The organism is Streptomyces sp. NPDC046821 (assembly GCF_040645335.1).
Classification (GTDB): domain Bacteria; phylum Actinomycetota; class Actinomycetes; order Streptomycetales; family Streptomycetaceae; genus Streptomyces.
Genome location: NZ_JBEYYB010000007.1, coordinates 224,460 through 281,381, shown reverse-complemented (window position 1 = coordinate 281,381; position 56,922 = coordinate 224,460). Strand labels below are relative to the sequence as shown.

Annotated in this window: 50 protein-coding genes (2 of these 50 running past the window's edge); 23 read left to right on the top strand and 27 right to left on the bottom strand. The window is 71.2% G+C overall.

What is annotated here, in order from left to right:
• Window positions 1–314 carry the 5' portion of an ADP-ribosylglycohydrolase family protein gene (locus ABZ893_RS16365; RefSeq protein ID WP_361403165.1) on the bottom strand. 826 nt of this gene lie to the left of the window's left edge, so only the first 314 of its 1,140 coding nucleotides appear in the window; it begins with the start codon at window positions 312–314; the stop codon falls past the left edge of the window.
• A gap of 280 nt (window positions 315–594) precedes the next feature.
• On the opposite strand from ABZ893_RS16365, the gene ABZ893_RS16360 reads away from it, so the two are divergent.
• Complete coding sequence (locus ABZ893_RS16360) at window positions 595–2,016, top strand: FG-GAP-like repeat-containing protein (RefSeq protein WP_361403162.1); 1,422 nt, start codon at window positions 595–597, stop codon at window positions 2,014–2,016.
• 60 nt (window positions 2,017–2,076) lie between these two features.
• Here the strand turns inward: ABZ893_RS16360 and ABZ893_RS16355 are convergent, their stop codons facing one another.
• Window positions 2,077–4,677, bottom strand: a complete 2,601-nt coding sequence (locus ABZ893_RS16355) for a bifunctional FO biosynthesis protein CofGH (protein WP_361403159.1) — start codon at window positions 4,675–4,677, stop codon at window positions 2,077–2,079.
• 146 nt (window positions 4,678–4,823) lie between these two features.
• Complete coding sequence (locus ABZ893_RS16350; protein ID WP_361403156.1) at window positions 4,824–5,654, bottom strand: LLM class F420-dependent oxidoreductase; 831 nt, start codon at window positions 5,652–5,654, stop codon at window positions 4,824–4,826.
• Window positions 5,655–5,825: 171 nt separating this feature from the next.
• Between ABZ893_RS16350 and ABZ893_RS16345 the strand changes: the two genes are divergently transcribed.
• On the top strand, window positions 5,826–7,367 hold the full coding sequence (locus tag ABZ893_RS16345; protein WP_361403153.1) for a CehA/McbA family metallohydrolase: 1,542 nt from the start codon (window positions 5,826–5,828) through the stop codon (window positions 7,365–7,367).
• A 76-nt stretch (window positions 7,368–7,443) separates the two neighbouring features.
• Window positions 7,444–8,196 carry a hypothetical protein gene (locus ABZ893_RS16340; RefSeq protein ID WP_361403151.1) on the top strand — a complete coding sequence of 251 codons (753 nt, stop codon included), beginning with the start codon at window positions 7,444–7,446 and terminating at the stop codon, window positions 8,194–8,196.
• Between the two features lie 91 nt (window positions 8,197–8,287).
• On the opposite strand, the gene ABZ893_RS16335 is transcribed toward ABZ893_RS16340, so the two are convergent.
• From ABZ893_RS16335 to ABZ893_RS16310, 6 genes are all read right to left on the bottom strand, one after another.
• Window positions 8,288–9,754 (bottom strand): aldehyde dehydrogenase family protein, encoded by a 1,467-nt coding sequence (locus ABZ893_RS16335; RefSeq protein ID WP_361403148.1) that lies wholly within the window; start codon window positions 9,752–9,754, stop codon window positions 8,288–8,290.
• The gene (locus tag ABZ893_RS16330; RefSeq protein WP_361403145.1) at window positions 9,751–11,490 is read right to left on the bottom strand and encodes a D-aminoacylase; all 1,740 of its coding nucleotides are present in this window, start codon (window positions 11,488–11,490) and stop codon (window positions 9,751–9,753) included. The genes ABZ893_RS16335 and ABZ893_RS16330 overlap by 4 nt, the downstream gene beginning before the upstream one ends.
• Before the next feature lie 167 nt (window positions 11,491–11,657).
• A complete protein-coding gene (locus ABZ893_RS16325) occupies window positions 11,658–12,782 on the bottom strand; it encodes an LLM class flavin-dependent oxidoreductase (protein ID WP_361403142.1) in 1,125 nt (374 codons plus the stop codon).
• Window positions 12,783–12,920: 138 nt separating this feature from the next.
• Window positions 12,921–13,700 carry an SDR family NAD(P)-dependent oxidoreductase gene (locus tag ABZ893_RS16320; protein WP_361403139.1) on the bottom strand — a complete coding sequence of 260 codons (780 nt, stop codon included), beginning with the start codon at window positions 13,698–13,700 and terminating at the stop codon, window positions 12,921–12,923.
• Between the two features lie 10 nt (window positions 13,701–13,710).
• Window positions 13,711–14,589, bottom strand: coding sequence for an LLM class F420-dependent oxidoreductase (locus ABZ893_RS16315; RefSeq protein ID WP_361403577.1), 879 nt, complete (start codon window positions 14,587–14,589; stop codon window positions 13,711–13,713).
• 58 nt (window positions 14,590–14,647) lie between these two features.
• Complete coding sequence (locus ABZ893_RS16310) at window positions 14,648–15,895, bottom strand: amidohydrolase family protein (RefSeq protein ID WP_361403136.1); 1,248 nt, start codon at window positions 15,893–15,895, stop codon at window positions 14,648–14,650.
• Between the two features lie 205 nt (window positions 15,896–16,100).
• Between ABZ893_RS16310 and ABZ893_RS16305 the strand changes: the two genes are divergently transcribed.
• Entirely contained in the window at window positions 16,101–19,073 is a 2,973-nt protein-coding gene (locus ABZ893_RS16305) for a BTAD domain-containing putative transcriptional regulator (protein ID WP_361403574.1), read from the top strand.
• A 194-nt stretch (window positions 19,074–19,267) separates the two neighbouring features.
• Entirely contained in the window at window positions 19,268–19,486 is a 219-nt protein-coding gene (locus ABZ893_RS16300) for a hypothetical protein (protein ID WP_361403133.1), read from the top strand.
• Window positions 19,487–19,857: 371 nt separating this feature from the next.
• Here the strand turns inward: ABZ893_RS16300 and ABZ893_RS16295 are convergent, their stop codons facing one another.
• Window positions 19,858–20,259, bottom strand: a complete 402-nt coding sequence (locus ABZ893_RS16295; protein WP_361403131.1) for an ATP-binding protein — start codon at window positions 20,257–20,259, stop codon at window positions 19,858–19,860.
• Between the two features lie 121 nt (window positions 20,260–20,380).
• Here ABZ893_RS16295 and ABZ893_RS16290 point away from each other — a divergent pair, with 121 nt between their 5' ends.
• Window positions 20,381–21,223, top strand: a complete 843-nt coding sequence (locus ABZ893_RS16290; RefSeq protein ID WP_361403128.1) for a helix-turn-helix transcriptional regulator — start codon at window positions 20,381–20,383, stop codon at window positions 21,221–21,223.
• The gene (locus ABZ893_RS16285; RefSeq protein ID WP_361403125.1) at window positions 21,213–21,497 is read left to right on the top strand and encodes a DUF397 domain-containing protein; all 285 of its coding nucleotides are present in this window, start codon (window positions 21,213–21,215) and stop codon (window positions 21,495–21,497) included. Before ABZ893_RS16290 ends, ABZ893_RS16285 begins: the two co-directional genes overlap by 11 nt.
• A gap of 74 nt (window positions 21,498–21,571) precedes the next feature.
• Here ABZ893_RS16285 and ABZ893_RS16280 read toward each other — a convergent pair whose 3' ends face one another.
• A complete protein-coding gene (locus tag ABZ893_RS16280; protein ID WP_361403122.1) occupies window positions 21,572–22,453 on the bottom strand; it encodes an alpha/beta hydrolase in 882 nt (293 codons plus the stop codon).
• Between the two features lie 325 nt (window positions 22,454–22,778).
• On the opposite strand from ABZ893_RS16280, the gene ABZ893_RS16275 reads away from it, so the two are divergent.
• A complete protein-coding gene (locus ABZ893_RS16275; RefSeq protein WP_361403119.1) occupies window positions 22,779–23,366 on the top strand; it encodes an SMI1/KNR4 family protein in 588 nt (195 codons plus the stop codon).
• Window positions 23,367–23,578: 212 nt separating this feature from the next.
• Window positions 23,579–24,202, top strand: a complete 624-nt coding sequence (locus tag ABZ893_RS16270) for a hypothetical protein (RefSeq protein ID WP_361403116.1) — start codon at window positions 23,579–23,581, stop codon at window positions 24,200–24,202.
• Window positions 24,203–24,539: 337 nt separating this feature from the next.
• Here ABZ893_RS16270 and ABZ893_RS16265 read toward each other — a convergent pair whose 3' ends face one another.
• A complete protein-coding gene (locus ABZ893_RS16265) occupies window positions 24,540–26,129 on the bottom strand; it encodes a FadD3 family acyl-CoA ligase (RefSeq protein ID WP_361403113.1) in 1,590 nt (529 codons plus the stop codon).
• 114 nt (window positions 26,130–26,243) lie between these two features.
• Between ABZ893_RS16265 and ABZ893_RS16260 the strand changes: the two genes are divergently transcribed.
• From ABZ893_RS16260 to ABZ893_RS16250, 3 genes are all read left to right on the top strand, one after another.
• Window positions 26,244–27,392: a lipid-transfer protein gene (locus ABZ893_RS16260; RefSeq protein ID WP_361403110.1), complete on the top strand. Its 1,149-nt coding sequence runs from the start codon at window positions 26,244–26,246 to the stop codon at window positions 27,390–27,392.
• 82 nt (window positions 27,393–27,474) lie between these two features.
• Entirely contained in the window at window positions 27,475–27,906 is a 432-nt protein-coding gene (locus ABZ893_RS16255; protein ID WP_361403571.1) for an OB-fold domain-containing protein, read from the top strand.
• The gene (locus tag ABZ893_RS16250; RefSeq protein ID WP_361403107.1) at window positions 27,903–28,676 is read left to right on the top strand and encodes an enoyl-CoA hydratase/isomerase family protein; all 774 of its coding nucleotides are present in this window, start codon (window positions 27,903–27,905) and stop codon (window positions 28,674–28,676) included. The genes ABZ893_RS16255 and ABZ893_RS16250 overlap by 4 nt, the downstream gene beginning before the upstream one ends.
• Before the next feature lie 27 nt (window positions 28,677–28,703).
• On the opposite strand, the gene ABZ893_RS16245 is transcribed toward ABZ893_RS16250, so the two are convergent.
• A complete protein-coding gene (locus ABZ893_RS16245; RefSeq protein ID WP_361403104.1) occupies window positions 28,704–29,327 on the bottom strand; it encodes a hypothetical protein in 624 nt (207 codons plus the stop codon).
• A 145-nt stretch (window positions 29,328–29,472) separates the two neighbouring features.
• On the opposite strand from ABZ893_RS16245, the gene ABZ893_RS16240 reads away from it, so the two are divergent.
• Window positions 29,473–30,132, top strand: a complete 660-nt coding sequence (locus tag ABZ893_RS16240) for a hypothetical protein (protein WP_361403101.1) — start codon at window positions 29,473–29,475, stop codon at window positions 30,130–30,132.
• Window positions 30,133–30,142: 10 nt separating this feature from the next.
• Here ABZ893_RS16240 and ABZ893_RS16235 read toward each other — a convergent pair whose 3' ends face one another.
• Entirely contained in the window at window positions 30,143–32,494 is a 2,352-nt protein-coding gene (locus ABZ893_RS16235) for a PQQ-binding-like beta-propeller repeat protein (protein WP_361403099.1), read from the bottom strand.
• Between the two features lie 487 nt (window positions 32,495–32,981).
• Between ABZ893_RS16235 and ABZ893_RS16230 the strand changes: the two genes are divergently transcribed.
• Entirely contained in the window at window positions 32,982–33,629 is a 648-nt protein-coding gene (locus ABZ893_RS16230; RefSeq protein WP_361403096.1) for a TetR family transcriptional regulator, read from the top strand.
• 198 nt (window positions 33,630–33,827) lie between these two features.
• Here ABZ893_RS16230 and ABZ893_RS16225 read toward each other — a convergent pair whose 3' ends face one another.
• Together ABZ893_RS16225 and ABZ893_RS16220 are read right to left on the bottom strand one after the other, a co-directional pair.
• Complete coding sequence (locus ABZ893_RS16225) at window positions 33,828–34,310, bottom strand: nitroreductase family deazaflavin-dependent oxidoreductase (RefSeq protein WP_361403093.1); 483 nt, start codon at window positions 34,308–34,310, stop codon at window positions 33,828–33,830.
• Window positions 34,310–35,527, bottom strand: coding sequence for an acyl-CoA dehydrogenase family protein (locus tag ABZ893_RS16220; RefSeq protein WP_361403091.1), 1,218 nt, complete (start codon window positions 35,525–35,527; stop codon window positions 34,310–34,312). Before ABZ893_RS16220 ends, ABZ893_RS16225 begins: the two co-directional genes overlap by 1 nt.
• Window positions 35,528–35,658: 131 nt before the next feature.
• Between ABZ893_RS16220 and ABZ893_RS16215 the strand changes: the two genes are divergently transcribed.
• Window positions 35,659–36,840 (top strand): acetyl-CoA acetyltransferase, encoded by a 1,182-nt coding sequence (locus ABZ893_RS16215; protein WP_361403088.1) that lies wholly within the window; start codon window positions 35,659–35,661, stop codon window positions 36,838–36,840.
• Window positions 36,841–36,938: 98 nt separating this feature from the next.
• The gene (locus ABZ893_RS16210; RefSeq protein ID WP_361403085.1) at window positions 36,939–37,583 is read left to right on the top strand and encodes a pyridoxal 5'-phosphate synthase; all 645 of its coding nucleotides are present in this window, start codon (window positions 36,939–36,941) and stop codon (window positions 37,581–37,583) included.
• A gap of 4 nt (window positions 37,584–37,587) precedes the next feature.
• Here the strand turns inward: ABZ893_RS16210 and ABZ893_RS16205 are convergent, their stop codons facing one another.
• Genes ABZ893_RS16205 through ABZ893_RS16190 form a run of 4 tightly spaced genes read right to left on the bottom strand, consistent with a single transcriptional unit; the run spans window position 37,588 to window position 39,973 of the window.
• Entirely contained in the window at window positions 37,588–38,172 is a 585-nt protein-coding gene (locus ABZ893_RS16205) for a GNAT family N-acetyltransferase (RefSeq protein WP_361403082.1), read from the bottom strand.
• Window positions 38,169–39,062, bottom strand: coding sequence for a GNAT family N-acetyltransferase (locus ABZ893_RS16200; RefSeq protein ID WP_361403079.1), 894 nt, complete (start codon window positions 39,060–39,062; stop codon window positions 38,169–38,171). The genes ABZ893_RS16205 and ABZ893_RS16200 overlap by 4 nt, the downstream gene beginning before the upstream one ends.
• A 54-nt stretch (window positions 39,063–39,116) precedes the next feature.
• Window positions 39,117–39,524 carry a Zn-ribbon domain-containing OB-fold protein gene (locus ABZ893_RS16195; protein ID WP_361403076.1) on the bottom strand — a complete coding sequence of 136 codons (408 nt, stop codon included), beginning with the start codon at window positions 39,522–39,524 and terminating at the stop codon, window positions 39,117–39,119.
• A complete protein-coding gene (locus ABZ893_RS16190) occupies window positions 39,521–39,973 on the bottom strand; it encodes a DoxX family protein (protein WP_361403073.1) in 453 nt (150 codons plus the stop codon). The genes ABZ893_RS16195 and ABZ893_RS16190 overlap by 4 nt, the downstream gene beginning before the upstream one ends.
• A 139-nt stretch (window positions 39,974–40,112) precedes the next feature.
• On the opposite strand from ABZ893_RS16190, the gene ABZ893_RS16185 reads away from it, so the two are divergent.
• The 4 genes from ABZ893_RS16185 to ABZ893_RS16170 all read left to right on the top strand — a co-directional run bounded on the left by ABZ893_RS16185 (window position 40,113) and on the right by ABZ893_RS16170 (window position 45,319).
• Window positions 40,113–41,327: an NAD(P)/FAD-dependent oxidoreductase gene (locus ABZ893_RS16185; RefSeq protein ID WP_361403071.1), complete on the top strand. Its 1,215-nt coding sequence runs from the start codon at window positions 40,113–40,115 to the stop codon at window positions 41,325–41,327.
• A 201-nt stretch (window positions 41,328–41,528) separates the two neighbouring features.
• Window positions 41,529–43,745: an acetate--CoA ligase family protein gene (locus ABZ893_RS16180; RefSeq protein WP_361403068.1), complete on the top strand. Its 2,217-nt coding sequence runs from the start codon at window positions 41,529–41,531 to the stop codon at window positions 43,743–43,745.
• Window positions 43,746–43,769: 24 nt separating this feature from the next.
• Complete coding sequence (locus ABZ893_RS16175; protein WP_361403065.1) at window positions 43,770–44,564, top strand: enoyl-CoA hydratase-related protein; 795 nt, start codon at window positions 43,770–43,772, stop codon at window positions 44,562–44,564.
• Between the two features lie 152 nt (window positions 44,565–44,716).
• Entirely contained in the window at window positions 44,717–45,319 is a 603-nt protein-coding gene (locus ABZ893_RS16170) for a flavin reductase family protein (RefSeq protein WP_361403062.1), read from the top strand.
• Between the two features lie 10 nt (window positions 45,320–45,329).
• On the opposite strand, the gene ABZ893_RS16165 is transcribed toward ABZ893_RS16170, so the two are convergent.
• Window positions 45,330–46,580 carry an MFS transporter gene (locus ABZ893_RS16165; RefSeq protein WP_361403568.1) on the bottom strand — a complete coding sequence of 417 codons (1,251 nt, stop codon included), beginning with the start codon at window positions 46,578–46,580 and terminating at the stop codon, window positions 45,330–45,332.
• A gap of 151 nt (window positions 46,581–46,731) precedes the next feature.
• Here ABZ893_RS16165 and ABZ893_RS16160 point away from each other — a divergent pair, with 151 nt between their 5' ends.
• A complete protein-coding gene (locus ABZ893_RS16160) occupies window positions 46,732–47,775 on the top strand; it encodes a helix-turn-helix domain-containing protein (protein WP_361403059.1) in 1,044 nt (347 codons plus the stop codon).
• A 10-nt stretch (window positions 47,776–47,785) separates the two neighbouring features.
• On the opposite strand, the gene ABZ893_RS16155 is transcribed toward ABZ893_RS16160, so the two are convergent.
• Complete coding sequence (locus tag ABZ893_RS16155) at window positions 47,786–48,835, bottom strand: Zn-dependent alcohol dehydrogenase (RefSeq protein WP_361403056.1); 1,050 nt, start codon at window positions 48,833–48,835, stop codon at window positions 47,786–47,788.
• A 253-nt stretch (window positions 48,836–49,088) separates the two neighbouring features.
• Complete coding sequence (locus ABZ893_RS16150) at window positions 49,089–50,000, bottom strand: SDR family oxidoreductase (protein ID WP_361403053.1); 912 nt, start codon at window positions 49,998–50,000, stop codon at window positions 49,089–49,091.
• Window positions 50,001–50,084: 84 nt separating this feature from the next.
• On the opposite strand from ABZ893_RS16150, the gene ABZ893_RS16145 reads away from it, so the two are divergent.
• Window positions 50,085–51,011, top strand: coding sequence for a cyclase family protein (locus ABZ893_RS16145; RefSeq protein ID WP_361403050.1), 927 nt, complete (start codon window positions 50,085–50,087; stop codon window positions 51,009–51,011).
• A gap of 357 nt (window positions 51,012–51,368) precedes the next feature.
• On the opposite strand, the gene ABZ893_RS16140 is transcribed toward ABZ893_RS16145, so the two are convergent.
• From ABZ893_RS16140 to ABZ893_RS16125, 4 genes are all read right to left on the bottom strand, one after another.
• Window positions 51,369–51,830 (bottom strand): ATP-binding protein, encoded by a 462-nt coding sequence (locus ABZ893_RS16140; RefSeq protein ID WP_361403047.1) that lies wholly within the window; start codon window positions 51,828–51,830, stop codon window positions 51,369–51,371.
• A 504-nt stretch (window positions 51,831–52,334) separates the two neighbouring features.
• Window positions 52,335–53,198 (bottom strand): acyl-CoA dehydrogenase family protein, encoded by an 864-nt coding sequence (locus ABZ893_RS16135; protein ID WP_361403045.1) that lies wholly within the window; start codon window positions 53,196–53,198, stop codon window positions 52,335–52,337.
• A 2-nt stretch (window positions 53,199–53,200) separates the two neighbouring features.
• A complete protein-coding gene (locus ABZ893_RS16130; protein ID WP_361403042.1) occupies window positions 53,201–54,358 on the bottom strand; it encodes an acyl-CoA dehydrogenase in 1,158 nt (385 codons plus the stop codon).
• Between the two features lie 10 nt (window positions 54,359–54,368).
• Window positions 54,369–55,559, bottom strand: a complete 1,191-nt coding sequence (locus ABZ893_RS16125) for an amidohydrolase family protein (protein WP_361403039.1) — start codon at window positions 55,557–55,559, stop codon at window positions 54,369–54,371.
• Between the two features lie 178 nt (window positions 55,560–55,737).
• On the opposite strand from ABZ893_RS16125, the gene ABZ893_RS16120 reads away from it, so the two are divergent.
• Window positions 55,738–56,922: the 5' portion of an AMP-binding protein gene (locus ABZ893_RS16120; protein WP_361403036.1), read on the top strand. Its footprint extends 375 nt past the window's final position; the window shows 1,185 of its 1,560 coding nt (coding positions 1–1,185); it begins with the start codon at window positions 55,738–55,740; its stop codon lies beyond the right edge, outside the window.

Sequence of the window (56,922 nt, the reverse complement as noted above, 5' to 3'; positions counted from 1 at the left end):
GGCGGGTGCCAGGCGCCCGTGTCGCGCCGCACCTGCGCCCTTATGAGCCCGTCCACGGTGAACAGCGCCTGCTGGGTGGCCGCGGTGACGGCGCCCCGGCGCCCGTACGCGGGGGCCAGATCGCTCAGGCCCTCATCGCCGTGCTCCTTCCTGACCTCCTCAAGGGAGAGGCCGGCGAGCGGCGCCCCGAGGGTGTCGCCGAGCGCGGTCCCGATGAGGGATCCGCGCACCCGGCTGCGGAAGTCCTGCTGCTCGGCGCGGCCCCAAACGGTGGATGAAGTCCGGCCCTGTCTGGGCGTCAGTGGGGCTGCCACGGGGAGCGCTCCCCTCCGGGTCTCGTTACGCGTGCGACGACTGCGCAGCACTGTAATCGACGGGACCGGCGGGGACCTTTGACGAGCACCACAGGCGAAGTCGCCCTTGAGACCACTTCACCCGATTTTCTTCCGCAAACCGGACGGTGATCTGATTAAAGCCGCGTTGAACCGGCGGTAACAGAAGCGCGTACAACCCCTCCCGGCCGCCGCACGTCTCCCTCTCAGTAACCCGGACCCACCCGACCGGACACCCAGAAGGCCCAGAAGGAGACGAACCGTGCGCCGCACCCTTGTGACCGCCCTCGCCACCCTCGCGCTCACCGCACCGCTCGCGCTCACGTCGACCGCGTCGAGCGCCGCCCCGCTGCCCCCACGCGTCCCCGCCACCGACTTCAACCACGACGGGTACGGCGACCTCGTGCTCGGCGCGCCGGGGGCCACGGTGTCCGGGCAGCCGACCGCGGGCGCCGTGTCCGTGGTGTACGGCTCGAAGTCCGGGCCCGACATCGCCCACGCCAAGGTGTTCACCCGGTCCACGGCCGGGATACCGGGGACCGCCGCACAGGGCGGTTACTTCGGGGAGCGCGTCACCACCGGCGACCTCGACGGGGACTCGTACACCGATCTCGTCGTCGCCGGGATCGACGGGAAGCCCAGCGTCGTGCTGTGGGGTTCCGCACAGGGCCTGAGCGGCACGGGCAGTGTCGCGCTGCCCACCTCGACGGGCATGTTCGCCGTCGGTGACTTCAACGGGGACGGGCACCGCGACCTCGTCACCGACGACTACCCCAGCAGCGACGACCCCGACAACGACGACGCCGGGATGACCATCTCGTACGGCCCCTTCGACCGGGCGACCGGCAAGCCGGCGAGCCAGGACTCCATCGTCACCAGCCAGACCTTCGGGCCCGGCGACATCGTCGTCGGGGACGTGACCGGCGACGGCGCCGACGACATCGTCACGAGCCACGGCTTCGAGGAGATGGCCTACGCCTCCAAGTTCTGGAAGGGCGGCAAGAACGGCGTCTCGCACACCGCGAAGTCCCTGACCTCGTCGTTCCGCGGCGCGATCGGTGACGTCGACGGCGACGGGTACGGCGACCTCGTCGTGCACGACATCGGCAGCAACTACGAGGACATCCCGTACGAGAAGGGCACCGTCCTCGTCATGTACGGCACGCCCGACGGCCCCTCGACGACCCGCACGAAGACCATCACGCAGGACACTCCCGGCGTGCCCGGCGTCGGGGAGAGCGGCGACATGTTCGGCTCCGACCTGTCGGCCGGCGACGTGAACGGCGACGGTTACGCGGACATCGCCGTCGGCGTGCCCGGCGAGGCCATCGGCAGCGTCAAGGACGCGGGCGCCGTCGTCCTGCTCAAGGGCGGACGCGGTGGGCTGTCCGGCACGGGCGCACAGGCGTTCCACCAGTCGACGGCGGGGGTCCCCGGCAAGTCGGAGAAGGGCGACGGGTTCGGCCAGCAGGTCGTGCTCCAGGACCTGAACGGCGACGGCAAGGCCGACCTGGCCGCCGCCGCGCCTCTGGAGGACGGCACGTACACCGACTCCGGCGCCGCGTGGGTGCTGCGCGGCGCGGCGGCCGGCCTGACGACGAAGAGCATCACGTCGTTCGGCCCGGCGGCCGTCCATGTGCCGGAGAAGAACGCCCAGTTGGGCCAGGACCTGGGCGGACGCTGACCCGGATTCCGACCGGAGAATGGTGCGGGGTCACCACTCGGCCCCGCACCACCACCTGCGTCAGTCCCCCAGCACCGGCAGCAGCTCCGGCAGATGCCCGTCCGACGCCCCCGCCGCCCGCTGCCGCTCCTCCGGCACCTCCCCGTACAGCGTCGTCCGGGGCTTCGCCGGGCGGCCCGCCGCGTCCGCGATCGTGATCAGGTCCTTGACGGAGCGGTACGAGCCGTAACTCGAGCCCGCCATACGGGAGATGGTCTCCTCCATCAGCGTGCCGCCCAGGTCGTTCGCGCCCGAGCGCAGCATCTCGGCGGCGCCCTCCGTGCCCAGCTTCACCCAGCTCGTCTGGATGTTGCGGATGTACGGGTGGAGCAGTACACGGGCCATGGCGGTGACGGCCCGGTTGTCGCGGGCGGTCGGGCCGGGGCGCGCGATGCCCGCGAGGTAGACCGGGGCGTTGGTGTGGATGAACGGGAGCGTCACGAACTCCGTGAAGCCCTCCACGCCCTTGTCGAGCGCCGAGTGCTGGATCTCCGCCAGCGTGCGGAAGTGCCCGAGCCAGTGCCGGGGCTGGTCCACATGCCCGTACATCATCGTGGACGAGGACCTGATGCCGAGTTCGTGCGCGGTCTTGATGACCTCGACCCAGTTCGCCGTCGGCAGCTTGCCCTTGGTGAGGACCCAGCGGACCTCGTCGTCGAGGATCTCGGCGGCGGTGCCGGGGATCGAGTCGAGTCCCGCCTCCTTCGCGGCGCTCAGCCAGTCGCGTATCGACATGCCCGTGCGGGTCGCGCCGTTCACGACCTCCATCGGGGAGAAGGCGTGGACGTGCATCCCGGGGACGCGTTCCTTCACCGCCCGCGCGATGTCGAAGTAGGCCGTGCCGGGCAGGTCCGGGTGGATGCCGCCCTGCATACACACCTCGACCGCGCCCACGTCCCACGCCTGCGCGGCCCGGTCGGCGACCTGCTCCAGGGACAGCGTGTAGGCGTCGGCGTCCGTGCGGCGCTGCGCGAAGGCGCAGAACCGGCAGCCGGTGTAACAGACGTTCGTGAAGTTGATGTTCCGCGTGACGATGTACGTGACGTCGTCGCCCACGACCGACTTGCGGATGTCGTCCGCGATGCCGCAGAGCGCGTCGAGGGCCGGGCCGTCCGCGTGCAGCAGGGCGAGCGCCGCGTCGTCGGTGAGCTTCGTCGGGTCGTCGGCGGCCGTCGCGAGCGCGGCGCGCACGTCGCCGTCGATGCGCTGCGGGACCATGCCGGGCTTCGCCTGCTCGCGCAGCGCCTCCCAGTCCCCGTACACCTCGTCGAAGTCGTCGCGGCGGTCGGACGTGCGGCCCGTCGTGTCGATCGTGGCGTGCAGGTCCGTACGGCCCGAGGAGACAGTGAACGTTTCTTCAGGCTCCTGCCAGGGCAGACCCGCCGGACGCGCCTCTTCGTCGGCGAGGCCCGTCTCCGGTGAGGCGAGGGCCCGTACGTGGGGCAGGAGACGCGGGTCCAGCCAGGGCTCGCCGCGCGCGATGAACTCCGGGTAGATCGTGAGGCGTTCACGCAGCTCGAATCCCGCGTCGGCGGTCCTCTCCGCGAGTTCGTCGATGTGCGGCCAGGGGCGCTCGGGGTTCACATGGTCCGGGGTCAGCGGCGACACCCCGCCCCAGTCGTCGATGCCCGCGCCGATCAGCAGCGCGTACTCCGCGTCGGCGAGGTTCGGCGGGGCCTGGATGCGGGCGGACGGGCCGAGGATGTGGCGGGCCACCGCGATGCACGCGGCGAGCTCCTCCAGCTCGGCGTCCGGCATCCCGCGCATCGCCGTGTCGGGCTTGGCCCGGAAGTTCTGGACGATGACTTCCTGGATGCCCTGGTAGCTGCGCTGGATGCGGCGGAGCTGGAAGAGGGCGTCGGCGCGTTCCTCGTAGGACTCGCCGATGCCGATCAGCACGCCCGTCGTGAACGGGACGTTGGAGCGGCCGGCGTCCTCCAGGACGCGCAGCCGGACGGCGGGCTCCTTGTCGGGCGAGCCGTGGTGCGGGCCGCCGGGCTCGGACCACAGGCGCGTCGCGGTCGTCTCCAGCATCATGCCCATGGACGGCGCGACGGGCTTGAGTCGCTGGAGGTCGGTCCAGGTCATCACGCCCGGGTTGAGGTGCGGGAGCAGGCCCGTCTCCTCAAGGACGCGGATCGCCATGGCCCGTACATAGGCGAGCGTGTCGTCGTAGCCGTGCGCGTCCAGCCATTCGCGGGCCTCGGGCCAGCGGTCCTCGGGCCGGTCGCCGAGCGTGAACAGGGCTTCCTTGCAGCCGAGCTCGGCGCCGCGCCGCGCGATGTCGAGGACCTCGTCGGGCGACAGGTACATCCCGTGCCCGGCCCGGCGCAGCTTGCCGGGGACGGTCACGAACGTGCAGTAGTGGCACTTGTCCCGGCACAGCCGCGTGAGCGGGATGAAGACCTTCTTCGAGTACGTGATGACACCCGGCCGGCCCGCGGCTCTCAGCCCCGCGTCCCGCACCCGCGCGGCGGACGCCGTCAGGTCCCGCAGGTCGTCCCCGCGGGCCTGGAGCAGTACCGCCGCCTCGGCCAGGTCGAGAGCGACGCCGTCGCGGGACCGCTTCAACGCGCGGCGCATCGCGTTGGCGGTGGGTCGTACAGCCTCCGGATCAGTCATGGTCCGAAGGATACGAGCGCCCGCCGATGACGTCTGCGCCGCGCTGACGTGCGCGGAATCACTCGGCGCACACGTTTCGCTCCAGGTCACGGGGGGTGACGGGGGCGGTTCGCCCGGCCACCCGGTCACCCGGTCACAGAACGCGCTCACAGATACTGCGCGTACTCGTCGAGGATCTTGAGCACGGACCGCTCGTCCGCCGGGGGCAGTTGCAGCACGACCTCGTCGCAGCCGAGTTCGGCGTAGTGCGCGAGCTTCCCCGGGCTCGGCAGGACCGCGTACGGGACGACCTGGAGAGCGGCAGGGTCGCGGCCCGCCTCCTCCCAGCGGGCGCGAAGAACGGGCAGCGACTCGGTGAGGCCGCGCCCGCCGATCGGCAGCCAGCCGTCCGCGTACTCGGCGATCTGCCCGAACAGCTTCGGGCCCGCCGCTCCCCCGAGCAGCGTGCGCGGCGCGCCCCCGGCCGGCTTCGGGTGGGCGTGGCTGGCCCGCACCGTCACCCCGAACTCGCCGTCGTACGCGGTCGGTTCCTGCGCCCACAGAGCCCGCATGAGGTGGATCCGCTCGCGGCCGAGTTCGCGCCGGGTGCGCCAGACGACCGCGTGGTCGGCGGCCTCCTCGACGTTCCAGCCGAAGCCGACGCCGAGCGTGAACCGGCCGCCGGAGACGTGGTCGAGGGTCGCGACCTGCTTGGCCAGGACGATCGGGTCGTGCTGGGCGATCAGCGCGACACCCGTACCGATCCCGAGCCGTTCCGTGACGGCGGCGACCTGCCCGAGCGCCACGAACGGGTCGAGCGTGCGGCCGTACTCGGCGGGCAGCTCGCCCCCGGCAGGAAACGGCGTCGCCCGCTCCACCGGGATATGGGTGTGTTCCGGCAGGTAGAGGCCCGCGAACCCGCGCTGCTCCAGCTCGCGCGCGAGCCGCACCGGAGTGATGGTCTCGTCGGTCAGGAAAATCGTGGTCGAGATCCGCATGGGGCATTCCTACCGGCCCGCCCGGGGCGCGTCCACGGACTACGCGGAGCGGACGGGCGTAAGGCACCAGTTCCCTTCCCTTGCACGGGAGTTCATGGGTCGATAGCAGAGTTGCGTGCACCACCCACGGCACAGCCGGAACGACGTCCCGACACCCTGGGGAGCCACAGCATGTGCGACGACCACACCACGACCGGCCTCGGCAGACGCGCGCTGTTCGTGACGGGAGCGGCCACCGCCCTTACGTTGGGCGGTGTGAGCTTCGCGAGCGCGGCCGACGGCCGCCCACCGGCGGACGGAACGCAGACGACGAGGACGCTGAAGGGGACGCTCCCTCCGGGCGCGCCCGACTACGTGTACGTACCCGTCGAGGTGCCGCACGGCGTCCGCGAGTTCCGCGTCTCCTACACGTACACGAAGGCCACCGTCCCGGCCGGTACGCAGAACAACGCCCTGGACATCGGGGTCTTCGACGAACGCGGCACCGCGCTCGGCGGCCAGGGGTTCCGCGGCTGGTCGGGCGGCGCGCGCTCCGAGTTCTTCGTCCGCGCGGACGACGCGACGCCCGGCTACGTCCCCGGCCCCGTCCGCCCCGGCACCTGGCACATCGCGCTCGGCCCGTACACGGTCGCCCCCGAGGGCCTGCCGTACGAGCTGACGGTCACGCTCACATACGGCGCACAGAGCGAGACCCCGCGCCCGGTGTACCCGCCCTCACGCGCCAAGGGACGGGGCCGCGCCTGGTACCGCGGGGACTGCCATCTGCACTCGTGGTTCTCGGACGGCAGGCGCACCCCCGCCGAGATCGCGGCGCTCGCCCGCGCGGCGGGCCTGGACTTCATCAACTCGTCCGACCACAACACCCATTCGGCGCACGCCCATTGGGCCGACGCGGCGGGCGACGACCTGCTGATCATGCTCGGCGAGGAGATCACGACCCGCAACGGCCACGTGGTGGCGCTCGGCACGGACCCCGGCACGTTCGTCGACTGGCGGTACCGCGCCCGCGACAACCGCTTCGGCAAGTACGCCCGTGAGGTCCGCAGGGCGGGCGGTCTCGTCGTCCCGGCCCATCCTCACGCGACCTGCATCGGCTGCAACTGGAAGTTCGGCTTCGGCGAGGCGGACGCGGTCGAGGTGTGGAACGGCACGTACGGCCCGGACGACGAGGTCTCCCTGCTCGACTGGGACAACACGCTCGTGGCGTCCGTTCGCGGAGGCGGCAATCAGTGGATCCCGGCGATGGGCAACAGCGACGCCCATCGCGACCCCGACCGGGTCGGCGGCCCCCAGACCGTCGTCCTGGCCGACGACCTGACGCGCGAGGCGATCCAGGCGGGCATCAAGGCGGGCCGTTCCTACGTCGCCGAGTCGAAGTCCGTCGAGCTGACGTTCACGGCGTCGGGCGCGCACGGCGAACACGCGGGCATCGGCGAACGCCTCGCCGTGGACCCGGACACCCCGGTCACCGTCCACCTGGAGGTGAAGGGCGCGCCGGGCTGCACGCTCCATCTCGCTACGGACCAGGGCACGTTGTTCACCACGCCCGCGCTCCCGGAGTCGGGAACGGGTGCGGGTGCGGGCACCGCCGAGTGGCGCACGACGGCGGCGAACGCGGCCTACGTACGCGCGGAGGTCCGCCACGCGCCGCCGATCCCGGGCCTGCCTGGGCCGATGGCGGCGTTCACGAATCCGGTGTTCCTGGGCGCGTAGGAGTCCGCAGGGGGCCTGGCCGGCGCGGCTGGCTAGGCTGCTCCTCCGGAATCTTTGTACAGGGGGCGGAGGACGCATGGCAGATCGCCAGCTGGTCCAGTTGTTCGAGCACATGCGCGCGGGTATGCCGTTCGAGTTCACGACCAAGATGTCGATGATGAAGCGGCTCGCGACGCTGGTGTCCACCGCCGAACTCTTCGGCTACCAGTACGTCGGCGCCGTGCAGGAGACCTTCTCCATCAAGCTGCGCTTCATTCCCGACCCGAGCCCGGAGGCGCAGGCACGCGCCGCCCAGTACTGGCCGTACGCGCCGCAGGTGCCCGGGGTCCCGCCGCAGGTGCTGGAAGTCAACAAGAAGCGCGTGCTGTTCGACCTGAGCGGCAAGGCCGCGCTGATGAAGCGCCTGCCGGTCATCGTCGTGGTCCTTCTCCTGTGGTCCCTGCGCTCGTTCACCTTCGCGGACGGCTCACTGGCCCTCGCCATCGGCTATGTGTGCTTCATGGTCGTCCTGGCCGGCATCGGCGTGGTGATCAACCTCCTGCGCCACAAGAAGGCCGGCGAGTACCTCCAGGCAGCGGGCTTCGTACGCTACGAGCCCGCCCCCGGCCAGGTCGTCCTCCTCCCGCCGGGCACCCAGCCGCAGCAGCAGTACGGCGGCCAGGCACCCGGGTACGGCGCCCAGCCCCCGTACGGCAACCAGCCCCAACCCCCGTACGGCGCACCGCAGTACCAGCAGCAGTACGGGCAGCAGCAACCGCAGCAGTACGGACACCCGCAGCCCCCGCAGTACGGACAGCAGCCGCCCTACGGCGGCCAGCCGCCCCAGTAAGCAGAACGTGGGGCAGGGGTCGGTCACCCCTGCCCCACGCTCACCCCTGCGAGACGCTCACCCCCGCGAGACAGTCACGTCTGCCAGACGCTCACCCCTGCCACACGATCGACTGCATCTCGCTGTACGCGTGCAGCGCGTACGAGCCCACGTCACGGCCGACGCCGCTCTGCTTGAACCCGCCGAACGGGGCCTCCATGTTCCGCCCGACCGTGTTCACGCCGACGCCGCCGGCCCGCAGCCGCCGCGCCACGCGGAAGGCCCGCGCCACGTCGCCCGACCACACGTAGTCGATGAGGCCGTAGTCGCTGTCGTTGGCGAGGGCGATGCCCTCCTCCTCGTCGTCGAACGGCACGACCACGACCACGGGACCGAAGATCTCCTCGCGCACGACCCGCATGTCGTTCGTGCAGTCCGCGAGCAGCGTCGGAGCGACGTAGAAGCCCGTGTCGAACGCGGGCCGCTCACCGCCCGCGACGAGCGTCGCGCCCTCCTTGCGGCCCAGCTCGACGTACGACTCGACGCGGTCGCGGTGGGCCGCCGAGATGACGGGCCCGACGACCGTGCCGCGCTCGCGCGGGTCGCCGACCTTCATGAAGCCGATGTAGTCCTTCAGCTTCGACACGAGCTTGTCGTAGACGCCGCGCTGGGCGAGGACGCGGGTCGGGGCGGTGCAGATCTGGCCGCTGTAGAACGCGAACGTCGTGCCGATCCCGGAGACCGCGTTCGCGAGGCCCGCGTCGTCCAGGTCGTCGAAGACGAGCGCCGCGCCCTTGCCGCCCAGCTCCATGAGCTGCCGCTTCATGCCGCGCCCGCACACCTCGCCGATGCGCTGGCCGACGGACGTGGAGCCGGTGAAGCTGACCATGTCGACGTCCGGCGAGTCGACGGCGGCCTCGCCCACCTCGACGGAGGTGCCGCTGACGACGTTCACCACACCGGCCGGAGCACCGGCCTCCTCCAGGGCGGCCGCCATCCGGTACACGGACAGCGGGTCCTGCGGCGCCGGCTTCACGACGACGGTGTTGCCCATCGCGAGGGCCGGCGCGACCTTGCCCGCCGGGTTGGCCCACGGGTTGTTGTACGAGGTGATGCAGGTGACGACCCCGACGGGCTGCCGCACGGCGAGCGCCCCGAGCACACCGGCCTTGCCCATGGGTCCGGCCTCGTTGATCTGCGGCGGCAACCCCTGCTCAACGGGTTCAAGGGCGCCCTTCGCGTACCGCCGGAACCGCGCGAGTCCGACCCCGACCTGCATCCCGCGCGCGGTCCCGGTCGTGGCACCGCTCTCGGCCTGCGCGAGTTCCGCGTTGGCCGCGAACTCCCGCTGCATGACGTCGGCGGCCCGGTCCAGGATCGCGGAACGCTCCTCGGGAGTCGTCCGGGACCACGTCTCGAAGGCCCCGCGGGCGGCGCGGGCAGCGTCGTGGACCTGCGCGCGGGAAGCCTCGGGCGCGAGCCCGACGACGGTCTCCGACGCGGGATCGACGACCTCGTAGTGCCCTGCGTCCGGCTCGACCCACTCACCGCCGATGAACAGCCGCTGTTCTGTGGTCACTTGGTGCTCACCGTCCTCGTGTCCGTGCCGGAGCGCAGCACCTTGCCGGGCACGGAGCCGCTCACGACGTCCTCGCGGATGACCTCGACGCCGTTGACCCAGACGGCGTTGATACCGATCGCCTTCGAGTCGAGGCGGGGGCTGTCGCCGGGCAGGTCGTGGACGAGGGTGGCCTTGCCGGCGTCGATGCGCTCGGGGTCGAACAGGACGAGGTCGGCGTGCCAGCCCTCCTCGATGCGGCCGCGCTCGTGCAGCCCGAAGAGCCGCGCGGGGTCGTCGGTGAGCATCTTGACGGCCTCTTCGATCCCGACGAGCTTCCGCCCGCGCAGACAGTCCCCGAGGAACCGCGTCGTGTACGGGGCGCCGCACATCCGGTCCAGGTGGGCACCGGCGTCGGACCCGCCGAGCAGCACGTCCTCGTGCGCCCAGGCCTCGGCCCGCAGCGCCCAGGAGTCCGGGTCATTGTCGGTGGGCATGGGCCAAAGGACCGTCTTCATACGGTCGTTGGCGCAGATCTCGATCAGGCACTCGAAGGGTTCCTGGCCGCGCTCGGCCGCGATGTCCTTCACCACGCGCCCGCTCAGGCCCTCGTTGGCCTCCGAGTAGGTGTCGCCGATGACGTAGCGCCCGAAGTTGGCGAGGCGCCGGAAGACACCGGCCTCCTTGCTGTCCGCGCGCCGCAGCATCTCGGCCCGCACGTCGGGCTCACGCAACTTGGCGATGCGCTCGTCGATGGGCAGCGCGAGAATCTCGCCCCAGCCGGGTATGAGATTCAGGGCGCAGAACGTCCCGAGCGACATGTTCATGGGCGTCAGAATCGGCATGGTCAGAGCGACGACCCGCCCCCCGGCCTTACGAGCCCGCTCACTCGCGATGAGCTGACGCGGCACACGCTCGGGAACGGCAGCGTCAATCGTCAGAACGTTCCAGTTCAGAGGCCGCCCAGCCTCCGCACTCATGTTCACGAACAGATCGATCTCGTCATCACTGAACTGGTCGAGACACCCCGCGACGATCGCCTCGATCTGGGTGCCCTCGTGCTCACCGACGGCCCGGCTCAGCGCGAGCAGTTCCTCGGGCAGCGCGTGCCGGGACGCGACGGGCTGACCGTCACCGTCCGAGTGCGTGGACGACTGCGTCGTGGAGAAGCCCCACGCGCCCGCCTCCATCGCGTCGTGCAGCAGCGCGAGCATCTGCTCCATCTGCTCGGGCGTGGGCTGACCGCCGACGGCGTCCTCACCCATCACGTACCGCCGCAGCGCGCAGTGCCCCACCATGAACCCGGCGTTGACGGCGATCCGTCCGTCGAGCGCGTCGAGGTACTGCCCGAACGAGTTCCAGGTCCAGGGCGCGCCCTCTTCGAGCGCGACCAGGGACATCCCCTCGACCTTGGACATCATCCGGCGCGTGTAGTCGGCGTCCTCGGGCCGGTCCGGGTGCAGCGGCGCGAGCGTGAACCCGCAGTTGCCGCCGGCGACGGTGGTCACACCGTGATTGAGGGAGGGGGTCGCGTACGGGTCCCAGAACAGCTGGGCGTCGTAGTGGGTGTGCGGGTCCACGAAGCCCGGGGCGAGGATGCGGCCGCTCGCGTCCTCGACACTCGCGGCGGGCTCCACCACGGTGCCCGGCTCGGCGATGACGGCGATACGCCCGTCACGCACACCGACGTCGGCGACGTACCCGGGCCCACCGGACCCGTCGACTACGGTCGCGCCTTTGATGAGGTGGTCGAGCATGGCGGCGGTCCTTTCAGCGAATCAGTTGCGTCCGGGCATTTCAGCCCGTCCGGCGTTTGAGGACGAGCCCGAAGGGCGACTGGGGGTCCGGGGCACAGCCCCGCGACGTAAGCAAAGATGCCCCGGCCTCCTTGTCCGGGAGGGGAGACCGGGGCTGACCTTAAGAACTACGCGCCGGCCGCTTCGCGGAAGCGCGTGGTCCGGTGAACCGGATCGGTGTCGATCTTCGGAATGACGTGCTCACCGATGAGCTTGATCGACTGCAGCGTGTCCTCCTTCGAGATGCCGATCGGCATACCGAAGGACAGCTGGTCGGCCCCCGCCTGCTCCCACCGCTTGCACTGCTGGAGCACCTCCTCCGGGTCACCGCAGATGAGCAGTTCCTCGGCGATGAGGAGTTCGATGATCTCCTCGTTGAACTCCGGCAGCGTCTCGGGCCACACGGGGAAGCCCTCGGGCCGCGGGAACGTGTCGTGGTAGCGGAAGACGAGCGACTGGAGGTAGTTCAGCCCGCCGCTCGCGGCGATCCGGACGGCCTCGTCGTGCGTGGGCGCACAGATCGCCGTCGAGGTCACCATGACGTTGTCGTTGACGAAGGCGCCGACCGGCTCCGCCTTGCCGATGTTGGACTTGTACTGGTCGAGCACCCACTCCATGTCGGAGACCTTCTGGACGCTGAAGCCCAGGACGCCGAGGCCCTTCTTGGCGGCCATGGCGTACGACGGCGGGGAGCCGGCCGCGTACCACATGGCGGGGTGCGCCTTCCCGTACGGCTTGGGGAAGACCTTGCGCGGCGGGAGCGACCAGTGCTTGCCCTGGAACCCGACGTACTCCTCCTGGAGCCACATCTTCGGGAACTCGGCGATGGTCTCTTCCCAGATTTCCTTGGTGTAGTTCATGTCCGTGATGCCCGGGATGAAGCCGAGGATCTCGTGACTGCCGGCGCCGCGCCCGCTGCCGAACTCGTGCCGCCCCTCGCTGAGGTGGTCGAGCATGGCGACCTTCTCGGCCACCTTGACCGGGTGGTTGACCTGGGCGAGCGGGTTGAAGATGCCGGAGCCGAGGTGGATGCGCTCCGTGGCGTGCGCGAGGTAGCCGAGGTAGACGTCGTTCGCGGAGAGGTGCGAGTACTCCTCCAGGAAGTGGTGCTCGGAGGCCCAGGCGTACTTGAAGCCCGACTTGTCCGCCTGGATGACGTACTCGGTCTCCTCCATCAGCGCCTTGTGTTCGGCCAGCGGGTCGGTCTCTGCGCGCTTGCCCACATATCCCTGTACAAAGAGCCCGAATTCCAAGGAGGTTCACCGTCCCAAGTCTGTGACCGGCGGCTGCGTCAGAGGCCTTCGCCATTTCTGACGTACCGTCAGATTCGATGTGCCGACTGTTTCACCGTGCAGGTGGAGCGTCAATACCTGATGCAGCGTCAGATTCCGTCAGAGAACGCTGACGCCCGCCAGCCACCCGCCGTCGATGACGAACGGCTGACCGGTGATGTACGAGGAGTCCTCGTGCGAGGTCAGGAACAGCGCGAGCCGCGCGACCTCCTCCGGCTGCCCCACCCGGCCGAGCGGCACGAGCTTCCCGTACAGCTCCTCCAGGGCCTGCGCGGTGGCCTCCTTGTCCGCGTCCGGGTCCAGCTGGGACGGGTTGCTCATCGCGGTGTCGATGGCGCCGGGACAGACCGCGTTCACGCGGATCCCCTTGCCGGCCAGTTCGAGCGCCGCGACGCGGGTGAGGCCGACGATGGCGTGCTTGGTCGCCGTGTAGGCACCGACGTACGCCATGCCCGTGACACCTGTGTACGACGCCGTGTTCACGATCGAACCGCCGCCCGCGGCCTCGATCTCGGGCGCGACGGTCTTGATGCCGAGGAACGCGCCCACCTGGTTGACCTGGATGATCTGCTGAAACTCGTCCAGCGGCGTGCTCACCAGCTCGTTGAAGCGCAGGATGCCGGCGTTGTTCACCAGGCCGTCGATCTTCCCGAACGCCGCCTTCGCCGACGCGACGGCGGCCTGCCAGTCGTCCTCGCTGCTCACGTCCAGATGGACGTAGTGCCCGCCGATCTCCTTGGCGAGCGCCTCGCCCTGGTCGTCGAGGACGTCGGCGAGCACCACCTTGGCGCCCTCCGACGCGAACAGCCGCGCCTCCTGCTCGCCCTGCCCGCGCGCCGCACCCGTGATGAGGACGACGCGTCCGTCCAGCTTGCCCATGCCTGCACTCCTAATCGTTGAGGTGCGGAGCCACTTCGGCGGCGAACGCCGCCATCTGGTCGGTGAGTTCACCGAGGTCCCGGGACCGGAACCGGACCTGGATCTGATTCACGCCCATCGCGCCGTACTCGCGCAGCGACTCGGCGAGAGCCTGCGGGGCGCCGGACAGGGTGCGCCGTCCGACGTGCCACCCGGGCTCGCCCACGTACAGCGGCTCGGTGATCGCGCCGACGGTGATCGGCGCGGTGACGCCCGCTTCTTCGCGCAGCCGCCTGAGCTTCGCGATCTGCTCGGGCAGCCGCTCGCGCGGGTCGCCCTGCGGCAGCCACCCGTCGCCCTTCAGGGCAGCGCGGCGGACGGCGGCGGACGACGAGCCGCCCACCCACACCGGCACCCGCTCCTGCGTGGGCCGGGGCTTCTGGCCGAGCCCGGAGAACGCGAACCGCTCCCCCTTGAACTCGGGGTACTCCTCCTGCCCGAGCGCCGCCTTCAGTGCGTCGATGGCCTCGTCCAGGACGGCGCCGCGCCGCTCGAAGTCGACGCCGAGCGCCTCGAACTCCTCCTGGACGTGCCCCGCCCCCACCCCGAGGACGAGGCGCCCGCCGGAAAGGTGGTCGAGGGTCGCGTACTGCTTCGCGGTGGCCAGCGGCTGGCGCAGGCCGACGATCGCGACATGGCTCATGAGCCGCACGTTCTCGGTGATGCCCGCGAGATACGAGAGGGTCGCGACCGGGTCGTACCAGGTCGTGCTCATCGCGTCCGCGAGGCGCCGCGGGATGCCGACGTGGTCGCAGGACGCGATGTAGTCGAAGCCGGAGCGGTCCGCGGTGCGGGCGATCTCGGCCAGCTCGGCCGCGCCCGCGCCCGCCTCCCACTCCTCGGCGAACATCGTGGACTGGGACTGGATCGGGAGCTGGATTCCGTAGACGAGACGGGACGTCACCGGGTCACTCACCCGCCCACAGGCCGTCGTCGGTCAGACCGAGCAGGTCGATCGCGTTGCGCCGCACGATGCGGTCGACGGTGTCCGCGTCGAGGTGGCCCATCTGCGCCTCGCCGACCTCCTTGGACTTCGGCCAGGTGGAGTCGGAGTGCGGGTAGTCGGTCTCGTAGAGGACGTTCCCGACGCCGATCGAGTCGAGGTTCTTGAGGCCGAACGCGTCGTCGAAGAAGCAACCGTAGACGTGATCGGCGAAGTACTCCGACGGAGGCTTGCGGACCTTGTCGGCCACCCCGCCCCAGCCCCGGTTCTCCTCCCACACGACGTCCGCGCGCTCCAGGATGTACGGGATCCAGCCGATCTGGCCCTCCGCGTACATGATCTTGAGGTTCGGGAAGCGCTCGAACTTGCCGCTCATCAGCCAGTCGACCATCGAGAAACAGCAGTTGGCGAAGGTGATGGTCGAGCCGACGGCCGGCGGCGCGTCGGCGGACGTCGACGGCATCTTGCTGGACGAGCCGATGTGCATCGCGATGACGGTGCCGGTCTCGTCGCAGGCCCGGAAGAACGGGTCCCAGTCGTCACCGTGGACCGACGGCAGGCCCAGGTGCGGCGGGATCTCCGAGAAGGCGACGGCACGCACACCGCGCGCGGCGTTGCGCCGGACCTCGGCGGCGGCCAGCTCTGCGTCCCACAGGGGCACGAGCGTGAGGGGTATGAGCCGGCCCTGCGCCAGCGGACCACACCATTCCTCCACCATCCAGTCGTTGTACGCGCGGACCCCGAGAAGCCCCAGCTCGCGGTTCTTGGCCTCGGTGAAGGTCTGGCCGCAGAACCGCGGGAAGGTCGGGAAACACAGCGCGGACTGGACGTGGTTGACGTCCATGTCGGCGAGCCGGGCGGGTACGTCGTACGAGCCCTCGCGCATCTGCTCGTACGTGATGACCTCGAGCTTGATCTCGTCGCGGTCGTAGCCGACGGCGGTGTCGAGGCGGGTCAGGGGGCGGTGCAGGTCCTCGTAGACCCACCAGTCGCCGATGGGGCCGTCGTCGCCGGGCGCGCCCATGACCGGCGCGAACTTGCCGCCCAGGAAGGTCATCTCCTTCAGGGGCGCGCGCACGATACGCGGGCCTACGTCCCGGTACTTCGCCGGGAGTCGGTCCTGCCAGACGTTCGGCGGTTCCACAGTGTGGTCATCCACCGAAATGATCCTGGGGAAGGCCGGGAGGCCCTCCGTGCTCTCGTTGGTCTCCATGTCGACCACGGTAGCGTCCATCTGACGACCCGTCAGCTCCCTGGACGGCCCCCGCGTCAGGTGAGGTGTCTGTGATGGCCCTCTCCCACGGCTGACGCAGCCGCCGTGAACAAGGCAAACTGGCACCCCTCGGCGAATCGGCTCGCCCTGGAGACCTCGGGTCTTTACGAACTCGAGACCAATGACCACGCGGCAGGGGGCGGCGATGGACGGAGTACCGCGAGTACCGCGAGTACCGGAGCAGCGACGCGCGGCGACCTCCGGCCAGTCGGAACTCCGCTTCAGCGTGCTCGGACCGGTACGCGCCTGGCGCGGCGACGAACCACTCGCCACGGGATCGCCCCAGCAGCGCGCCCTGCTCGCCGCGCTCCTCCTGCGCGAGGGCCGCACCGCGACGGCCGGCGAACTGATCGACGCGTTGTGGGGCGACGAACCCCCGTCGCAGGCCCTCGCCGCCGTGCGTACGTACGCGTCCCGGCTCCGCAAGGTCCTCGACCCGGGCGTCCTGGTCAGCGAGTCCGGCGGTTACGCGATCCGTTCCGTGAGCGGCGACGCGCTCGACCTCGCCAGCGCGGAGGCGCTCCGCGCGGACGCCGAGAAGGCCCGCGGCGCCGGTGACCTGTGCACCGCACGCGAGTTGTGCAACCGCGCGCTCGCCCTCTGGGACGGCGAACCTCTCGCGGGCGTCCCCGGCCCCTACGCCGAGACCCAGCGCGTCCGCCTGGAGGAATGGCGCCTCGGCGTCCTGGAATCCCGGCTCGACATGGACCTCGAACAGGGCTGCCACGCCGACACGGTCTCCGAACTCACCGCCCTCACCGCCGCCCACCCGCTGCGCGAGCGGCTGCGCGAACTCCTCATGCTCGCTCTCTACCGCTCCGGCCGCCAGGCCGAGGCCCTCGCCGTCTACGCCGACACGCACCGACTCCTCGCCGACGAACTCGGCGTCGACCCGCGCCCCGGCCTCGCCGAACTCCAGCAGCGCATCCTCCGGGCCGACCCCTCCCTCGCGGAACCGCGCGCCCCCGCCGCCGAGCCCTCCGCCGCGCCCCTGCGCCCGGCCCAGCTCCCGGCCACCGTCCCGGACTTCACCGGCCGCGCGTCCTTCGTCACCGAACTCAGCGAGATCCTGGCGTCCGCGACCTCCCCCGACGGGGAGGGCCAGGTCATGGCCGTATCGGCCGTCGCCGGCATCGGCGGCGTCGGCAAGACCACCCTCGCCGTCCACGTCGCCCACCACGCCCGCCCGCACTTCCCCGACGGCCAGCTGTACGTCGACCTCCAGGGCGCCGGCAACCGCATGGCCGAACCCGAGACCGTCCTCGGCTCGTTCCTGCGCGCCCTCGGCACGCCCGACTCCGCGATCCCCGACTCCCTGGAGGAACGCGCCGCGCTCTACCGCTCCACCCTCGACGGCCGCCGCGTCCTCGTCCTCCTGGACAACGCCCGCGACGCCGCCCAGGTCCGCCCGCTCCTGCCCGGTACGGAGGGCTGCGCCGCGCTCGTCACGGGCCGCGTCCGCATGGTCGACCTGGCGGGCGCGCACCTCGTCGACCTGGACGTGATGTCGCCGGAGGAAGCGCTCCAGCTCTTCACGAAGATCGTCGGCGCGGAACGGGTCGCCTCCGAGCGGGAAGCCGCCCTCGACGTGGTGGCCGCCTGCGGCTTCCTCCCCCTCGCCATCCGCATCGCGGCGTCCCGCCTGGCCGCCCGCCGCACCTGGACGGTGTCGGTCCTCGCCGCGAAGCTCGCCGACGAGCGCCGCCGCCTGGACGAACTCCAGGCGGGCGACCTCGCGGTCAAGGCCACGTTCGAGTTGGGCTACGGCCAGCTGGAACCGGCCCAGGCAAGGGCGTTCAGGTTGCTGGGCCTGGCCGACGGCCCGGACATCTCGCTGGCCGCGGCGGCAGCGGTCCTGGACCTGAGCCCGGAGTCGACGGAAGACATCCTGGAGTCCCTGGTAGACACGTCCCTGGTGGAATCAGCGGCCCCCGGCCGCTACCGCTACCACGACCTGGTCCGCCTCTACGCCCGCGCGTGCGCGGAACGCGACGAACTCCCCCCGGAGGAGCGGGAGGCGGCGATGTCGCGTCTCCTGGACTTCTATCTGGCTACGGCGGCGCGGGTTTATGCGATAGAGCGGCCGGGGGACCGCGTCGTGAACCACTTGGCGCCCACTCGCTATACGGGCATCGACTTCCACGACCGCCACGACGCCCTCGACTGGCTGTACGCCGAGGCCAACCCCCTGCTGGCCTGCGCCCGGCAGGCGGCCGGAGGCGCCACGCTCCGACAGGCCGTCGATCTTCTGTGGGCGGCCAAGGACTTGGCGGAGTCCGGCGCGAACGCGAAGCAGTACGAGTCCGTCGCCCATGCGGCGAGGCAGGCCGCAACCGCCGCCGACGACGCCCAGGCCGAAGGGCGGGCCCGGACCACGCTCACCAACGTCCATCTCACCGCCGGCCGTTACGACGAGGCGGATGACGAGGCACGTCAGGCCGCGCTGTTCGCCACGACCGCCGGCGACGTCGCACCCGTCTACTGGTCGAGCAACGACCGCGGGATCATCGCCTTCATCCAAGGGAGGCAGGCGGAGGCCGAAGACCATCTCCGCAAGGCGATAGACGGCTCCCGCTCCGACGGCAACCTCCCCGCCGAGGCCAGCGCCGTATGCAACCTCTCGCGCCTTCGCGCCTCCATGGGCGACTCGGCCGACGCGATCTCCCTCGCCCGGGAAGGCGTGGAGATATACAACCGCATTGGGCGCACCCTCCGGCTCGCGAATGCCCGATACGCCCTGGGCATCGCCCTGATCCAAGCCGACCGGTCGTCAGAAGCCCTGGACGAACTCACCGAGGCCCTCCAGATTTTCACGAAGAACCGTCAGCGGCTCTGGGAGGGCACCACCCACTTCCGGATCGCGCAGGCCCACCTCTCGGCGAAGCGCCCGGCGTCGGCCGCTCAGCACGCCGAACAAGCCCTGGCCACCGGCTTCGTGGGCGGCGACCGCTCCCGCGCGGGCATCCTCACCACGCTCGGACGGTCTCTCACCGGCATCGGCCAGGTGGACCGCGCCCGTGCCTGCTGGCGAGAGGCTCTCACTCTGTTCGAGGCGACAGGCGCCGACACCGAAGCCGGCGAAGTCCGAAGGCTGCTTTCCCCGACCCCCACGGCCTGAGACCGCCGGGGCGTTCATTGAACGTTTATGCCGGGCTGACATCCTTAGGTCAACGATCCGCCGCATCGGGGGGCAGGCGGATCACCGGGCCCGCCTCGCAGGTGAGCGCCCATACGGCCCTTGTCCGGCAGCCCTCGGGGGAGTTGCCGGACAAGGGTTCCGTCATCTGGTCGCGTACGAAGGAGTTCAAGGCAATGAGCAAGGCAGAGAAGAAGCTGGAAGACATCACCACGATGGACAACCACGCGCCGGCTCCGCCCAAGGACGGCACGATCAGCGCGATGGAAAACCACGCGGGCGCGGCGCCCAAGGACGGCACGATCACCACGATGGACAACCACGCGCCGGCTCCGCCCAAGGACGACGCCATCGTCACGATGGATAACCACGCGCCGGCTCCGCCCAAGGACTGAGACTTCCTTCCCGACGGGGATCGGCCGCGGCGGCGCGGAGGGGGAGCCGTCGCGGCCGAGTCATGTCGGGACTCGGCCGGCCACGCTCCCGTGGCCCCGCTGGACAGCCACGCTCCCGGCACCAACGGCTGACGCGTCAGCCGATTCGTCGATGGGGCCGAGCCACGCGCTCGGCCCCATCACCGTGCGGTAATACGGGCGCGTCAGCGGCTCGTCCGTGACGTCGACCCGGGCGGCGGCCGAGGCCTCGCGGGCGTAGGGGCTGCGGGGCCGGGGTCGCACGTACGGCCCCGTAACCCCCGCCGCCGGAACGGCCCGGCGCCGACGGCGACCCCTGCCCGGCAGCAGCCACGCCAGTAGCGCCACCAGCACTACGCCTCCTCCCCCGCGTCGACCTCGCACCACACCGTTTTCGACGCCGGCCCCTGCTCCACGCCCCACCGCCGCGCGACCGCGTCGAGCAGTACGAGGCCCCGCCCCGACTCGTCCTCCGCCGTCGCCCGCAGCAGTACGGGGAGCACACGCGGATCCGGATCCGTGACCTCCACCCGGACCCCGGCCTCAACTCTCCCCACCCACACCCGAACCGGCGTCCCCTCCCCCACATGCCGAATGACATTCCCCAGCAACTCACTCACGCAGAGCTGCACTTCGGCACAGCCGCCACCCAGGTGCCGCCGTAACGCCTCCCGCACCTCCGGCACGGCTTTCGGCACGGCCAGCAACTCGACCTCCAGGTCGGGCGGGGCCGCGGTGGGGGATCGGCGCTGCATGACGTACGCCCTTCCTGTCGAGTGCACTCCGTGACGAACGAGTCACACAGTGACGCTGCGCGGCGTACGGTGAAAGGGGTTCGGGTTACGCAGAGCAACTGGCAAACGGCGGTGGTGGGTTGTGTCCTCTCGCAAGGATCCCGACGCTTCGGCGAACGTTCCTTCCTTCTACGGCGCCGAGTTGCGTTTCAAGAGAGAACTCGCCGACCTCACACTCGAACAACTGGCGGAAGGCAGCTTCCGCAGTGTCCCTTTCCTCAGCCAGATCGAGCGCGGCGAGCGCCGAATGCCTCTGGACCTGGCCCGGCACGTGGACGAGCGACTCGGCACCGACGGCTTTTTCCAACGCCGTTGTGAAGATGCGCGCAAGGCCCGGCAGTCGGGGCACGCGGAGTACTTCGCGGACGTCGCCGAGATGGAACAGCACGCGGACACGATCGAGGACTGGGCCCCGATGATCGTGCCGGGGTTGCTTCAAACCCAGGCGTATGCCGCGGCAGTCGTACGTACTTCGCTGCCCTGGCTGCGTCCGGAAATCGTCGACAAGCAGGTCAGCGCCCGTATGGAGCGGGCGAAGCTCTGGGAGCGCGAGGACCACCCCTCGTTCTGGGGGATCATCCACGAGTCGCTGATCCGCAAGCCGTTGCTGCCACCGGTGGAGACGGCCGAGCTGCTGGAGCACATCTCGCGCGTGGTCCGGTCCACGCAGAGCGTTTTACAGATCCTTCCGGAAACTGCGGCAGCGCACCCCATGATGATGGGCATGATCCGGGTCATGACCTTCCCGGACGCACCGCCCGTGGTCTACACGGAGGGACTCCACAGCGGCCAACTCATCGACTATCCGGCCCTCGTGAAGGACTACCGCAGGTCGTACGATCTGCTCAGGGCCGCCGCTCTGCCGCCGGCGGCGTCCCTCGCCCTGATCGAGGAAGCGGCTGAGGACTACCGCAATGGCAAGTAACGACTTCGACTTGAGCGCCGCACGCTGGAGGAAGAGCAGCTACAGCAACGGCAGTGGCGGCGAATGCGTCGAAATCGCTGAAGCCTTTCCCGGCGCCGCGCGCTGGACGAAGAGCACTTACAGCAACGGTGACGGCGGCTACTGCGTCGAAGTAGCCCAAGGCCACCCCTCCCTCGTCCCCGTGCGCGACTCGAAGACGGCGCACTCGGGCGGCCCCGTACTCCTCTTCCACACCCCCGCCTGGGCCACTTTCATCACCAACCTCAAGGCCTAACCCCAGCGATTGGCACATCCCGGCCACCCTCACACCCCCACACCCGCCCATTCCCGCCAATCCCCGAGCTTCACTCAGCCCGTATGCGCCGCCACCGCATCAATCAGCTGCGGCCAAAGCTCACGCGGGCGGTCATGACCCATGTCCGCGACCAGCAAAAGCTCCGCCCCCGGCACCAACTCCGCCGTGCGCTCACCGCCGCTCGGGGCAATCAGGGTGTCGTCGAGGCCGTGAATCACGAGGGTCGGAACGCGCAGCTCGCGGAGCGCCGCCTCACGCGAGCCGCTCAGGATCATCGCCCCGAGCTGCCGGCCGATCCCGGCCGGGTAATACGCGCGGTCGTAACTCGCGCCAGCCAACTCACGGAGTGCGGCGGCGTCGCCGTAACGCTTCGAGGCCCAGACGAGCTCCCGCTCCGCCGCCGCCACGTACCCGTCACGGTCGGCGGGCTTAGGACCAAACAAAACCGCCTGCGCCTCAGGGCTCGCCTGCCCGTACTCGCTCTCGCCGGTCGAGGACATCATCGAGGTGAGCGTAAGTACGCGCTCAGGGTGGGAGATCGCCATGCTCTGCGCAATCATCCCGCCCATCGAGGCGCCGACGACGTGGGCACGGTCGATCCCGAGCGCGGTGAGCAGGGCGAGACCGTCACCGGCCATGTCGTCGAGCCGATAGGGCACCATCGCGAGGGCGGCGGGCAGATCCCCCGCACTCACGGTGGCGATGAACTCCCCTATGTCGACGGGGTGATCGTCAAACTTGCTCGACAGGCCGCAGTCACGGTTGTCGTACCGAATCACGAACCGTCCACGCTCGGCGAGCGCGCGGCAGAAGTCCTCGTGCCAGGCAATCATCTGCGCGCCGAACCCCATGACGAGCAGGACGGGAGGGTGGGCGGGATCGCCGAAGGCCTCATAGGAAAGGGACACCCCGGGCGACACGTCAATGATCGGCATGAGATGGAGAATGCCACGCGCCAGCCCCAGCCCGCCTGAGGTTATCCACAGGCCAAAACGCCAAGGCCCCGCTTCCGGCAGAGTCTGGTCATGCCAGGTACGGAGTTGCGGACGCTCGCGCGGGGAGGGGTTCTCCTCACTTCCGTCGCGCTCGACGCCGGGTGGCCGCCCCGTTCGCTCACGCGACGGCTCAAGCGGGAGGGCTGGGTCCGGCTCCACGCGGGGGCGTGGGGCGAACCGGGGCGGGAGCCGGACCTTACGGAGTTACGGCTCCGGGCGATGCAGCTCCGTAAGCCGGGGCTAGGCCGTCCCTTTCGGGTCTTGCATGATGACCGGCATGAACACGGAAACATGCGACCCGGCCGAGTTGGCCGCCCTCCGCGAGATCTTCGCGTCCCGTCCCGAGGCAGCGCCGCCAGCCGGCTGGGAGGCGGTTCGGTCCTTCGAGGCGGAGCACGGCATCGTGCTCCCAGAGCCGTACCGCACGTTCGCGGCGGAGATCTGCGACGGACTGCCCGCCGGACCGCCCGACTACGGTCTCCTGCCCCTCGCGCAAACACCCCCGGACTGGGGCTCGGATCGCCCCGAGCGCCTGCTTGCCAAGCCCTTTCCGCTCGCGGCGGCATGGCTGTGGGAGGACGAGGACGACGAGGAACTGTCGGACCAGGAGTTCGAGGCCCGGACGGACCCCGTGTTCGACCACGGCTCACTACTGCTGGGCACCGACGGCTGCGGCATGTATTGGCACTTGATCGTCACCGGTCCGCAGCGCGGTCACGTCTGGCAGATCGCCGGCGAGGGCGCGATGCCCTTCGGCCCCCAGTCACCCGACGCCCTGATGCCCGGCACCCCTGGCTTCACGGGCTGGGTGACCCACTGGGCCCAGGGCCGCTCCTGGTTCGCGGACGCCTAGGGAGACGATCCAAGGAGGCAGCCCAGGCGTAGACGTCCTCCGCCACCCCGACCGAATGATCGCCGAGATCCACACCGCCCTGACCCAACCCCCTTAGCCCATAAGCCAATACGCAGATGAGTACGCGCACTCATGCGCGCGCCCGGCACCGACCGGAGACTGCGTCCATGACACCTAAGGGGACTTCGATCGCTCGCACCCGGCTCACCCTCATGGCAACCGCCCTAGCCGCCCTGGCACTCACCGGGTGCGGGACCGAGGACCCTGCCGGGCGCAACGTCAGCGTGAAGGCAAGCGCCACTCCGCCGAGCCCGGAGGAAGCGGGATTCCTGGCGATGCTCGCAAAGGTCGCGCGGCCATGTCCTGCGTCCGGCGAAACCGAACCGGGCAGCAGACCGACCGGTCCGGGCCCGAGAGACACCCGACCGACCGGCACCGGCCCGGCCGAGCAGCACACCCCCGCCCCCGGCGAGACCCCTCCGACCGCCCCCATCGAGCCCGGCGCACCCACGGGGCCCGAGGCGGAGTTGAACGACTACGAATGGTGCGCGAGCGGCCTGCACGAAGAGCGGGTGGTCCGAGCGCTGCAGGCAGTCTCGAAGCCCACCCCCGCCAAGGTCAGGAAGACCCTGAACGACCTCGGCTACATCGACGCCCGCATCCATGACCTCAAACAGGACGGCAAGGTCACCCGCTTCCACCTAGACCTACGCGCCCCGGACAGCCGCCTCTGCGAGGAGGGCGCGGCCGCAGGCGAGACAACAGACGTCAACGCATGTGTAGCCTCCGCCACCGGCCCGTTCACCGTAACGACCCCAGCCGAAGTCGACGAATAGGGCGGCAGGCTGCCGTGCCCGACCGACTCAGCGGCGCCCGCCGCAGCCCGCCCCCAGGTCCGACCCCGCCCCGCCTCGCAGCAACCGGGACCGAGAAGCCCCCGCAGCCGCCCGCGCGCGAGAGGGGACGTGGCGGTGTGTGCGCGCGGAGCACGCAAGCCCACTCCCGGGGCACAGGACAAGGCGGCCCAGGAGAAGGGATGGCGAGCACGTACACACCGCCGCGGCCCCGCCCCACAACGCAGCGCGCCTCCCGGCCACCAGGCCCGTCCCGCCTCACCCCACGCACCCCGTACCCCGCCACCCCGCACCCCCAACCGGACCGGCGGAGCCCACCTCACCCCCCACCCCGCCCCCGCAACTCCCCCTTGACCACCTTCCCACTCGCATTCCGCGGCAGCTCCCCCACGAACTCCACATACCGCGGCACCTTGTAGTTCGCCATCTCCCGCCGGGACCAGGCGATCAGGTCGTCCCCCGTCGCCACCGAGCCCGGCCGCCGCACCACATACGCCTTGCCGACCTCGCCGAGGCGGCCGTCCGGGACGCCGATCACGGCGGTGTCGGCCACGTCCGGGTGGAGGCCGAGGAGTTGCTCGATCTCGGCCGGGTACGCGTTGAAGCCGCCGACGATGAACATGTCCTTGATGCGGTCGGTGATACGCAGGTGGCCGGACTCGGACATCACACCCACGTCACCGGTACGCAGCCACCCATCCGCCGTAAGCACCTCCGCCGTAGCTTCCGCGTCCTCGAAGTACCCGCTCATGACGTTGAATCCACGCACCAGCACCTCACCGGGCTCACCAGGAGCGGACGCGTCCACGCGAACCTCAGTGCCGGGTATCGCACGGCCCGACGTAGAGGCGATCACCTCCGCCTCCTCGCCCTGGCGGCACATCGTCACGATGCCGCTCGCCTCGGAGAGCCCGTACGCGGTGAGGACCGTGCCGACGCCGAGTTCCCCCCGCAGGCGTTCCACAAGCTGAAGCGGCACGACGGCCGCACCGGTCACGACGAGCCGCAGGGCGGACAGGTCATGAGACTCACGCTGCGGATGGTCGAGGAGCGACTGGTGAAGGGTGGGCGGCCCGGGAAGGACGGAGATGCGTTCGGCGGCGATGTTGGCGAGGACGGTATCCACGTTGAAGACGGGCTGCGGAACCATCGTCGCGCCCCGCATCAGGCAGGTGATGATGCCGGCCTTGTACCCGAAGGTATGGAAGAACGGGTTCACGATGAGGTACCGGTCGCCTTCGCGCAGACCGGCGAGGTCGGCCCAGATGCCGTAACCCCGCAGGGTCTGGGCGTGAGTGATGACCGCCCCCTTGGGACGCCCGGTGGTGCCCGAGGTGAAGATGATGTCGGACGGGGACCCCGGATCGATCGCGGCCGCACGGGCGCGGACCGTCTCTCCGGAGACGGATTCGCCACCGGCGAGAAAGTCCTTCCAGGTCCGCCACACACGCCCCCCGTCGTCGGCAGGCGTGTCCGGCGCGGTGTCGGCAAGGACGACGACCTGTTCCAGAAGCGGCAGTTCGACATCGGCCCGACGCAACGAGGCGACGTAGGACGTCCCCAGGAACGTACCCGTCACAAAAAGAAGCTTGGCCCGGGACCGGGCGAGCACATACGCGGCCTCGGACCCCTTGAAGCGCGTGTTGAGCGGGACGAGCACCGCGCCCGCAGTCACCGCGCCGAGCGCGGAGACGATCCAGTCGAGCGTGTTGGGCGCCCAGACGCCCACGCGGTCGCCGGGTTCGACACCGCTCGCGATGCACGCCGCGGCGGCCCGCTCGACGCGTTCGCCCAGCTCCTCGTACGTGATCCGCGTCCGGCCCTCGACGACGGCCTCGCGCTCCCCGTACCGTTCGGCTGCCGCCCGTACCAGTTCCGGTACGGTGCCCCACTCCAGGTCCCCGCGCATCGAACGACCTCCACACCCGTAGCTGACTATCCGTCAGATTAACGGTAGCCTGACGCGCTGTCAGCAGACGGGACGATCGTGGTGGCATCCCACGACGCGCGGAGGTGGCTTGCGATGGCGGGGCTCAAAGACGCGACGGCCATAGTGGGAATCGGGCAGACGGCCTTCGGCAAACAACTCCCGGAGAGCGAGAAGGCGTTGGCGTGCCGGGCGATCCTCGCGGCGCTCGACGACGCCGGGATCGCACCCTCCGAGGTCGACGCCTTCGCCTCCTACACGATGGAGGAGACGGACGAGGTCGAGATCGCGAAGTCGGTCGGCGCCGGCGACGTGACGTTCTTCAGCAAGGTCGGATTCGGCGGCGGCGGATCGTGCGCGACGATCGCGCACCTCGCCTCGGCCGTCGCCACCGGTCAGGCGAACGTCGGCGTCGCGTGGCGCTCCCGCAAGCGCGGCTCGGGCAAGCGCCCCTGGAAGAACACGACGGCGCAGCTCCCGACCCCGGCCCAGTGGACCCGCCCCTTCGGAGTGCTGCGCCCCGCCGACGAGATCGGCATGATCATGCGCCGCTACATGCACGAGTACGGGGCGACCCGCGACCATCTCTTCAACATCGCGCTCGCCTGCCGCAACCGGGCCAACCAGAACCCGGCCGCGATGATGTACGAACGCCCCCTGACCCGCGAGATGTACATGACGTCCCGCTGGATCAGCGAGCCGCTCTGCCTGTTCGACAACTGCCTGGAGACGGACGGCGCCCTCGCGTGCGTCATCGTGTCCGCCGAGCGCGCCCGCGACTGCCGCCAGAAGCCGGTCTACGTGCACTCGGTCGCCCAGGGCCTGCCCGCGCAGCACCACGGGATGGTCAACTACTGGAACGACGACCCGCTCTCCGGCCCGGCCTGGACGGCGGCCCGACACCTGTGGAAACAGGCCGACTTCGGCCCGGACGACGTGGACGTCGCCCAGATCTACGACGCGTTCACCCCGCTCATCCCGCTCTCCCTGGAGGGGTACGGGTTCTGTGGACGCGGCGAGGGCGCGGCGTTCACGGAGGGCGGGGCCCTGGAGATAGGCGGCCGGCTGCCGCTGAACACGGCCGGCGGCGGCCTGAGCGAGGCGTACATCCACGGCTTCAACCTGATCACCGAGGGTGTGAAACAACTGCGGGGCACCAGCACCGCACAGGTACCCGACGCCGGGACGTGCCTGGTCACGGCGGGCGAGTGCGTCCCCACGTCGGCCCTTCTCCTGAGGAGCTGAACCCATGTCCGAGACCTTGTCCAAGCCCGTGTCCGAGGCCGTGCCCGATGCAACGTCCGAGGCCGTTCCCGGAGTCGACACCCTGCTCCAGCCTGTCGTCGACGAGGACGGCGCCCCCTTCTGGGAGTACGCGGCCCAGTCCGAACTGCGCGTGCAGGCCTGCGCCTCCGCCGACTGCGGCGAACTCCGCTTCCCGCCCCGGCCCTGCTGCCCGCACTGCGGTTCGTTCGACAGCGAGTGGCGGCTGATGAGCGGCCGCGGCCGCATCTGGTCCTACGTCATCCCGCACCCGCCGCTGCTTCCCGCGTACGCGGCGCACGCCCCGTACAACGCGATCGTCGTAGAGCTGGCGGACGCGCCCCGGATCCGCCTGGTCGGCAATCTCGTGACCTCCGCCGACGCTCCCATCGACTCGGTGCCGCCCGAGCGCCTGAAGATCGGCGCCAAGGTGCACGCCGTGTTCGCGGACGTCGACGGCGTGACCGTGCCGCGCTGGGTTCTGGAGCGGCCGTGACCCTGAGCATCGACATCGACAAGCAGAGCGCGGTAGCCGTCGTCACCCTCGACCGGCCCGACCGCCACAACGCCATCGACCTGGCGACCGCCGCCGAACTCACCGCCTGCTGGCGGGAGTTCAGGTTCGACGACTCCGTACGCGCGATCGTCGTGACCGGCGCGGGCGAGCGGGCGTTCTGCACGGGCATCGACCGCGACGCCGAGGTGCCGCAGCCGCAGTCCCCGTACAGCATCGACGACCCGCTCGTGGCGATCGGGCCGAAGACGAACGACCTGTGGAAGCCCGTGATCGCCGCCGTCAACGGCATGGCGTGCGGCGGGGCGTTCTATCTCATCGGCGAGTCCGAGTTCGTCGTCGCCGACGAGAGCGCCACGTTCTTCGACCCGCACACGACGTACGGCATGGTCACGGCCTACGAGTCCATGCTCCTCGCGCAGCGGATGCCGGTCGGCGAGGTGGCCCGGATGGCACTCATGGGGAACGCGGAACGGATCTCGGCGCGGCGCGCGTACGAGACCGGGCTCGTGTCCGAGGTGACCGAGCCGGGCCGGGCGCGGGAGGCGGCGGTGGCCTGCGCCGAGACGATCGCGTCGTATCCGACGGAGGCCGTGCAGGGCACGGTGCGGTCGGTGTGGGCGGCCAAGGAGGCGACCCGCACGCAGGCCCTGGCCCATGCGCCGCACCTGATCACGCTGGGCAACCTGCCGCCGGAGCGGCAGGCGGAGCTGTTCACGGGACGGCGGCCGGGCGGGTTCCGGGTGCGGTGACCTCCGGCCTGGAAAGGGGCGGCCTGGTCAGTTCCGGTAGCCCTCGACCGCGCAGTGGTCGATCGACTGGACCAGGGTGTCGCCGCCGCCGGGGTAGACCTTGGCGACCTTGCGGCCGTTGGCCGGGACGGTGATGATCTGCGTCCGCTCGATGACCGTCAGGTCGTTCACGTCCTTGAAGCGGACGGTCAGGTTGTACCGGCCGTCCCGGCTGCCGCGGTTCCTGAGCTCGACCGTCGCGTACGGAGTGCTGGGCGTCGCGCACTTCAGGAGCTGGGACGTCATGTCGTCGCTCCGCCCGCTCCCCGACGTGCTGCTGGGCGTGTGGGTGGGGCGCCGGTGGTTGTACCCACCGGACGTGTAGCCGGAGGACCCCGAGGACCCCGAAGTCGAGGAGTAACCCGAGCTGCCCGAGCTGCCGTACGAGTCGTGGTCGTCGCCGTAGCTCGAACCGCCGGAGGACGAGTACGACGACGAGGAGTCGTGGTCCTGCTTCGAGCTGGAGCAGCCGCCGCCGCTGTGGCCGCTGCTCCAGTGGCTGCCGCCGCCCCTGCTCTTGCCGGACCCGCCGTGGCCGCGGCTCGAGAACCCGGTCAGTGCGAGTACGACCACGGTCGCCAGTGCCGTGAGCTTCAGCCCTCGTCGCAGCATCCTGTGTCTCCCCCGATGGTTGTGATGATCGATCATGTGCCGTCCGGCAGCCCGAAACCGTAGCAGTGCCGCTGGCACGGGCTCTTCCGCGGGCGTAGCGTCGGGACCGAGAGCCGCACCGGGCCGCACCCACGGGAGGCTGCGCATGGTCCGCAACGTCCTGGGGTCGTTCCTCGCTCTCGTCGGAGCGGCGGCCGTCGTCTACAGCCCCTTCCGTGCGTGGTACGACGGCCGTCACGGGCGCTCGTACCGCCTCGGTGACCTGTTCTCGGGTGCCGGTGTGACGGACGCCCGCGCGCAGCTGTTCGGTTCCGTGTTCCTGCCGTTTCTCGTGGCCGCCGCCATCGCGCTGGCCGGGGTGGTCCTCCGGTCGCGGCCGGCTGTGGCGTGCGCGGGCGTGCTGGCGCTCGGGTTCACCGTGCTGTGGATGGTGCGGGTGGGGCAGTTCGAGGGCCGGATGGTCGTGAGCGGCGACGGTTCGGGGCTCGGCCTCGGGGTGGCGCTCGCTTTCGGCGGCGGGGTACTGATGCTGATCGGCGCGGCGGTGATGAGCGGCCGCCGCAGGCCTGCGCCCCGGCTCCCCGAGTACGTCGACCACGGTCCCCCGCCCACCGCCGACCACGGCCCCCCGCCCACGATGGAGGCGGGCCCGCCCACCCTGGAGGGCCCGCTCCAGCCGTACGCCGACCAGCCCCCGTACCCGGAACCGCCGTACCCCTACGGAGAGCCCCTGCCCCCGTACGGCGAGCCGCAGCACCCGCACGGCGAGCCGCCCGACGAGCAGCCGCCGCCCCGCCCGCGCTAGCGAGCCCGCGCTAGCGAGCCGTCCCCGTCCCCTTCTCCGCGTCGAGCGCGTACACGCAGCGGTCCTTGCTGCACGCGTACACGACGCCGTCCTTCACGACGGGCGAGCCGGTGATCTCGCCGCCCGTGGCGAGCTTCCAGCGGAGCCGGCCGTCGTCGGCCTTGAGGGTGTAGAGGAGGTGGTCGGTGGCGCCGAAGTGGATGCGGTTGTCGGCGACGACGGGTGAGCCGACGACCTCGCCGCCCGCCTGGAACCGCCACTTGGGCGTGCCCGTGACCGCGTCCAGGGTGTAGAGGCCCTGGCCGCTGCCCACGTGGACGTGGCCGTGCGCGACGAGGACCGGTTCGACGGAGGACGGGCGGGGTTCGGTCGCGATGCGCCAGCGGTCGCGGCCGTCGGTGGCGTCGAGGGCGTAGACCGTGCCGAGGTGGTCGGCGAGATAGACGCCGCCGCCGGTGACGGCCGGGCCGGGGACGAACGCGGGCGGGCAGAGGAACACGGCGGGCGCCTCGAAGTGCCAGCGGACATGGCCGCTCGCGACGTCGATCGACAGGACGCGGGTCCCGGCCGCCACATAGACGTAACCGTCGGACGCCTGGGTCAGGCGGACGGGGACGCCGCCGCAGGAGGCCGCGTCGCCGATCGGGTACGACCAGCGCTCCTCGCCGGTCCGGGCCTCCAGGGCGCGCAGCCGGGCGTCCTTCCAGACGTAGACCGTGCCGTCGTGGATGACGGGTCCGGCGACCGGGGACTCGAAGTCGGTCTGCGCGCCGGTGAGCTCCCAGAGCTTGTCGCCGTTGACGGCTTCCCAGGCCTGGACGCCGCCGCCTCGGGTGCCGGTGACGACGGTGCCGTGGTCGGCGCTGAGCGAGTACACCCAGGCGTCGGACTGGAGGCGCCACAGGTCGTGGCCCTCGCGGGCGTCGAGCGCGTAGAGGGTGGGCCCGTCGGAGGCGTGGATGCGGCCGTCGGTGACGGCCATGGACCAGGCGACGTCGCGGGTCTTGAAGCGGCGCCGGCCGGTGGACACGTCGAGGGCGTGTACCTCGAAAGAGGTCACGTAGACGAGGTCGTCGGCGACGGCGGGGGTGCCCCACACGTCGTTCGACATGCGGAAGCGCCAGGGCCGCCAGGCGGCACCGGCCTCGGGGGCGGGCGCGGGCACACCGGGTTCGGGTGCGCCGGCGCCCGTGCCGGGCTTGGGCCGGGACCAGGTCGCGGCGAGGCCGGCGACGGGGGGCGGTGCCTTCACGGCGGCGGCGCGGGCGTCGGCGACACGGGGCCCGGGGCCGATCGGGACGCGGGCTCCGGCGAGGCGTACGGGCCCGCCGTCGGGGGCGGGGGCCGGGCGCCAGCTGTCGGGGGCGACGCTCGGCGGCGGGCCGGGGGGCTGGGCGGGCATGGCGGGCATGGGGCCGCGGCCGCCGTTGGAGGCGCGTCCGGTGCCGTTCGTCCTGACCGGCGGGCGGCCGCCGCGGCGCTCCTCGATGAGGGCGACGGAGCGCTCGGGCAGCCACGCGGATGCGGTGCCGCTGTCGTCGCTGCCGGAGCCGAAGAGGTGGGGGGCGAGCTGGGCCTGGAGGTCCGCGGGCGAGGGCCGCAGCGGGGCGTCCATCTGCATACAGGACTCGATGAGGGGCCGCAGCTCGGCGGGCAGGCCCTCGATGTCGGGGCCTTCGCGCAGCAGCATGAAGACGGTCTCGACGGGGTTCGCGCCGTGGAAGGGGGCGTGTCCGGTGGCGGCGAAGACGAGGGTGGAACCGAGGGAGAAGACGTCGGAGGCCCCGGTGACGCTCCGGGAGTCCTTGGCCTGCTCGGGCGACATGTACGCGGGTGTGCCGACGGCGACGTTCGTCATGGTCAGGCGCGTGTTGGAGACGCCGGACGCGATGCCGAAGTCGATGACGCGGGGGCCGTCCTCGACGACGAGCACGTTCGACGGCTTGAGGTCGCGGTGCACGAGGCCGGCGCCGTGGATGGACTGGAGGGCCTCGGCGATACCGGCGGCGAGCCAGCGCACCGCCTGGGCCGGGAGGGGCCCGCACTCGTTCACTATTTCTTCGAGGGAGGGCGCGGGGACGTAGGCGGTGGCGAGCCACGGCACGGCGGCGCGCGGGTCGGCGTCGACGACGGCGGCCGTGTAGAAACCGGAGACGGCGCGGGCCGCCTCCACCTCGCGGGTGAAGCGGACGCGGAAGAGCTGGTCCTCGGCGAGTTCGGTCCGCACGGTCTTGATCGCCACACGCCGGCCGGACGCCGAGCGCGCGAGATAGACGAGCCCCATGCCGCCGGCGCCGAGCCGTCCCAGGACCTCGAACGGGCCGATCCGCCTCGGATCGTGCTGCGTCAGCTGATCCACCACTTGCCTGCCACCTCCCCGTACGGGACCGGGTTCGGTCACAGTCCCCGGTCAGCGTCTCACCACCGAAGCCGGATGGCGGCGCGCACCCTGATTCTCCTGTACGCAGCCCCGGATGCGAACACGGGGGCAAATCTGGGTGTCACGGACAAGGAGGAGTATTACGGGGTGCGGCCACCTCGCTCGCGGGGTGCGCCTGCCCCGGTCGCGGGGTGCGCCTGCCCCGGTCGCAGGGTGCCCTTTCCTCGTCCGCAGGGTGCGCCCGCCTCGCTCGCGGCCCCCGCCCGAGCGAATCGAACACCCGCCCGCTTTTATCCACCGGGTTTTCCACAGGCTGTTGATATCTCACGCGGCCCCTCCCCTCACGAACCCCTCACGAACCCGTCCCGGACCAGCCCGAAGACCCCCCGCCAACCCGAGTGCCGGATCCCCCAACCCCATTTGCACTCGGCCGAATCGCGCTCCGATCACCCGTCGGTAAGCTGACGGCATGACAGGACAAGTACGTACCGTCGACGGCCGCGTGGCCGGACGGCGTGGTCAGGCGACGCGTCAGAAGCTGCTGGAGTGCCTCGGCGAAATGCTCAGCTCCTCGCCCTACCGGGACGTCAAAGTCATTGATGTCGCCCGGAAGGCAGGCACCTCACCGGCGACCTTCTACCAGTATTTCCCGGACGTCGAGGGCGCTGTCCTGGAGATCGCCGAGCAAATGGCCACGGAGGGCGCCGGGTTGACCGAGCTCCTCGCCGGCCGCTCATGGGTCGGCAAGGCCGGCTGGCAGACCGCCCAGGAGCTCGTGGACGGATTTCTCGAGTTCTGGCGCAAGAACGACGCGATCCTGCGCGTCGTCGACCTCGGCGCGGCCGAGGGTGACAAGCGCTTCTACAAGATCCGCATGAAGATCCTGAACTCCGTGACCAACTCCCTTACGGACACGGTCAAGGAGCTCCAGGCCAAGGGCAAGGTCGACAAGGACGTGAGCCCGGCGGCGATCGCCGGATCGCTCGTCGCGATGCTCGCGGCGGTCTCCTCGCACCAGAAGGGCTTCCAGTCCTGGGGCGTGAAGCAGGCGGAACTCAAGCCCAATCTCGCTCTGTTGGTGCATCTCGGCGTCACGGGCAAGAAGCCGACGAAATAGCGCCATGAAAGCCGAAGGCGGCCGGCCCCGGCGCGTGCCGGGGCAGCCGCCAGGTGACCCGTAAGGGTTCTCAGGTCCTGTCGGGCAGCGGCGGTTCGCGTCTCGGACGTGAACCGCCGCTGCTGCGTCCCGGACCTCCTGAGACCCGCGCCGCCCGACCGGCCCCTCGCGGCCCGGCCCACTAAACCCCCAGGCCCCCTAGGAAGCCCGCCGCTCCAGCCGGAACAACCGGATCTCCCGGTCGATCCGCGCCTGGTACGCCGCGTACGGCGGCCAGAACTTCAGCGCCGCCGCCCACGCCTCCTCGCGCTCGGTGGATTCGAGCAGCCGGGCGGTGACGGGGACGTCCTCGCCCTTCCAGTTGATGTCGGCGTCCGGATGGGCCAGCAGGTTCCCGGTCCAGGCGGGGTGCCCGGGGCGCCCGAAGTTGGACCCGATGAGCAGCCAGGTGCCGGCCTCCTTCTCGGGCATACACGCGAGTGGCGTACTGCGGGGCAGCCCGCTCTTCGCGCCGCGCGCGGTCAGCACGACCCCGGGCAGCATCCGGGCGCTGAGCAGCACCTTTCCCTTGGTGAGCTTGTGCACCGTGCGGTCCATCGCGGGGATGAAGTGCGGGGCGACGCGGGCGAAGGCGCGGGTCGAGGACACCTTCTGCATCAGCTTGGTCCCGGCTTGTGCCATCAGACCGCCACCTCCTGGTGGGTGAAGAGCTCGGCGGACTCGGCGGCCCGCGCCCGGAGCAGGTGAATGGGGCCGAAGAGCAGTTCGTCGCCCGTCGCGCGCTTGAGATAGAGGTCCGCGTCGTGCTCGCCGGTGGAGCCGCCGCTTCCGTGGAGCTGTACGGCCTCGGAGGCGGCGGTGCGCAGCGCTTCCAGGGCCTGGGCGAGCGCGAGCCCGCCGGCCCGTCCGCCGTCACCGGATCCGCCGTCGCCCGATCCGGCGGCGAAGGCCGCGTAGTAGGCGGCCGAGCGCGCCGCCCGCACCTGTACGTACACGTCGGCGAGGCGGAGCCTGACCGCCTCGAAGGGGCCGGTCGGGCGCGCGGACCGCTCGCGTTCCCGTACATGCTCGACGGTCCGTTCCACGGCGCGCGCGGCAGCACCGACGGCCTCGGCGGCGAGCACGGTGGCGGCGGCGTCACCGGTGGCCGCGAGGGCGGCGGCCACCTGGTCGCTGTCGCCGGACCCGAGCAACTCGGCGGCCACGTCCCGCAGTTCGACCCGCGCCCGGGGCCGGGTCTCGTCGAGAGACGTCTGCCGCGTCCTGACCACGCCCTCGCTGTCCCCGCGTACGAGGAAGAGGAGGGTGCGCGAGCGGGCGAAGCCGCCGGTGTGGGCGGCGACGACGAGGAGCCCGGCGCTGTGCCCGTCGAGGACCTGGTCGGCCTGCCCGTAGAGCCGCCAGCCGCCGTCGGCGTCGCCGGACGGGCGGGCCTGGATGCCGCCCGCGCGGCCGCCGCCGGACCAGTCGCCCCGGTTGTCGCCGGTGAGGCCGAGCGCGGTGGCGAGGCCTTCGCCGGGTACGGCGAGCGTGGCGGTGAGGTCGCCGGAGGCGATGCGGGGCAGCAGTTCGGCGCGCTGTTCCTCGGAGCCCAGGGCGAGGACGAGGGGGGCGGCGAGTGCCGCGGTGGCCAGGAGCGGTGTCGGGGCGAGGGCCCGGCCCGACTCCTCGCAGGCCAGGGCGAGTTCGGTGGTTCCGCAGCCGGCTCCGCCGTACGTCTCGGGGAGGACGAGGCCGGGCAGGCCCAGCTCGCTCCCGAGGGCCGACCACAGGGCCGGGTCGTATCCGGCGTCGGTGGCGACCGCGGCCTTGACGTCGTCGGGCCCGCAGCGCTTGTTCATGAGTTCGTGCAGGGTGCGGCGGATCTCGTCCTGTTCCGCTGTGAAGGCGGCGTCCATACGGGCTCCTCCCCTGTGGGCCCGGCGGACCCGGACCCCATTTCTGACGGGGCGTCATGTTAGGACCGCGACCGCGCATTGCCCAGACTTTTCTTCTTCCGTTCCGCTAAATCTGATGTACCGTCAGATTTATGACTGCCGCACCCCGACCGCAAGGTTCCCGCCGGGTCGCCATCGCCGGCATCGCCCTCTCCGACTGCGGGAAGGTGGACGAGGCCACCCCGTACGCGCTGCACGCCCAGGCCGCCCGCCGGGCCGTCGCCGACGCGGGCCTCACCCCCGACGTGATCGACGGCTTCGCCAGCGCGGGCCTCGGCATCCTCGCGCCCGTCGAGGTCGCCGAGTACCTCGGCCTCAAACCCACCTGGGTGGACTCGACCTCGGTCGGCGGCTCCACCTGGGAGGTGATGGCCGCGCACGCCGCGGACGCCATCGCCCAGGGCCACGCCCGCGCGGTCCTCCTCGTCTACGGCTCGACCGCCCGCGCCGACATCAAGGCCAAGCGCCGCACGTCGAACCTCAGCTTCGGCGCCCGCGGCCCCCTCCAGTTCGAGGTCCCCTACGGGCACTCCCTGATCGCCAAGTACGCGATGGCCGCCCGCCGCCACATGCACGAGTACGGCACGACGCTTGAGCAGATGGCCGAGATCGCCGTGCAGGCGCGCGCGAACGCGGCGCTCAACCCCGAGGCCATGTTCCGCGACCCGATCACCGTCGACGACGTGCTCGACGGCCCGATGATCGCGGACCCCTTCACCAAGCTGCACTGCTGCATCCGCTCCGACGGCGGCGCCGCCGTGCTGCTCGTCGCCGAGGACCTGCTCCCGGACTGCGCGAAGGACCCGGTGTGGGTGCTCGGCTCCGGCGAGCACGTGTCGCACACGACGATGTCCGAGTGGGACGACTTCACGGTGTCCCCGGCGGCCGTCAGCGGCAAGCTCGCCTTCGAGCGGGCGGGCGTCACCCCCGACGAGATCGACATCGCCGAGATCTACGACGCCTTCACCTACATGACCCTGGTGACCCTGGAGGACCTCGGGTTCTGCGCCAAGGGCGAGGGCGGGTCGTTCGTCGAGAAGGGCCGCCTGCTCCGGGACGGCGCACTCCCCACGAACACGGACGGCGGCGGCCTCTCCGCCCAGCATCCGGGGATGCGCGGCCTGTTCCTCCTGGTGGAGGCGGTACGGCAGCTGCGCGGCGAGGCCGGCGAGCACCAGGTGCGCAAGGAGGGCGGCCGGCTGCCGAAGCTGGCGGTCGCGTCCGGCACGGGCGGCTGGTTCTGCTCGTCGGGAACGGTTGTGCTCGGCACGTAGTTCGGCACGTAGTTCGGCACGTGGTTTCGGCACGTGGTTTCGGCACGTGGCGAGGGGCGTGCGCCGGGCGGCCGGGCGGCTCCCCCCAGAATCGACGCATGGAAGAACTCCTGAAGTCCCTGCGCGTCTGGGACACCGAGCTGCCCGCGTTCGACCCGTCGCAGGCCCCGGCGGCCCCGCTCCCCCTCTTCGTCGAGTGGTTCCGGTCGGCCGCCGCCGCGGGCCAGACCGAGCCGCACACCATGTCGCTCGCGACCGTGGACGAGGACGGCCTGCCCGACGTCCGTACGGTGATGCTGCACGGCGCCGACGAGACGGGCTTCCACTTCGCCTCGCACGCGGGCAGCGCCAAGGGCCGCCAGCTCGCCGCCGACCCGAGGGCCGCGCTCGGCTTCTACTGGCCCGCGCAGGGCCGCCAGATCCGCGTCCGCGGTGACGTCACGGCGGCCACGCCCGAGGAGAGCCAGGCCGACCTGCACGTCCGCTCGACCGGCGCGCTCGCGGCGGCCCTCGTCGGCCACCAGAGCGAAGTCCTCGGCTCGCTGGGCGAGTTGGAGGACGCGTCCGTCACCGCCTGGGAGCGCGCGCAGGCCGAGCCCGACGCGTTCGCCCCGACCTGGACGGCGTACGCGCTGGTCCCGCGCGAGGTGGAGTTCTTCCAGGGCGACGCCCGCCGCCGCCACATCCGCCTCAGGTACCGCGCCGAGGGCTCTGGATGGGTACGGGAACTGCTCTGGCCGTGATCTCTTAAACCACGTCGGGCTCGGGGTCGGTCGCGAGGCGTGCGTGCAGGTGCACGTCCCGGAACGCGTCCTGCGTACCAGCCTCGAACATCGCGCCCCGCAGCGTGCCCTCGTGCCCGTAGCCGCCGCGCTCGGCGACCCGGCAGGACACCTCATGGCCGACGGCGTGCCCGAGTTCGATCCGGTACAGGCCGAGTTCACCGAACCCGAGCCGGGACACGAGGCTCAGCGCCCGGGTCGCGACCCCGCACCCGCGCGCCTCGGGCAGCACCCAGTAACCGACGATCGCCGTACGGAAAACGGGGTTGATCACGCTGAGGCCGATACTCCCGAGCACCTCCCCCGTACTGTCGTCGGCGACCGCGCACGCCACCGCGTCGCCGCTCTCCGTCAGCCGGCTGCGCTTGAGCAGGTAGCGGCGGGCGCCGGCGAGGTCGTCGACGGGGGTGAGCGGGGTGTTCCAGCGCCGGAACTCCGGATCGGTGAGCCCCTTCAGCACGGCGTCGGCGTCCCCTTCGTCGCCGACGCGCCAGGCACGCAGGTGCAGCCCGTGGCCGCGGGTCTCGGGGATTTCTGTCATTCCGGTCATGAGGACTCGCTCGTCGGAGGGTGGCTGGGGTCGGTGAAGGCGTACACGTCGAAGTCGCGCACCGGACGGTAGCCGATGCGCTGGTAGAGGGCGTTGCTGGTCGGGTTGGCGAGGTCCGTGAAGAGCAGCACCTCGCGCGCGCCCGCGGCGAGTGCGGCCTGGCTGACCTCGGCGGTGACCGCTCCCCCGTAGCCGCGCCCGCGCAGGTCCTGCGGGGTGTAGACGGGCCCGACGCGGACCGCTCCGGCGGACTCGCGGGTCACTCCGGCCAGGGAGAGGGGCGTGCCGTCCGCGCTCTCCCAGAAGGTGATGCCGCCGTACGAGATCCGTTCGTCGGCCCAGCTCTGCGAGCCGCCGACGAAGGTGCCGAGTTCGGCGTCGAAGTCGTCGCGCCAACGCGTGACGAGTTCGAGGTCCGCCGTGGTGGCGACGCGGGGGCGTCCGGCGGGGGCCGGCTCGGGCGGGGTGAACTCGTCCAGTCGGAAGAGGCGCTGCTCGATCGCGCGCCGGACCCCGGCTCCGGTCCGGGCCCGCCAGGCGTCGGCGAAGGCGGCCGCGGCGTCGTCGGGCCCGAACACTCCTGAGGGCTCGCGCCCTTGGAGCGCGACGGCGAGCGCGTCGGCCTGGACCCGGTCCAGGGGGCTGATGTTGAGCCGGAAGGGCTCGGTCCACAGGAACGTGCCGTCCACGCGGCCGTCCGGCCCGTAGAGCACGCCGAAGAGCTGGTGCCGGGCGCCGTACGCCGCGAGCCCGCTCTCGCGCAGGCTCGCGGTGACGCTCAGCGTGACGGTGTGCAGCGCGGGGTCGGCCCGCAGGTACGCGCCCGCGCGGGCCAGGAAGTCGTCGGCGTCGCCGGTGAGAAGCCAGCCGGCCCCGGAGTCCCCAGTCATGCCCGCATGATGCCGCCGGACCCCTCGGGCCCGCGACCCAAATACGGCCCGGGTCTACTCAGCCCGCGACCGGAACACAGGCACCGAGAACTCCTCGGCCTCCCGGAACGTGACAGTGAGCGGCATCCCCACCCGCAGGTCGGCCTCCTCCACGTCCACGATCTCCGTCATCATCCGCGGCCCTTCCGCGAGGTCGACGACGGCCGCGACGTACGGGGTGCGGGTGCCGAAGGGCGGCAGGTCGTTGCGGTGGACGACGGACCACGTGTAGAGCACGGCGTCACCGGAGGCCCGCTCCCACGTCACGTCCTCGCTCCAGCAGTGCGGGCAGAACTCGCGCGGATAGTGATGGGCGCGCCCGCACGCACCGCAGCGGCGCACCATCAGCGCCCCGTCGGCCGCCCCGTCCCAGAAGGGCTTGGTGAAGGCATCGGGCTCGGGAAGGTCGAACCGTACGGTCACAGGAAGAGTCCGATCGCCGCGTCGAGGGACCAGACCTGCCAGGACATGGCGAAGAGCGCCACCAGCGAGATGAGCGCCATCATCGCGTTCTGTCCCTGCTCGGCCCAGTCGTGGATCATCAGCACCAGGTACAGGAGGTTGAGGAGCAGCCCTCCGACGAGGGCGACCGGGGTCAGCAGGCCGACCACGAGTCCGAGGCCCAGGGCCAGTTCGGCGTAGACGACGATGTACGCCATCGTCTTCGGCCGGGGCTTGACGACGGTGTCGAAGCCGCTGCGCACGGCGTTCCACTTGTGCTTGGCGGCGACGTCGGCGGCCCAGGCGATGCCGGTCCCCCGCTCGAACCAGCCCTTCTTGTCCTTGTGCCGCCAGCTCTCCAGCCACCACAGTCCGAGGCCTATGCGCAGTACGGCGAGCCATTCGGCGCCGTCGAGCCAGATCGAGTCCACGACCGGGGCCCTCCTTTCCGTTTCTGACGGTACGTCAGTTCAGCGCATGAGGGGCCCGCTCGCAAGGGGGTGGACGCCGTGATGAATCCGCAACCGATTCAGTGACCCAGCACGACGAGGCGTGATTACTCTCCGACTCATGGTCACCTCGCCCGCGCCCGCAGCCCGCCCCCAGGACCGCCCGGTGTACGTCATCGGCGGCGGCCCCGGCGGCCTCGCCGTGGCCGCGGCGCTGCGCAGGCGCGGCGTACGGGCGGTGGTCCTGGAGAAGTCGGACCGCGTCGCCGCGTCCTGGCGCCGCCACTACGACCGCCTCCATCTGCACACCACCCGCACGCTGTCCGCGCTGCCCGGCCTGGCCATCCCGCGCGCCTTCGGCCGCTGGGTGTCCCGGGACGACGTGGTGCGCTACCTGGAGATGTACGCCGAGCACCACGAGCTGGAGATCGTCACCGGCGTCGAGGTGTCGCGGGTGGAGCGGACGGACGACGGCTGGCTGGTGCGCGCCTCGGGCGGCCGCGAACTGGCGGCGCGTGCCGTGGTGGTGGCCACCGGCTTCAACCACACCCCGCGCCTCCCGGACTGGCCGGGCCGCGCCTCGTACGCGGGCGATCTCCTGCACGCGAGCGAGTACCGGAACGCCGGGCCGTACGAGGGCCGGGACGTCCTGGTCGTGGGGGTGGGCAACACCGGCGCCGAGATCGCCGTCGACCTCGCCGAGGGCGGCGCGGCCCGGGTCCGGCTCGCGGTGCGCACGGCGCCGCACATCGTGCGCCGCTCCACGGCCGGGTGGCCGGCGCAGCTGAACGGCATCCTGTGCCGCCGGCTCCCCGTACGTCTCGTGGACGCCCTGGCCCGGCCCATGGCGCGGCTCGCCGTCCCCGACCTGTCGGAGCGGGGGCTGCCCAGGCCCACGACGGGCCTCTACTCGCGGGCGCGGGAGGGTGCGATCCCCGTGCAGGACGTCGGCCTGATCGACGCGATCCAGGCGGGCAAGGTCGAACCGGTCGCGGCCGTCGAGTCGTTCGACGACGACAAGGTGGTCCTGGCGGACGGCACGCGGGTCGTCTCCGACGTGGTGATCGCGGCAACGGGTTACGTCCGCGCCCTGGAGAACCTGGTCGGCCACCTGGGCGTGCTGGACGAGACGGGTCGCCCGGCCACGCGCGGCGGCCGCCCCCACCGGTCCGCGCCCGGCCTCTACTTCACCGGTTACACGAATCCGCTGAGCGGGATGCTTCGCGAACTGGCGCTCGACGCCCGGCGCATTGCCAGGGCTGTCACGCGCGGGTCCGGTGGGGGCTGGTCGCGCCCCGCGGCGGAGCCGCTGATGGACACAGCCCCGCGCCCCTGAAATGCACGCCCTGCGGGCGGCATTTCCCCGATGAAGGCGCGGCGAAGCCGCAAGCCTTCTAGGGGCGCGGGGAACTGCGCGACCGGCCCCCACCGAAGCCGCACACAAAACCCTTCGCCAAAGCCCCTGTTCCTGACGGCACGTCAGTTAGTAATCTGACACTTCGTCAGTTCTGACACGAGTCGAGGAGCGGGCAGCGTCATGCTTGGATCGACATACGGCACCCTGACCACCGACCCCCGCGCGGCCCGCACGATCGCCTGCGGCGAGCAGCCGGCACACGTCGTGCACGGCAGGGCGGAGGACCTGGACGTGAGCGGCAGGCCACTGCACCGCGAGGTGCCCGACCTGGACCGTTTCTTCCGGCCCGAATCGATAGCGGTCATCGGCGCGTCCGACGCCGAGGGCCGCCCGAACACGGGCATCACGCGCCAGCTCATCACCTGGGCCGAGCGCGTGGGCGCCCGCCTCCACCCCGTACACCCCAAGCGCGAGACCGTCTTCGGCATCCCGTGTTCGCCGAACATCGCCGCGCTGCCCGAGACCGTCGATCTGGCCGTGCTGCTCGTGTCGGACCCGCTGCCGGTCATCGAGGAACTGGCGCAGGCCAAGGTGAAGTTCGCGGTCGCGTTCGCGTCCGGCTTCGCGGAGACCGGCGAGGAGGGCGCGGCCGCGCAGACGCGGCTGTCCGAGGCGGTCAGCCGCTCGGGCCTGCGCCTGCTCGGCCCGAACACGAACCTGAACGCGTTCTCCGAGTTCCGCGAGGACCTGGACGGCCCCGCGATCGCCCTCATCACGCAGTCCGGCCACCAGGGCCGCCCCCTCTACACCCTCCAGGAGCTGGGAGTTCGGCTCTCGCACTGGGCGCCCACGGGCAACGAGGCGGACCTGGAGACGGCGGACTTCATCTCGTACTTCGCCGAGCGCCCGGAGGTCGGCGCGATCGCCGCCTACGTGGAGGGCCTCAAGGACGGCCGCGCCTTCCTGCTCGCGGCGGACCGTGCCGCGCGCAACGGCGTCCCGGTCGTCGCGGTCAAGGTCGGCCGCACCGAGACCGGCGCCCGTATGGCGGCTTCGCACACCGGCAAGCTGACCGGCGCGGACACCGTGGTCGACGCGGCGATGCGGCAGTTCGGCGTGATCCGCGTGGACGGTCTCGACGAGCTCCAGGACACGGCGGCGCTTCTCGCGCGGGCCAAGCCCCCGAAGGCCGACGGTGTGGCGGTCTACTCGATCTCGGGCGGCACCGGCGCGCACTTCGCCGACCTGTCCACCCGCGCGGGCCTGACCCTGCCGCAGCTGTCCGAGGCCAAGCAGCAGGAACTGCACCAGTGGATCCCGGACTACCTGAACGTCGCCAACCCGATCGACAACGGCGGCCACCCGGTGGGCGACTGGCGCGGCCCGAAGATCATCGACGCCATCCTGGACGACCCGTCCGTCGGCGTCCTGATCTGCCCGATCACCGGCCCGTTCCCGCCCATGAGCGACAAGCTCGCGCGGGACCTGGTGGACGCCGCCGAGCGCACCGACAAGCTGGTCTGCGTCGTCTGGGGCTCCCCCCTCGGCACGGAGGAGGCGTACCGGGAGACGCTGCTCGGCTCGTCCCGGGTCGCCACGTTCCGCACCTTCGGGAACTGCATCACGGCCGTCCGCGCCTACCTGGACCACCACCGGTTCACGTCCTCCTACCGATCCCCGTTCACGGACGCGCCCCGCACGCCGTCCCCCTCGTTCCGCAAGGCGCAGGCCCTGATGCGGCCGGGACGGCAGCTCAGCGAGCACGCCGCGAAGCAGCTCCTGCGGGCGTACGGGATCCGCGTACCGCGCGAGCAGCTGGTGACGAGCGCGGCGGCGGCGGTCCGGGCGGCCGGGCAGGTCGGCTACCCCGTCGTCATGAAGGCGTCCGGCGCCCACCTCGCCCACAAGTCCGAACTGGGCCTGGTCAAGGTCGGCCTGACCTCGGCCAGTCAGGTCAGGGACGCGTACCGGGAACTCACCGACATCGCCAAGGTCGAGGGCATCGACCTGGACGGTGTGCTGGTGTGCCAGATGGTCGAGCGCGGGGTCGAGATGGTCGTCGGGGTCACCCAGGACGAGCTGTTCGGGCCGACGGTGACGGTGGGCCTGGGCGGCGTACTCGTGGAGGTGCTGCGGGACACGGCGGTGCGGGTGCCGCCGTTCGCGGAGGACCAGGCGCGGGCCATGCTCGACGAGCTGCGGGGCCGGCCTCTGCTCGACGGGGTCAGGGGCGCGCCGCCCATGGACCTCGACGCGCTGGTGGAGGTCGTCCTGCGGGTCCAGCGCATGGCCCTCGAACTGGGCGACGACCTCGCCGAGCTGGACATCAACCCGCTGATGGTGCTTCCCCGGGGCCAGGGCGCGGTGGCCCTGGACGCGCTGGCCGTCTGTCACTGAGTACCGAGGTAAGGAAGCCGACACATGACCGAGTCCAAGGCGATCGAGTCCGTGACGACCGACCACGTCACCTGGATCACGCTCAACCGTCCCGAGGCGATGAACGCGCTCACCTGGGACCAGCGCAACGAGATCATCGACATCCTGGGGAACGCCTCCGCCGACCCGGACGTGCGCGCCGTCGTCATCACGGCGACCGGCAAGGGCTTCTGCGCGGGCGCCGACCTGCGCGGCGCGCCCGCGTCAGGCCCGCGTGTAGCCGGCGACGTGGCCCGCACGATCCGCCTCGGCGCGCAGCGCCTCACGGCCGCGATCCTCGACTGCGAGAAGCCGGTGATCGCGGCGGTGAACGGGACGGCGGCCGGTATAGGCGCGCATCTGGCGCTCGCCTGCGACCTGGTGATCGCGGCGGAGTCCGCCCGGTTCATCGAGGTCTTCGTGCGGCGCGGCCTGGTGCCGGACGGCGGTGGCGCGTATCTGCTGCCGCGGCTCATCGGCCCGCAGCGCGCGAAGGAGCTGATGTTCTTCGGCGACGCGCTCTCCGCCCACGACGCGGAGCGCCTCGGCCTCGTGAACCGTACGGTCCCGGACGAGGACCTGCGCAAGACGGCCGAGGAGTGGGCGACGCGCCTCGCGAACGGCCCGACCCGCGCCATCGCCATGACCAAGCAGCTGGTGAACGCGTCCCTGGACTCGGACCGGGCGACCGCGTTCGCGGCGGAGGCGACGGCGCAGGAGATCAACATGACGACGCGGGACGCCCAGGAGGGCGTGGCGAGCTTCCAGGAACGGCGCGCGGCCACGTACGAGGGGCGCTAGGGACGACAGGCCCAGGGGCTGCTGGGGCGGGCGGGGTGGGTGGGTCTGGTGAGGCCCATGCCCGCCCGAGTCCGCCCATATCCGTCCCGCCCGACCCCTTCCAATCTGACACTCCGTCAGCTTCAATCGATGGTGTGATGGGACATGCGGGAATGGCAGCCACGGTGGTCCGGTACCTCCGGCAGGTCGGCGCACCCACGTCGGCCGAGCCGGTGGAAGCACTGCCGCGGCCGGAACTTCGAGCGGTGGGCGAGGACGAGCGCGCGCCCCTGGATCCCGGGGAGTTCCGCCGGGTCCTGGGCCACTTCGCCTCCGGCGTCACCATCGTCACGGCGCCGTCGGACGAGCCCGACGGCCCCCCGGCGGGCTTCGCCTGCCAGTCCTTCTCGTCACTGTCCCTCGACCCGCCGCTGGTCGCGTTCATGGTGGCGCGTACGTCCACGACCTGGCCGCGCATCGCTGCGGCGGGCGTGTTCTGCGTGAACATCCTGGGGGCGGACCAGGGCACGGTGTGCCGGTCGTTCGCGGTGAGCGGCGCGGACAAGTTCGCGGGCGTCGAGCACGACCCGACGCCGGTCACGGGCTCGCCGGTGCTCGCGGGCGTGCCCGCGTGGATCGACTGCACGATCCACGCGGTCCACACGGGCGGCGACCACCTGATCGTCGTGGGCAAGGTCGAGGCACTGGGCACGGCGGACGGCGAGTGCTCGCCGCTGCTGTTCCACCAGGGCAAGTTCGGCCGCTTCGAGGCCTGAGCGGCGGCGGTCAGGCGGGTTCGGCGAGCAGCCCGGCGCCGTCCGTTCGGCGCCGGATCACCAGCGCCATCAGGGCCGCGGCGGCGCACAGCGCGCCGGACGCGTACCAGACGACGTCGTACGTGCCGAACGTGTCACGGGCGACGCCGCCGAGGAAGGCCACGAGCGCCGCGCCCACCTGGTGCGAGGCGAGCACCCAGCCGAACACGATCGCGCTGTCCTCGCCGTAGTGCTCCCGGCACAGCGCGAGCGTGGGCGGCACGGTGGCGACCCAGTCGAGCCCGTAGAAGACGATGAAGAAGATCATCGGCGGGTGGACTGACGGCGCGAGCAGCATCGGCAGGAACAGCAGGGAGACCCCGCGCAGCGCGTAGTACACCGCGAGCAGGCGGCGGGCGTCGAAGCGGTCGGTGAACCAGCCCGACGCGATGGTCCCCACCACGTCGAAGACGCCCACCACGGCCAGCAGTGACGCGGCGGCGGTGACCGGCATCCCGTGGTCGTGCGCGGCCGGCACGAAGTGCGTCTGGACGAGCCCGTTCGTGGAGGCGCCGCACACCGCGAAGGTCCCGGCGAGCAGCCAGAAGGGGCCGGTGCGGGCGGCCTTGAACAGCACGCCCACGGTCCGCCGGGCCGCCCCGGTGACGGGCGGCGGCTTCGGCACGAACTCCCGCGCGCCGTACGGCGTGGCGCCCACGTCGGCGGGGTGGTCACGCAGCAGCAGCCACACGAAGGGCACGACGGCGAGGGCAGCGAGCGCGACCGTCACGGCGGCCGGCCGCCAGTCGTGCTTCTCGACGATCCAGGAGAGCAGCGGCAGGAAGATGAGCTGCCCCGACGCGGACGCGGCGGTCAGGATGCCGGTCACGAGGCCACGCCGGGCGGTGAACCAGCGGTTGGTGACGGTGGCGGCGAAGGCGAGCGCCATCGAACCGGAACCGAGCCCGACGAGGAGCCCCCAGCACAGCAGAAGCTGCCAGGCCGAGTGCATCCACACGGTGAGCCCGGAGCCGGCCGCGATGATCACGAGCGCGACGGCGACCACGCGCCGGATGCCGAACCGGTCCATGAGCGCGGCGGCGAACGGCGCGGTGAGACCGTACAGCGCGAGGTTGATCGAGACGGCGAGGCCGATGGTGCCGCGTGACCAGTGGAACTCCGCGTGAAGCGGGTCGATCAGCAGCCCCGGCAGGGACCGGAAGGCGGCGGCGCCGATGATCGTCACAAAGGTCACGGCCGCCACGAACCAGGCGCGGTGGATACGGGGGCGGGGGCCTTGAGCGGTGGCGGTCTCGGTGGCCCGGCGCGTGTCGGTTGTCTGCTTCACGCCCACAGCATCCGGTCACCGGCCCGACATCGGCGAGTGGCCCGAAAGACAGCCTTCGTTAGGATCAGGCCATAGACTCGGCGGCATGTCCGAGCCCCGCGCGCAGCGCACCCCGACCGGGCGCCCCCGCCCGCACCGTGTCGTCGTCCTCGCGCTCGACGGCCTGGTCCCCTTCGAACTCGGCATCCCCCAGCGCATCTTCGGCCGCGCGAAGGACGCCGAAGGGAATCCGCTCTACGAGGTCGTGACGTGCTCGGTCAGGGAGCCGGGCCTCGTCGAGACGGACGCCGACTTCGCGATCCAGGTCAGGCACGGCCCCGAGACCCTCGCGACCGCCGACACCCTGCTGGTGCCCGCGCTGTACGAGCTGGGCCCCGTGCACGACGAGGGCGTCCTCACGGACGAGCTCGCGGCGGCGTTCGCGCGACTGCGGCCCGGCACGCGGCTTGTGTCGATCTGCATCGGCGGTTACGTGCTCGCGGCGGCCGGTTTCCTGGACGGGCGGCCGGCGACCACGCACTGGGCGTCGGCGGAGCACTTCCAGCGGCTCTTCCCCAAGGTCAGGGTCGACCCGGACGTGCTGTTCGTCGACGACGGGGACGTGCTCACATCGGCGGGCGTCGCCGCCGGGATCGACCTCTGCCTGCACATCGTCCGCCGCGACCACGGCACGGCGGTGGCCAACGACGTGGCCCGCCGCACCGTCGTCCCGCCCCACCGCGACGGCGGGCAGGCCCAGTACATCCATCGGCCTGTCCCCGAACCGCAGCTCGCGACGACGATGAAGGCCCGCGCCTGGGCCCTCGCCCGCCTCCACGAACCGCTCCAGCTACGGGACCTGGCCGAGCAGGAGTCCATGTCCGTACGGACCTTCACCCGCCGTTTCCGCGAGGAGGCCGGCGTCAGTCCGGGCCAGTGGCTCACGCAGCAGCGGATCGAGCGGGCCCGGCATCTGCTGGAGTCGAGCGACCTGTCGATGGACCAGGTGGCGCGCGAGTCGGGCTTCGGCACGGCCCAGTCGATGCGGCAGCACCTGCAGGCGGCCCTCGGTGTGACGCCCACGGCCTACCGCCGCACGTTCCACGCGACGAACGCGACGAACACAGGGAACGGCGGCGGTCGGCCATGAGAGGCGCGGGTCAGAACGTGAGGACCCCGCGCGCCACCTTCCCCTGTTCCGCGTCCTCGACCGCCTTCGCGAAGTCCTCGACCGGGTAGGTCTGGGTGACCAGTTCGTCGAGGAGCAGCCGGCCCTGGCGGTACAGGTCGGCGTAGAGCCTGATGTCGCGCTGGGGCCGGGAGGACCCGTAGCGGCAGCCCAGGATGGACTTGTCGAGGAAGAGCTGGGCGGGGACGAAGGACGCCTCGGCGTCGGCGGCCGGCATCCCGAGGAGGATGGCCTGGCCGTGCCGGTCGAGGAGGTCGATCGCCTTCCGGATCAGCGCTACGTGGCCGACGCACTCGAAGACGTGGTCGGCGCCCGTCGGCAGGACGTCCTTGACCGTGTCGGCCGACGTCAGGAACTCGGTCGCGCCGAACTGCCGGGCCACCGCCTCCTTGTCGGGGTTGGTGTCGACGGCGATGATCTTCGACGCGCCGGCGATGCGCGCGCCCTGCAGCACGTTGAGGCCGATGCCGCCGGTGCCGATGACGACGACGCTCTCGCCCTGGCCGACGCGCGCCCGGTTGAGCACGGCGCCGACGCCGGTGAGGACGCCGCAGCCCATGAGCGCGGCCGACGTCAGCGGGATGTCCTGCGGGATCGGCACGGCCTGCACGGCCTTGACGACGGTCCGCTCGGCGAAGGACGAGTTCGCGGCGAACTGCCACAGCGGGTCGCCGCCCCGCGAGAACGGCCGGGTCGGCCGCCCGATCGCCTTGCGGCACATGGTGGGCCGCCCCCGGTCGCAGTCCTCGCAGGCACCGCAATTGGCGAGCGTGGACAGGGCCACGTGGTCACCCGGCTTCACATGGGTGACGCCCGCGCCCACGGCCTCCACCACGCCCGCGCCCTCGTGCCCGAGCACGACCGGCACGGGGAACGGGATCGTCCCGTCGATCACCGAGAGGTCACTGTGGCAGAGCCCCGCGGCCGCGACGTCGACGAGCACCTCCCCCGGCCCCGGATCGCGTATCTCCAGATCGTCGACGACGTCCGCCCGGACCCCGTCGAACACGACACCCCTCATGACGACTCCCTCGTCTCCCTGGGCAGCCCGAGCACGCGCTCCGGCGATGATGTTGCGCTGGTTCTCCTCCGGCCCGCCGCGGGTCCGGCCGCCCGTACGCGGCCGTGACGGGCGGGGGGCGCGGGAACGGGCGTACTCCTCGGCCCGCACGACCCGCCGGGTGAGCGAAGCCGTCCGGATGCCGTGCCCGTCGCGCTCTGGGCGAAGCCCGGTCCCGCCGGACTCCCGCCCCGAGGCGCGCCGCAGGCGGGTGTCACTGGTTGGGCCGCTCCTTGGCCGCCGCCGCCTTGGCCATCGCCTCCAGCTGCGCCAGCATCGGCATCGGGTCGGTGCCCACGGTCCCCGGCAGGAAATCGGCGATCTTCTCCGGCGTCCAGGAGCCGTCCGCGTAGCCCGCACGCAGCTCGCGCGGCTGCGCCCACACGGCGATCTTGGGTCCGGCGATCGTGTAGACCTGCCCGGTGATCTTCTCCTCACGGGCCCGCTCGCTGAGCAGGTAGACGACGAGCGCGGCGACGTCCTCCGGCTCCCCGATCTCCTTGAGCTCCATCGGCACGTTCGCCGACATGCGCGTACGGGCGACGGGTGCGACCGCGTTGGCCGTGACGCCGTACTTGTTGAGCCCGAGGGCTGCGCTGCGGACGAGCGAGATGATCCCGCCCTTGGCGGCGCTGTAGTTGGCCTGCGCCACGGAACCCTGGTGGTTGCCGCTGGTGAAGCCGATGAGCGTGCCCGTGCCCTGCTTGCGCATGACGGCGGACGCCGCCCGGAACACGGTGAACGTGCCCTTCAGGTGAGTGGCGACCACCGGGTCCCACTCCTCCTCGGACATGTTGAACAACATGCGCTCGCGCAGGATGCCCGCGACGCACACGACGCCGTCGATGCGCCCGTACTCGGCGAGTGCGACATCGACGATGCGCTGACCACCCGCCATGGTCGAGATGTCGTCGGCGACGGCGACGGCCTCGCCGCCGGCCGCCACGATCTCCTTGACGACGGACTCGGCGACCTCGCTCGCCGGTTCGCCGCCCTCGATGGACACGCCGTAGTCGTTGACGACGACCCGTGCGCCCTCGGCGGCACAGGCGAGGGCGACGGCCCTGCCGATGCCGCGCCCGGCGCCGGTGACGGCGACCACCTTGCCTGCCAAGAAGTTCCCCACGTCCGGCCCCTTCCCGCGGTTTCTGACGGACCGTTAGATTTTATGACCTGATCGCTGCCGGAAGACAAGCCCCGGGGAGTACTCATGTCGATGCCAGCCGAGTTCGCCGACATAGCCAAGCGCGTCAACAACTGGGGCCGTTGGGGCGCCGACGACGAGATCGGGACACTCAATCTCGTCACCGACGAGGTCGTCCGCGAGGCCGCGGCGACCGTCACCACCGGCCACCGCGTGCCGCTCGCGCTGCCGCTCAAGGAGGACGGCGTACAGACCGGGATGATCCCGGGCCGCATCAACCCGCACCACACGATGGTCCAGATCAACTACGAGCTGTTCGGCCCCGGCACGGTCGCGACCAGCGACGACTCCGTGACCATGGGGCTCCAGGCGGCCACCCACTGGGACGCCCTCACGCACGTCTCGCACTCGGGCCGGATCTACAACGGCCGCCCCTCCGACACGATCACCGCGCACAGCGGCTCGCAGTTCAGCGGCATCGACAAGGCCCCGTACATCGTCTCGCGCGGCGTCCTGCTCGACGTCGCGGCGGCGAAGGGCCTGGACCGGCTCCCCGGCGACCACGCCGTGACGCCCGAAGACCTGTCGGAGGCCGAGGAGTTCGGCCGCGTCAAGGTGCGCCCCGGCGACATCGTGCTGGTGCGCACGGGCCAGATCCAGCTGTATCTCGGGGGCGACAAGCACGCGTACGGCTATCCGTCGCCGGGCCTGTCCATCCGTACGCCCGAGTGGTTCCACGCGCGGGACGTGGCGGCGGTCGCCAACGACACGCTGACCTTCGAGATCTTCCCGCCGGAGCACGAGAACCTCTGGCTGCCCGTGCACGCCCTCGACCTGGTCGAGATGGGAATGCTCCAGGGCCAGAACTGGAACCTGGAGGGCTTGTCCACAGCCTGTGCACAGGAGTCGCGCTACTCGTTCCTGCTGTCCGCCATGCCGGAACCCTTCGTGGGCGGCACGGGCACGCCGGTGGCACCGGTCGCCGTCCTCTGACGGCTCAACACGCCTGATTTTCAAGGGGATTCAGGACCGGACGGCGATGCGGCGCACCGCCGTCCGGTCCCCGGCGCCGGGCCTTGCTCCCCCGGACCCCTGGGGGAACCGGCCACCGCGGCGCGACCCGCATTCACCAAGGGCCCCCGTCACCGGAGCCTTCGGCGTCCCCTCGCCACGAATCGCTATCCGCAAGCGTGATCAAACGGACACCTGCCGTCAACACCGGTAGGGAGATTTGCCAGTTATGTGACATTTATGACAGCGCGTCAGGGGGTGCGAAACGGGCGCAGAACGGGGCGCACAGGCGGGAGTTCCGGCGGCGTCACGGATACGGGGCCGGGCGCACGGCCCGCACTACACCGCCTCGTACGCCAGCCCCTGAAACGTCCCCGCGCCCGCGTCGCCCACGCCGTAGCGGTCGATCTCGCACCAGATGGCCTTGCCCGTGCCCTCGGGGCGCCATCCCCAGCGGTCGGCGAGGCCGTCGACCAGTTCCAGGCCGCGGCCGTTGGTCTCGTCGCCGTGGGCGTGCCGGGGGGCGGGGGGCCTGGCGCTCGCGTCGGCGACCTCCACGCGGACCGTGCGGGCGCTCGCGTCCGCCGGGAGGCCCGGCAGCAGCATCCGCAGGACGGCCGGACAGCCGGTGTGCACCACGGCGTTGGTGACCAGCTCGGAGACGATCAGGATGAGCGTCTCGGCGAGCGGCTCGTCGGCCCCTATGCCCGACCCGGCCAGACGCGAGCGGGCCCACCTGCGGGCGCGTCCCACCTCCGCGGGATCGGCCCCGACCTCCAGCTGAACTTGAAGCACCTGCACCGCTCACACCATCCGAACCGGCGGACACATCGCCTCGGGACTGTGACAAGTCATGGAGATCACGGACCGTGATCCCCTTGGAAGACAGCATGGTTGACGTACAGTCACCCCAACAAGCGCTTCGGGCATATTCCAGCGCGAAGGAGTACGCGTACTGCATACTGTGCGACGCGTCTTGCGGGGAGTCGAACGGGCCGGCGTGCGGCCCTCCCATGTGCTGCGAGCGGCGCGCACCGCCTGATCCGGGGCCGCCTCGGGGGCGACGCCGGGATGGCTCGGATTCAGAACCGCTCGCATCTCACACAAGGTACCGGAGCGGACCCCGACTGCACGCCGTGACGAGTCCCGCGCAGGACACAACCCGATATCAACACACCGTCACTGTCCGCACATGGGTTCGCCCACCCGAAATGGACACCCCGCGAGCCTCCCCGGGACAGCCGGAACCCTCCGGCCGGCCCGGTGTTCCCGAGCCGCCCGGAGGGCCTCCCCCTACCCCGGCCTCTACAGCGCCGCCGCCAGCTCCTCCTCCGTCTCCCGCGCCGAGCGCCCCGATCCGGCGCGCACCCACGCCCTCTTCATGTGCAGGTGCACGTCGGCCTCCCACGTGAAGCCCATGCCGCCGTGCACCTGGACGCAGTCGCGCGCGTTGCGGACCGCCGCCTCGTCGGCGAGGAGTTCGGCGGTGGCGATCTCCAGCGGGTCCTCGATGACCGCCGCCGCGTAGACCGCAGCGCGGGCAAGTTCGGTGCGGACGAGCATCTGGGCGCACAGGTGCTTGACGGCCTGGAAGGCGCCGATGGGCTGCCCGAACTGCTGGCGTTCCTTGGCGTATTGGACCGCCATCTCGCAGGTGCGCCCGGCGGAGCCGAGCTGTTCGGCGGCCGTGAGGAGTACGGCCTCCGGGCTGCGGTCCGCGTGCGGGCCCGGCAGTTTGTGCAGGGGCGTGAGCGGGTCGACGGAGGTGATCGGGACCGCTCCCGACGAGTCCGCGAGGCAGACGTCCGACGCGTCGAGCCACGGCAGGATCTCCCCGGCCGCGTCCGTCACGACGGTCTCCCCGGTCGCCGCCCCCGGCACGGTCCCCGCCGCGAGATGCGTAGCGACGAGCGGCCCCGGCAGCAGCACCCGGCCCGCCTCCTCGAAGAGGAGCACCGCCTCGGGAAGCCCGAGTCCGACGCCGCCGTCCGCCTCCGGGAGCCGCAGCGAGAAGAAGCCCGCCTCGCCCAGGTCCCGCCAGAGTTCACGGTCGAGTTGTCCGGGCGTGTCCACGGCGGCCCGCAGGGCGTCGCGGTCGAAGCGGCCGGCGAGCAGCTCCCGTACCCCCTGGCGCAGGGCCCGTTGGTCCTCGGTGAGCTGGAAGTCCATGCTCACTTACCTCCCTTCGGCAGGCCGAGGATGCGTTCGGCGACGATGTTGTGCTGGATCTGGGAGGTGCCGGCGGCGATCGTGTAGGACAGCGACAACAGCCGGTCCAGGGTCCACTCCTGGTCCCAGTCGAGCGCGCCGACGCCGAGCACCTCGGAGGCGGTGTCGAACAGCTCCTGCCGCGCGTGCGAGTAGCGCAGCTTGAAGACGGAGCCGCCGATGCCGGGGACACCGCCCGCCCGCTGCGACTCGCTCACGTTCCACTGCGTGAGCCTCCACAGTGCGCGGAACTCGGCGTTGAGGCGGCCGAGCTTGCGCCGCAGCACGGCGTCGTCCCAGCGGCCGTTCTTCCGGGCCTCGGCGGCGAGTTCGCCGAGGACGCGGCGGCAGGCGACGACCTCGCCGACGAACGCGGTGCCGCGCTCGAAGGACAGGGTCACCATCGTGACGCGCCAGCCGTCATTCTCCTCGCCGACCCGGTTGGCGACGGGCACGCGGACCTCGTCGAGGAACATCTCGGCGAACTCGGCGGACCCGGCGAGCGTGCGCAGCGGCCGGACGGTGATCCCGGGCGAGTCCATCGGCATGGCGAGCCAGGAGATGCCGCGGTGCTTGGGCGCGGACGGGTCGGTGCGGACGAGGAGTTCGCACCAGTCGGCGACCTCCGCGTGCGAGGTCCATATCTTGGAGCCGCTGACCACGTAGTGGTCGCCGTCCCGGACCGCGCGCGTGCGCAGCGCCGCGAGGTCGGACCCGGCGTCCGGCTCGCTGAACCCCTGGCACCACACCTCGTCACCGCGCAGCACGGGCGGCAGCCAGCGCGCCCGCTGCTCGGCCGTGCCCTCGGCGGCGATGGTCGGCCCGGCGTGCAGCAGGCCGACGAAGTTGGCCCCCACATAGGGGGCGCCCGCCTTCTCCGTCTCCTCGAGGAAGATCAGGTGCTGGGTGGGCGTGGCGCCCTGCCCGCCGGCGTCGACGGGCCAGTGCAGGCCCGCGTACCCGGCGTCGTACAGCCGGCGCTGCCAGCCCATGTCGTAGACGCGGCGGCCCGGCCAGTCGTCCGGGGACGGCTTCGGCGGCAGGCCCGGCAGCACCGAGGCCAGCCACTCCCGAAGGCGTGCCCGGAACTCCTCTTCCTCCTCCGTGTACGTCAGATCCACGGCGTGGCCCTCACTTGTCGAAGTCGAGGTCGAGCATCCGGATCGCGTTGCCCCGCATGAGCTTGTAGATGGTCTCCTCGTCGAGGCCCTTCACATGGTCGAGGGCGACTTCCTTGGTGTTCGGGAAGGTCGAGTCGACGTGCGGGTAGTCCGTCTCGAAGGTCGCGTTGTCGCGTCCGACGACGTCGATCGAGGCGACACCGTGCTTGTCGCGGAAGAAGCAGCAGAAGATCTGCCGGTAGTAGTACGTCGACGGCGGCTCGGGGATGAGGTCGCGCACGCCGCCCCAGGCCCGGTGCTCCTCCCACACGTCGTTCGCGCGCTCCAGGGCGTACGGGATCCAGCCCATCTGGCCCTCGCTGTAGGCCAGCTTGAGGCGCGGGAACTTGACCAGGACGCCGCTGAAGAGGAAGTCCATCATCGACGCCATCGCGTTGTTGAAGCTGAGCGAGGCCTGCACGGCGGGCGGCGCGTCCGGGGACGCGGCGGGCATCTGGGACGAGGACCCGATGTGCATGTTCACGACGGTGCCGGTCTCCTGGCACGCCCTGAAGAACGGGTCCCAGTACCCGGAGTGGATCGACGGCAGCCCGAGGTGGGTGGGGATCTCGGAGAACGTGACCGCCCGGACGCCGCGTGCCGCGTTGCGGTGGATCTCGGCGACGGCGAGGTCGATGTCCCACAGCGGGATGATGCACAGCGGGATGAGTCGGCCGCCGCTGTCGCCGCACCACTCCTCGACCATCCAGTCGTTGTAGGCGCGCACGCAGGCGAGCGCCACTTCCTTGTCCTTGGCCTCGGCGAACGTCTGGCCGCAGAAGCGCGGGAAGGTCGGGAAGCAGAGGCTGGCCTCGACATGGTTGAGGTCCATGTCGGCGAGGCGGGCCTTCGGGTCCCAGCAGCCGCGCCGCATCTCGGCGCGGGTGATGCCTTCCAGGGTCATCTCGTCACGGTCGAAGCCGACGGCGGCGATGTTGCGCTTGTACGGGAACTTCAGGTCCTCGTAGATCCACCAGTCGGTGGGCGGACCGTCGGGGTCCATCGTGATCTGGTACTTGCCCGCCACGTAGGCCAGCTCGCCGATGCCGGCCGTGAGCGGCTGCGGCCCCCGGTCCCGGTACTTCGCCGGCAGCCAGGTCGAGAAGAGGTGCGCGGGCTCGATCACATGGTCGTCGACGCTGATGATCCGGGGCAGTTCCATCGGGTCCATCGTGTCCCCTCACCTGACAGTTTCCGATAGTGCTTCTGATGGTGTTTCTGATGGGTCGTCAGAAAGCAGGCTAGCTCCGCACCCCTGGACCGACAAGGCGCAGCGCTCTACGCTCTGCGCACGATCTGACTAACCGTCAGTTCAGTCGCCCGTTTCGAGGGGGAGCACAGTGAACGACACCGCACACGCCCTGGGCACCGCGGGCACGCTCTGGGAGCTGATCGAGCGCCGCGCCGCCCTCACACCCGACACCCCCGTACTCATCCAGGCGGCCCCCGGCACGGGTGACGCCGGCGACGACCGCACGCTGACCTTCGGCGAACTGCGCGACCGCGGCGAACGGGTCGCGGCGGGCCTGTACGACATGGGCGTACGCCCCGGCACGGTCGTCGCGTGGCAGCTGCCCACCCGTATCGAGACCGCGCTGCTGTCCTTCGCGCTCGCCCGGATCGGCGCCGTCCAGTCGCCCGTGATCCCGTTCTACCGGGACCGCGAGGTCGGCTTCGCGCTGCGCGAGTCCAAGGCCGATTTCTTCGCGACGCCGGGCGTGTGGCGCGGCTTCGACCACACCGAGATGGCCCGCCGCCTGGGCGCCCGCGGCATATTCGAGGCGTACGACGAGCTGCCCGACGGCGACCCGGCCGTCCTGCCCCCGCCGCCCACCGACGGCACGGCGGTGCGCTGGATCTACTGGACCTCGGGCACGACCTCCGACCCGAAGGGCGTCCTCCACACGGACCGCTCACTCATCGCCGGCGGCTCCTGCCTCGCGCACGCCCTGCACCTGTCGTCGGACGACGTCGGCTCGATGGCGTTCCCCTTCGCGCACATAGCCGGCCCCGACTACACGGTGATGCTGCTCCTGTACGGGTTCCCCGCGGTGATGTTCGAGCAGTTCGCGCTGCCCGACGCGCTCGACGGCTACCGGCGCCACGGCGTCACCGTCGCGGGCGGCTCCACCGCGTTCTACTCGATGTTCCTGACCGAGCAGCGCAAGGCGCCCGAGGAGAAGCTCATCCCGACGCTGCGCCTCCTCGCGGGCGGCGGCGCGCCCAAGCCGCCCGAGATCTATCACCAGGTCGTCCGCGAGATGGGCTGCCAGCTCACCCACGGCTACGGCATGACCGAGGTCCCCATGATCACGATGGGCGCCCCCGACGACACCACCGAGAACCTCGCGACGACGGAGGGACGGCCCCCCGAGGGCATGGAGATCCGCATCACGGACGCGGACGGCAAGCAGTTGCCGTACGGCGTGGACGGGGAGGTCAGGCTGCGCGGGGAGGCCGTGTGCCAGGGCTATCTGGACCCCGTGCAGTCGGCGGCCGCGTTCGACGAGGACGGGTTCCTCGTC

Excerpts from the sequence above, each read along its gene's own strand:
- ABZ893_RS16355 (WP_361403159.1), bottom strand. The coding sequence starts at position 4,677 with ATGACTGATCCGGAGGCTGTACGACCCACCGCCAACGCGATGCGCCGC.
- ABZ893_RS16350 (WP_361403156.1), bottom strand. The coding sequence starts at position 5,654 with ATGCGGATCTCGACCACGATTTTCCTGACCGACGAGACCATCACTCCG.
- ABZ893_RS16345 (WP_361403153.1), top strand. The coding sequence starts at position 5,826 with ATGTGCGACGACCACACCACGACCGGCCTCGGCAGACGCGCGCTGTTC.
- ABZ893_RS16340 (WP_361403151.1), top strand. The coding sequence starts at position 7,444 with ATGGCAGATCGCCAGCTGGTCCAGTTGTTCGAGCACATGCGCGCGGGT.
- ABZ893_RS16330 (WP_361403145.1), bottom strand. The coding sequence starts at position 11,490 with ATGCTCGACCACCTCATCAAAGGCGCGACCGTAGTCGACGGGTCCGGT.
- ABZ893_RS16320 (WP_361403139.1), bottom strand. The coding sequence starts at position 13,700 with ATGGGCAAGCTGGACGGACGCGTCGTCCTCATCACGGGTGCGGCGCGC.
- ABZ893_RS16315 (WP_361403577.1), bottom strand. The coding sequence starts at position 14,589 with ATGTTCGCCGAGGAGTGGGAGGCGGGCGCGGGCGCGGCCGAGCTGGCC.
- ABZ893_RS16310 (WP_361403136.1), bottom strand. The coding sequence starts at position 15,895 with ATGGAGACCAACGAGAGCACGGAGGGCCTCCCGGCCTTCCCCAGGATC.
- ABZ893_RS16305 (WP_361403574.1), top strand. The coding sequence starts at position 16,101 with ATGGACGGAGTACCGCGAGTACCGCGAGTACCGGAGCAGCGACGCGCG.
- ABZ893_RS16300 (WP_361403133.1), top strand. The coding sequence starts at position 19,268 with ATGAGCAAGGCAGAGAAGAAGCTGGAAGACATCACCACGATGGACAAC.
- ABZ893_RS16295 (WP_361403131.1), bottom strand. The coding sequence starts at position 20,259 with ATGCAGCGCCGATCCCCCACCGCGGCCCCGCCCGACCTGGAGGTCGAG.
- ABZ893_RS16285 (WP_361403125.1), top strand. The coding sequence starts at position 21,213 with ATGGCAAGTAACGACTTCGACTTGAGCGCCGCACGCTGGAGGAAGAGC.
- ABZ893_RS16280 (WP_361403122.1), bottom strand. The coding sequence starts at position 22,453 with ATGCCGATCATTGACGTGTCGCCCGGGGTGTCCCTTTCCTATGAGGCC.
- ABZ893_RS16275 (WP_361403119.1), top strand. The coding sequence starts at position 22,779 with ATGATGACCGGCATGAACACGGAAACATGCGACCCGGCCGAGTTGGCC.
- ABZ893_RS16270 (WP_361403116.1), top strand. The coding sequence starts at position 23,579 with ATGGCAACCGCCCTAGCCGCCCTGGCACTCACCGGGTGCGGGACCGAG.
- ABZ893_RS16265 (WP_361403113.1), bottom strand. The coding sequence starts at position 26,129 with ATGCGCGGGGACCTGGAGTGGGGCACCGTACCGGAACTGGTACGGGCG.
- ABZ893_RS16260 (WP_361403110.1), top strand. The coding sequence starts at position 26,244 with ATGGCGGGGCTCAAAGACGCGACGGCCATAGTGGGAATCGGGCAGACG.
- ABZ893_RS16245 (WP_361403104.1), bottom strand. The coding sequence starts at position 29,327 with ATGCTGCGACGAGGGCTGAAGCTCACGGCACTGGCGACCGTGGTCGTA.
- ABZ893_RS16240 (WP_361403101.1), top strand. The coding sequence starts at position 29,473 with ATGGTCCGCAACGTCCTGGGGTCGTTCCTCGCTCTCGTCGGAGCGGCG.
- ABZ893_RS16230 (WP_361403096.1), top strand. The coding sequence starts at position 32,982 with ATGACAGGACAAGTACGTACCGTCGACGGCCGCGTGGCCGGACGGCGT.
- ABZ893_RS16225 (WP_361403093.1), bottom strand. The coding sequence starts at position 34,310 with ATGGCACAAGCCGGGACCAAGCTGATGCAGAAGGTGTCCTCGACCCGC.
- ABZ893_RS16220 (WP_361403091.1), bottom strand. The coding sequence starts at position 35,527 with ATGGACGCCGCCTTCACAGCGGAACAGGACGAGATCCGCCGCACCCTG.
- ABZ893_RS16215 (WP_361403088.1), top strand. The coding sequence starts at position 35,659 with ATGACTGCCGCACCCCGACCGCAAGGTTCCCGCCGGGTCGCCATCGCC.
- ABZ893_RS16210 (WP_361403085.1), top strand. The coding sequence starts at position 36,939 with ATGGAAGAACTCCTGAAGTCCCTGCGCGTCTGGGACACCGAGCTGCCC.
- ABZ893_RS16205 (WP_361403082.1), bottom strand. The coding sequence starts at position 38,172 with ATGACCGGAATGACAGAAATCCCCGAGACCCGCGGCCACGGGCTGCAC.
- ABZ893_RS16200 (WP_361403079.1), bottom strand. The coding sequence starts at position 39,062 with ATGACTGGGGACTCCGGGGCCGGCTGGCTTCTCACCGGCGACGCCGAC.
- ABZ893_RS16185 (WP_361403071.1), top strand. The coding sequence starts at position 40,113 with ATGGTCACCTCGCCCGCGCCCGCAGCCCGCCCCCAGGACCGCCCGGTG.
- ABZ893_RS16180 (WP_361403068.1), top strand. The coding sequence starts at position 41,529 with ATGCTTGGATCGACATACGGCACCCTGACCACCGACCCCCGCGCGGCC.
- ABZ893_RS16175 (WP_361403065.1), top strand. The coding sequence starts at position 43,770 with ATGACCGAGTCCAAGGCGATCGAGTCCGTGACGACCGACCACGTCACC.
- ABZ893_RS16170 (WP_361403062.1), top strand. The coding sequence starts at position 44,717 with ATGGCAGCCACGGTGGTCCGGTACCTCCGGCAGGTCGGCGCACCCACG.
- ABZ893_RS16160 (WP_361403059.1), top strand. The coding sequence starts at position 46,732 with ATGTCCGAGCCCCGCGCGCAGCGCACCCCGACCGGGCGCCCCCGCCCG.
- ABZ893_RS16155 (WP_361403056.1), bottom strand. The coding sequence starts at position 48,835 with ATGAGGGGTGTCGTGTTCGACGGGGTCCGGGCGGACGTCGTCGACGAT.
- ABZ893_RS16145 (WP_361403050.1), top strand. The coding sequence starts at position 50,085 with ATGTCGATGCCAGCCGAGTTCGCCGACATAGCCAAGCGCGTCAACAAC.
- ABZ893_RS16135 (WP_361403045.1), bottom strand. The coding sequence starts at position 53,198 with ATGGACTTCCAGCTCACCGAGGACCAACGGGCCCTGCGCCAGGGGGTA.
- ABZ893_RS16125 (WP_361403039.1), bottom strand. The coding sequence starts at position 55,559 with ATGGAACTGCCCCGGATCATCAGCGTCGACGACCATGTGATCGAGCCC.